Origin of the sequence: Streptomyces sp. NPDC102437 (assembly GCF_044765565.1) — a bacterium.
Lineage (GTDB): Bacteria > Actinomycetota > Actinomycetes > Streptomycetales > Streptomycetaceae > Streptomyces.
Window position 1 is genome coordinate 286,592 of record NZ_JBIWKI010000002.1, and the last position, 56,263, is coordinate 342,854.

A 56,263-nucleotide genomic window follows, 5' to 3' on the forward strand; every position below is an offset into this window, starting at 1 on the left:
GCGCGTCCTGACCCCGCTGATGGTCGTCATGCTCGCCATCGGCACCACCGATGTGCTGTTCGCCCTGGACTCCATCCCCGCGATCTTCGGTCTGACCCAGGACCCGTACATCGTCTTCACCGCCAACGCCTTCGCCCTGATGGGGCTGCGGCAGCTGTACTTCCTGATCGGCGGGCTGCTGAAGAAGCTGGTCCACCTCAGCTACGGACTCTCGGTCATCCTCGGCTTCATCGGGGTGAAGCTGGTGCTGCACGCACTGCACGAGTCCGGGGTGCACGTCCCCGAGATCTCCATCCCGGTCTCGCTCGGCGTCATCTGCGGCGTGCTGGTGATCACCACGATCACCAGCCTCGTCGCCAACAAGAAGCAGACCCTGGCGGAGTCCGGAGAACCCGCCGACAAGGTGCCGGGCGCAGACAAGGGCGCGGGCATCGACGCCTGAGCGCGCGGACGGCCCGGCGGGGCCGTCCGGCACGGACGGGAACCGGCACCGGCCGGGGCGGGCAACGGCAAGTTGCCCGCCCCGGCCGGGGGCGTCACGGGGAGGTCCGGCCCGTGGCCGCCGTCTTCACCAGCCGCGGGCGCGCCACTGCGGCAGCTGCGGACGCTCGTTGCCGAGCGTGGTGTCGTGGCCGTGGCCCGGATAGACCCAGGTCTCGTCGGGCAACTCGTCGAAGAGCTTGGTCTCCACGTCGTGGAGCAGGCTCGCGAAGGCCTCGGGGTCCTTGTGCGTATTGCCGACCCCGCCGGGGAACAGGGCCGGGGTAGATCAGGTCACGGGAACGCGCCGTTGGCACTACGCATCCTTACAACTGCACCAAGAGGTGTGAGCCATGCAGCCCTCGACAGAGAAGTGAGCACCACCATGAGCGCGTCCCCGGTCGTCGCCTCAGTGCCCGATACGAGCGGAAGAGCCTGGGCCTACGCAACGGCGTCGGCATTCGCCGGAGGACTCCTTCTCGGCGTCCTGACCAATCTGGTCCAGGGCTGGCTTCCGGGTGCGTGGAATCAGATCGCCAACTCAGGTGCGGTCTGGTCCGTCGCCGCGTTCGTCGCAGGCGCGCTGCTGGCCCGGAAGGTCGGCTTGCCCGCGGCCGCCGTTGCGGGCCTGTTCGCCGAGTCCGGTCTCGTCGTCGGCTATTACGGCTATGCGGAGGTCGCGCGCGACGGCATGGGCTCTCTGTTCGCTCCCCTCGTCTGGCTCGGCATGGCGTTCATCGCCGGCCCCCTCTTCGGGGTGGCGGGCTTTGGGTGGCGAGGCATCAGCCCGCCCCACCGCGTCATCGGCCTTGCCGCCCTGGCGGGCGTTTTCGGCACGGAAGCCATCCACTACGCCTGGGTTCTGCACTACGCCTCCCAGGCATGGACCTGCCTCGCCGTTCTGGTTCTCGTGCCCCTGTTCATGGGCCGCACCCACAGAGAACGCGCGCTGACCCTCCTGACCGCCATTCCCTTTTCACTACTGGCCTACCTCGTCTTCTACAAACTGATCCTGACGACACTCCTCGGCTGAGAGTGCATGGGCGACGGGCAGTGGCAGCAGCGCGGGCGCCCGAAGCCGTGAGAGGTGGCTTCGGGCGCCGCTTCGACTGCACGGCCGCAGACTGGTCACGCGAACAGCTGGAGAAGCCGGGTGAAGTTGCGGCATCGGCGACCGCCGCGGAAGAGGATGTCGGGCTCGCTCTCGCGCATCCAGCACAATGTGCACAGACCACTGCGGCGGACCTGGCGGGTGGTCCAGAAAGCGAGTTCGACGCCGGAGCGGTGGGCCTCTCGGTCATTGTCCGGCAGACGCCACCACGCGGGCGAGATCAGCACAGTGGCCCAAGCGCCCAGAGCGCCGGCTCGCCTGAACGCAGCGACCGCCCCCGCTTCACTTCGAGCGGGGGCGGTCGTCGTTGGTATGGTCACCAGCCGCGGGCGCGCCACTGCGCGAGGTGGGGGCGCTCGGCACCGAGGGTGGTGTCGTTGCCGTGACCGGGGTAGATCCAGGTCTCATCCGGGAGAACGTCGAACACCTTGGCCTCCAGGTCGTCCATGAGGGAGTTGAACTCCTTGGGCTGTGTTGTCCGGCCAGGCCCCCCGGGGAAGAGGCAGTCCCCGGTGAACAGGTGCGGGGCGCCGTGCGGGTCGTCGTAGACCAGCGCGATGGAGCCCGGGGTGTGGCCCACGAGGTGCCGGGCGGTCAGGGAGACCTCACCCACACGGACCGTGCCGCCGTCGTCGACGAGGACATCGGTCGGGACCGGGATGCCCTCGGCGTCGTACCGACCCGCGTAGGTGCGTGCTCCGGTGGCCGCCACCACCTCGCCCAGTGCCTGCCAGTGGTCGCCGTGCCGATGGGTGGTGACGACGGACGCGATGCCGTCGTCACCGATCAGCCGCAGAAGCGTCCCGGCCTCGGCGGCCGCGTCGATCAGCAGCTGCTCGCCGGTGGCCCGGCAGCGCAGCAGATAGGCGTTGTTGTTCATCGGTCCGACGGCGACCTTGGAGATCATCAGATCCGTCAACTCGTGCACGTCCGCACGCCCGCCGACCTTGACCGCTCCGCTGTACGTCATACGTCTCAGCCTATAGCGGGGGCAGGACCGGAAGCGGGCCGCCTTCGACGGTCAGTGCCGAGCCGTCCCGGCGCCCGCTGAGCCAGCCGAGCAGCTCGGGCGCCGTGCCGCGGACCGTGACCGGGCCGCCCTCCGCGCCGCCGCCGGTCGTCCGCACCGGGTCCCCGTCGGCGGTCATCCTCGTGGACACGACATCGGGGTGCCCGTCGAACCGCTCGGCGAGGAAGTCGATCTCGCGGGAGACGAAATCCTCCGGCAGGTCCTCCAGCTCGTAGCCGACTCCCAGGTCGACATGGTGCAGCTCGACCTCGACCCGGCGGCGGAAGGGGATGCGGGCGGCGGAGTCAGTCACGCCGTTGCGCAAGGTGACCGTGCGGGACCAGTCGGCAGGGACCGCGGCGGCGGCCCCGAGGCGGTCCGCGCTCCCGGCCAGGTCGGCCAGCTGCTCGGCCGGGGGCCGGGGCGCGTCGCGCTCGATGTCGCGGTCGCGGGTTTCGCTGTCTGCGTACATGGGACGGCCCTGGAGAACATTTACGAGCGCGTCGGCGTTACGAGAGAGGTGCGCAAGAACATGGCCCCGGCTCCAGCCCGGCAATCGCGACGGTTGGGCGAGCGCGGCAGCGTCCAGTTTCCCGGTGGCGCTGAGCAGTCGATCGGTTGCTTCACGTACGGCGTCCAGGTCGCGCGCATGATCAATCATGGGGCCGAGCCTAGCCTCGCCACTCATTCGGGTGAAGGAGTCCATGGCCGTCCGTAAATCGAATGTGCGTGCTATACGCTCGGAGTCGAAAGCTTCGTACACCGCTGTGGCGCCCCCCATACCCTGGGACAGGGGCTCAGTTCCCCCATTTCTCTCCAGAAAGGTGCGGACCGGCGTGACCGACCGTCTCATCGTCCGTGGCGCTCGCGAGCACAACCTCAAGAACGTCTCGCTCGACCTCCCGCGCGACTCCCTCATCGTCTTCACCGGGCTCTCCGGGTCGGGCAAGTCGTCCCTCGCGTTCGATACGATCTTCGCCGAGGGCCAGCGGCGCTACGTGGAGTCCCTCTCCTCGTACGCCCGCCAGTTCCTCGGCCAGATGGACAAGCCGGACGTCGACTTCATCGAGGGCCTCTCGCCCGCCGTCTCCATCGACCAGAAGTCGACCTCGCGCAACCCGCGCTCGACGGTCGGCACCATCACCGAGGTCTACGACTACCTCCGGCTGCTCTTCGCCCGGATCGGCAAGCCGCACTGCCCGGAGTGCCGCCGCCCCATCTCGCGCCAGTCGCCGCAGGCGATCGTCGACAAGGTGCTCGGCCTGCCCGAGGGCAGCCGTTTCCAGGTGCTCTCGCCGCTGGTGCGCGAGCGCAAGGGCGAGTTCGTCGACCTCTTCGCCGATCTGCAGACCAAGGGCTACAGCAGGGCCCGGGTCGACGGCGAGACCATCCAGCTCTCCGAGCCGCCCAGGCTGAAGAAGCAGGAGAAGCACACCATCGAGGTGGTCATCGACCGCCTCACGGTGAAGGACAGCGCCAAGCGCCGGCTGACCGACTCGGTCGAGACCGCGCTCGGGCTCTCCGGCGGCATGGTCGTGCTCGACTTCGTCGACCTCCCCGAGGGCGACGCCGAGCGCGAGCGGATGTACTCCGAGCACCTCTACTGCCCGTACGACGACCTTTCCTTCGAGGAGCTCGAACCGCGCTCCTTCTCCTTCAACTCGCCCTTCGGCGCCTGCCCGGACTGCACGGGTATCGGTACGCGGATGGAGGTCGACCCGGAGCTGATCGTCCCGGACGAGGAGAAGTCGCTCGACGAGGGCGCGATCCACCCCTGGTCTCACGGCCACACCAAGGAGTACTTCGGCCGGCAGATCAACGCCCTCGCCGACGCCCTCGGATTCCGTACGGACATCCCCTGGGCCGGGCTGCCGCAGCGCGCCAAGAAGGCCCTGCTCCACGGCCACAAGATCCAGACCGAGGTCCGCTACCGCAACCGCTACGGGCGGGAGCGCGCGTACACCACCCCCGCCTTCGAGGGCGCGGTGCAGTTCGTCAAGCGCCGGCACTCCGACGCCGAGAGCGACTCCAGCCGGGAGCGCTTCGAGGGCTACATGCGCGAGGTGCCCTGCCCGACCTGTGAGGGAACCAGGCTCAAGCCGATCGTCCTCGCGGTGACGGTGATGGAGAGGTCCATCGCCGAGGTCGCCGCGATGTCGATCAGCGAATGCGCCGAGTTCCTCGGACGGATGAAGCTCAACGCCCGCGACAAGAAGATCGCCGAACGGGTGCTGAAGGAGGTCAACGAGCGGCTGAAGTTCCTCGTCGACGTCGGCCTCGACTACCTCTCGCTCAACCGCGCGGCCGGCACCCTGTCCGGCGGCGAGGCCCAGCGCATCCGCCTCGCCACCCAGATCGGCTCCGGCCTGGTAGGCGTGCTGTACGTGCTGGACGAACCGTCCATCGGCCTGCATCAGCGGGACAACCACCGGCTGATCGAGACCCTGGTCCGGCTCCGTGACATGGGCAACACGCTCATCGTCGTCGAGCACGACGAGGACACCATCAAGGTCGCCGACTGGGTCGTCGACATCGGCCCCGGCGCCGGTGAGCACGGCGGCAAGGTGGTCCACTCCGGATCACTCAAGGAGCTGCTGGCCAACGGCGAGTCGATCACCGGTCAGTATCTGACCGGCAAGAAGCAGATCCCGATGCCCGACGTCCGGCGCCCCGTCGACCCGCAGCGCAGGCTCACGGTGCACGGAGCCCGGGAGAACAACCTCCAGGACATCGACGTCTCCTTCCCGCTCGGCCTGCTCACGGCCGTCACGGGCGTCTCGGGTTCGGGGAAGTCGACGCTGGTCAACGACATCCTCTACACCCACCTGGCGCGCGAGCTGAACGGCGCCAAGTCGGTGCCCGGCCGGCACACCCGGGTCGACGGCGACGACCTGGTCGACAAGGTGGTGCACGTCGACCAGTCGCCCATCGGTCGCACGCCCCGGTCCAACCCGGCCACGTACACCGGCGTCTTCGACCATGTCCGCAAGCTGTTCGCGGAGACGATGGAGGCGAAGGTGCGCGGCTATCTGCCGGGCCGCTTCTCCTTCAACGTCAAGGGCGGCCGCTGCGAGAACTGCTCCGGCGACGGCACCATCAAGATCGAGATGAACTTCCTGCCGGACGTGTACGTCCCGTGCGAGGTCTGCCACGGAGCGCGCTACAACCGGGAGACCCTGGAGGTCCACTACAAGGGCAAGTCCATCGCCGAGGTGCTGGACATGCCGATCGAGGAGGGCCTGGAGTTCTTCGAGGCCGTCCCGACGATCGCCCGTCACCTGCGCACGCTCAACGAGGTGGGCCTCGGATACGTGCGGCTCGGCCAGTCCGCGCCGACGCTCTCCGGCGGTGAGGCGCAGCGCGTGAAGCTCGCCAGCGAGCTGCAGAAGCGATCCACCGGCCGTACGGTCTACGTCCTGGACGAGCCGACCACGGGTCTGCACTTCGAGGACATCAGCAAGCTCATCAAGGTGCTCTCCGGACTGGTCGACAAGGGCAACTCGGTGATCGTCATCGAGCACAACCTCGATGTGATCAAGACCGCGGACTGGGTCATCGACATGGGCCCCGAAGGGGGCAGCGGCGGCGGTCTGGTCATCGCCGAGGGCACCCCGGAGGAGGTCGCCGGGGCCCCGGCCAGCCATACCGGCAAGTTCCTCCAGGGCATCCTGGACCCGGAGCGGGTGAGCGAGGCCGCGGTGCCCGCGGCCCGCAAGCCGATGCGGAAGACGGCCGCGAAGAAGGCGGTCGCCGCGAAGGCAGCCCCGGCCAGGAAGACGGCCACGGCCCGGACGAGCACGGACGGGATCGCGAAGAAGCCCGCGGCGAAGAAGGCGACCCGCGCGCGCAAGGCCTGACGCCTCCGGCGGAAAAGGGCGAGGCGACTCCCGGATCCCCGGGGCCGCCTCGCCCTGTCCGCTGCCACCCCCTGCTCACCACCAGGGCCTGTTCACCGCCGCAGACGGGCCGCTGACCAGGGACGATCGACCTCGGGCGGCCCGGCCGCAGGGCCGTCCGTCTCCGCCGGTATCGTCGCTTCTGTCACCGATGGCACCGATGGCTCCGACAGCTGTGATGCCCGCGGTACTCCTGGTACCCGCGGCGCGTCAGTCGCGCCCGGTGCCCATCCACCCCTACGACCAGTGGAGACCGCATGTCCGGCCAGCCCGCCGCCCGCCGTACCGTGCTGAAGGGTGCCGCTCTCGCCGGCGCCGCCGGGCTGGGAGTGGCCGCCTGCTCGACCGAATCGAAGCTCGGCCATGCCGAGACGCCGACGCCGACCGCTCCCGTCGAGCTCGGCGCGCCGGACGAGATTCCGGTCGGCGGATCCAAACTCTTCCGCAACGAACGGGTCATCGTGAGCTGCCCGGCCAAGGGCCAGTACAAGGCGTTCAGCGCCCAGTGCACCCACGCGGGCTGCCTGCTGGACAAGGTCGAGGACAACGTGGGGAAGTGCCCCTGCCACGGCAGCCACTTCGACACGACGACCGGCAAGGCGATGCGCGGTCCGGCGACCGCGCCGTTGCCCGCCGTCCCGGTCAGGGTCGAGGGCGGAAAGCTGGTCGCGGGCCCCGACGCCTGAGACCCGGCCGGGAAGGTACCCGGATACGCCCGCTCCGGCAAGGCGGGCGGCTACTCCCCGCCGGCCGCCCCCGCCCACGACGGCCCGGAGCCGGGCGGTCGCGGCGAGCACGGCGCCCGCTCCGGCGCCGGCCGTCACCTCGGCCACCGCCGGAGCGGGCGCCCTCGTGGTGCTCGGCCCAGGCGGGCTCGCCGTCCTGCGCAGCCGCCGCCACCGGGAGAACCCGTGCCCGGCAGCCGTACCCACTGACCGGTGCTCCGGGGCGCGCTCCCGCGATCCGTGCCCCGGAGCACGGCACCACTTCCGGGCGGCCGGACTGTCACTGCCCGCAAGTAGGGTGGGACACATGGCAGACCCCTCCAGCTACCGCCCCAAGCCGGGACAGATCCCCGACTCCCCGGGGGTCTACAAATTCCGCGACGAACACCGCCGGGTGATCTACGTCGGAAAGGCCAAGAACCTGCGCCAGCGCCTGGCCAACTACTTCCAGGACCTGGCCGCGCTCCACCCGCGTACGCGCACGATGGTCACCACGGCCGCCTCGGTGGAATGGACGGTCGTCTCCACGGAGGTCGAGGCCCTCCAGCTGGAGTACTCCTGGATCAAGGAGTTCGACCCGCGGTTCAACGTCAAGTACCGCGACGACAAGAGCTATCCGTACCTCGCGGTCACGCTCAACGAGGAGTTCCCGCGCGTCCAGGTGATGCGCGGGGCCAAGAAGAAGGGCGTGCGCTACTTCGGTCCGTACGGGCACGCCTGGGCGATCCGCGAGACGGTCGACCTCATGCTCCGGGTCTTCCCGGTGCGTACGTGCTCCGCCGGGGTCTTCAAGAACGCCGCCAGGACGGGCCGTCCGTGCCTCCTCGGCTACATCGGCAAGTGCTCCGCCCCCTGCGTGGGCCGTGTCACCCCCGACGAACACCGCGAACTGGCCGACGACTTCTGCGACTTCATGGCAGGCCGGACCGGCACGTACATCCGCCGCCTGGAGAAGGACATGATGGCGGCGGCCGAGGAGATGGAGTACGAGCGGGCGGCCCGGCTCCGCGACGACGTGGAGGCCCTCAAGCGGGCCATGGAGAAGAGCGCCGTCGTGCTGGCCGATGCCACCGACGCCGACCTGATCGCGGTCGCCGAGGACGAACTCGAAGCCGCCGTCCAGATCTTCCATGTGCGCGGCGGCCGGGTGCGCGGCCAGCGCGGCTGGGTCACCGACAAGGTCGAGAACGTCAACACCTCGGGCCTGGTCGAGCACGCCCTCCAGCAGCTGTACGGCGAGGAGACGGGCGACTCGGTCCCCAAGGAGGTCCTCGTCCCGGCCCTGCCCGAGGACCCGGACGCGGTCTCCCAGTGGCTCGCCGACCGCCGGAGCTCCCAGGTCAGCCTGCGCATCCCGCAGCGCGGCGACAAGAAGGACCTGATGGCGACGGTCCAGCGCAACGCCCAGCAGGCCCTGGGGCTGCACAAGACCAAGCGCGCCTCCGACCTGACCACCCGCTCCCGCGCCCTGGAGGAGATCGCGGAGGCGCTCGGCCTCGATACCGCCCCGCTGCGTATCGAGTGCTTCGACATCTCGCACCTCCAGGGCGACGACGTGGTCGCCTCCATGGTCGTCTTCGAGGACGGCCTCGCCCGCAAGAGCGAGTACCGCCGCTTCCAGATCAAGGGCTTCGAGGGCCAGGACGACGTCCGGTCGATGCACGAGGTCATCGGCCGCCGCTTCAAGCGGTACCTCCAGGAGAAGGAGCGTACGGGGGAGTGGGAGGAGACCCCCGCCCCGACCGGCGCCGTCCCCGCACCGCAGGACGACGCCACCGATCCCGGCGCCGCCTCCGACACCACCGCTCCCGACCCGGACGCCGAGCCCCGTGAGGACGACGGGCGCCCCAAGCGGTTCGCCTACCCGCCGCAGCTCGTCGTGGTCGACGGCGGCCAGCCGCAGGTCGCCGCCGCCAAGCGGGCCCTCGACGAACTGGGGATCGACGACATCGCCGTCTGCGGCCTCGCCAAGCGCCTCGAAGAGGTCTGGCTGCCCGATGACGACGACCCCGTCGTCCTGCCCCGCTCCAGCGAGGGCCTCTACCTCCTCCAGCGCGTCCGTGACGAGGCCCACCGCTTCGCGATCACGTACCAGCGCGCCAAGCGGGCCAAACGGATCCGCTCCGGCCCCCTGGACGCAGTCGCCGGTCTCGGCGAAACCCGGAAACAGGCGTTGATCAAGCATTTCGGCTCCGTGAAGAAGCTGAAGCAAGCGACAATCGACGAGATCTGCGAAGTTCCGGGGATAGGCCGCAGAACGGCGGAATCAGTGGCTGTCGCCCTCGCGTCGGCCGCCCCGGCCGCGCCCGCCGTGAACACGGCGACAGGAGAGATCATTGAAGAGGACGACGGGGGCACCACGACATGACCGAGCGTGAGAACGAGCAGAAAGCCGGGCGCGGGCAAGAAGCCGGGCACGACGGCACCGACCGAGCAGACGGAGCAGCACAAGTGAGTACGGCCACCACGAACGAGACGGGCGACGGGACCACGACCATCCCCGAGCTGGTGATCATCTCGGGGATGTCGGGCGCCGGGCGCAGCACGGCGGCCAAGTGTCTGGAGGACCTCGGCTGGTTCGTCGTCGACAACCTGCCGCCCGCACTGATCCCCACCATGGTCGAGCTCGGCGCCCGCTCGCAGGGCAACGTGGCGCGGATCGCCGTGGTCGTCGACGTCCGGGGGCGCCGCTTCTTCGACAACCTCCGCGAATCCCTCGCCGACCTGGAGGCCAAGCACGTCACCCGGCGGATCGTCTTCCTGGAGTCCTCCGACGACGCCCTCGTCCGCCGCTTCGAATCGGTCCGCCGCCCGCACCCCCTCCAGGGCGACGGCCGGATCGTCGACGGCATCGCCGCCGAGCGTGACCTGCTGCGCGAGCTGCGCGGCGACGCGGACCTGGTGATCGACACCTCCAGCCTCAACGTGCACGAACTGCGCGCCAAGATGGACGCCCAGTTCGCCGGCGAGGAGGAGCCGGAGCTGCGCGCCACGGTGATGTCGTTCGGCTTCAAGTACGGCCTGCCGGTCGACGCCGACCTGGTGGTCGACTGCCGCTTCCTGCCCAACCCGCACTGGGTCCCCGAGCTGCGCCCGTTCACCGGTCTCAACGAGGAGGTCTCCGCCTACGTCTTCGACCAGCCCGGTGCCAAGGAGTTCCTCAACCAGTACACGGAGCTGCTCCAGCTCATCGCCGCCGGATACCGCCGCGAGGGCAAGCGCTACGTGACGATCGCCGTCGGCTGCACGGGCGGCAAGCACCGTTCGGTCGCCATGTCCGAGAAGCTGGCGGCCCGGCTCGCGACCGAAGGCATCGAGACCGTCCTCGTCCACCGGGACATGGGGCGCGAGTGACCAGCCGCAATCTGCGCCTGCGGCGGCTGCGCAGAGCCACCTCCGCGCTGCCCGGCCGCAAGCGCGGCGCACAGCCCAAGGTCGTCGCCCTCGGCGGCGGCATGGGGCTGTCCGCGTCACTCGCCTCGCTCCGCCGGATCACCGGCGATCTCACCGCCGTGGTGACGGTCGCCGACGACGGCGGCTCCAGCGGCCGGCTCCGCGAGGAGCTCGGCGTTCTGCCGCCCGGCGACCTGCGCAAGGCGCTCGCCGCCCTGTGCGGTGACGACGACTGGGGCCAGACCTGGGCCCGGGTGATCCAGCACCGCTTCCAGTCCAAGGGCGACCTGCACGAGCACGCGGTCGGCAATCTGCTGATCGTCGCCCTCTGGGAGCAGCTCGGCGACCATGTCCAGGCCCTCGACCTGGTCGGCCGGCTCCTCGGGGCGCACGGCCGGGTGCTTCCCATGTCCGCCGTTCCGTTGGAGCTCCAGGCGCTGGTCCGGGGTCACGACCCGGCCCGCCCGGACGACGTGGACACCGTGCGCGGACAGGCCACGGTGGCGCTCACCCCCGGCGAGGTGCAGTCCGTGCACCTCGTCCCGAGCGACCCGCCCGCCGTCCCCGAGGCCGTTGCCGCGGTCCTCGACGCCGACTGGGTGGTGCTCGGCCCGGGGTCCTGGTTCTCCTCGGTGATCCCGCACCTGCTCGTCCCCGAACTGCTCGACGCGCTCGTCGAGACCAAGGCCCGCAAGGTCCTCTCGCTCAACCTGGCACCGCAACCCGGTGAAACTGATGGCTTCTCCCCGCAGCGTCATTTGGAGGTTTTGGGACGACACGCCCCTAAACTCGCCCTGGACGTGGTGCTGGCCGACGAAGCCGCTGTGCCCGATCGTGAGTCCCTCGCCGATGCCGCCAAGCGGCTCGGTGCCGCGGTCGAGCTGGCGCCGGTGGCCTCACCCGACGGCGTTCCGATCCATGATCCGGAGCTGTTGGCCGCCGCGTACGACCGTATTTTTCGGATGCATGGAAGGATCGGCCCATGGCGATGACGCCCGCGGTGAAGGACGAAATCTCTCGGCTTCCCGTGACCCGGACCTGCTGCAGGAAGGCAGAAGTCTCGGCGATTCTTCGGTTCGCGGGTGGGCTGCACCTGGTGAGCGGCCGGATCGTGATCGAGGCCGAGCTGGACACCGGGAACGCGGCGCGCCGGCTGAAGCGGGACGTTCTCGAAATCTTCGGGCACAGCTCGGAGCTGATCGTGATGGCGCCCGGAGGTCTGCGGCGCAGCTCGCGCTTCGTCGTGCGGGTGGTGGCGGGCGGCGACCAGCTGGCCCGCCAGACCGGCCTGGTGGACGGCAGGGGCCGCCCCATCCGCGGGCTGCCCCCGCAGGTGGTCTCGGGGGCGACCTGTGACGCCGAGGCCGCCTGGCGCGGGGCCTTCCTGGCCCATGGCTCGCTCACCGAGCCGGGCCGCTCCTCCTCGCTGGAGGTGACCTGCCCGGGCCCGGAGGCGGCGCTCGCGCTGGTCGGCGCGGCCCGCAGGCTCTCCATCGCGGCCAAGGCCCGCGAGGTGCGCGGGGTGGACCGGGTCGTCGTCCGCGACGGCGACGCGATCGGCGCGCTGCTCACCCGGCTCGGCGCCCATGACGCGGTGCTGGCCTGGGAGGAGCGGCGGATGCGCCGCGAGGTCCGCGCCACGGCCAACCGGCTCGCCAACTTCGACGACGCGAACCTGCGCCGTTCGGCGCGGGCCGCGGTCGCCGCGGGCGCCCGGGTGGGGCGCGCGCTGGAGATCCTGGGCGAGGAGGTGCCCGAGCACCTGGCGGCGGCCGGGCGGCTGCGCATGGAGCACAAGCAGGCGTCCCTGGAGGAGCTGGGCGCGCTCGCCGACCCGCCGCTGACCAAGGACGCGGTCGCCGGCCGGATCCGCCGGCTGCTGGCGATGGCCGACAAGCGGGCCCAGGACCTGGGCATCCCGGGCACCGAATCCACCCTCAGCGAGGAGCTCGCCGACGGACTGGTGGGCTGACCCGCCCGAGGCCGCCCGAGTGGCCTCGGACCGACCCGGCGGAGCCGCCTCTGGCCGACGCGCCGGAGCCGCGTAATCCGGCCGGATTACGGACTCCCGGGGCTCCTCGGGACGCTGACGCTCCGTAATCGTCCCAGCATGTGCGGCCGGGTATCCGGAGGCCCGTACTCCTGCCGAGGAGTACGGGCCTCGGCGCTTCTCACGGCCGTGCTCGATGTCACCCCGGGAGCCTCGGAGAGGTAGGGTCGGAGGCGGTCGGGGACATCTCATACAACTCGCCGGGGTGAGAACCCCGCGTACCTAACGAGGAGATCGGTTCGTGACGATCCGCGTAGGCATCAACGGCTTCGGTCGCATCGGCCGCAACTACTTCCGCGCACTGCTGGAGCAGGGTGCGGACCTCGAGATCGTGGCTGTCAACGACCTGGGTGACACCGCGACCACCGCCCACCTGCTGAAGTACGACACCATCCTGGGTCGTCTGAAAGCAGAGGTCAGCCACACCGCCGACACCATCACCGTCGATGGTCACACGATCAAGGTTCTCTCCGAGCGCAACCCGGCCGACATCCCCTGGGGTGAGCTGGGCGTCGACATCGTCATCGAGTCGACCGGCATCTTCACAAAAAAGGCCGATGCCGAGAAGCACATCGCGGGCGGCGCCAAGAAGGTCCTCATCTCGGCTCCGGCCAAGGGCGAGGACATCACCATCGTGATGGGCGTCAACCAGGACCAGTACGACGCAGCCAGCCACCACGTCATCTCCAACGCGTCCTGCACGACCAACTGTGTCGCACCGATGGCCAAGGTTCTCGACGAGAACTTCGGCATCGTCAAGGGCCTCATGACGACGGTCCACGCGTACACCAACGACCAGCGCATCCTGGACTTCCCGCACTCGGACCTGCGCCGCGCCCGCGCCGCCGCCGAGAACATCATCCCGACCACCACCGGTGCAGCCAAGGCGACCGCCCTGGTGCTCCCGCAGCTGAAGGGCAAGCTGGACGGCATCGCCATGCGCGTCCCGGTCCCGACCGGCTCGGCCACCGACCTGGTCGTCGAGCTCCGCCGCGACGTCACCAAGGACGAGGTCAACGCCGCGTTCAAGAAGGCTGCCGACGACGGTGACCTCAAGGGCATCCTGTACTACACCGAGGACCCGATCGTGTCGTCGGACATCGTCGGCGACCCGGCGTCCTGCACCTTCGACTCCTCGCTGACCATGGTTCAGGAGGGCAAGTCGGTGAAGGTCCTCGGCTGGTACGACAACGAGTGGGGTTACTCCAACCGCCTCGTCGACCTGACCGTCTTCGTCGGCAGCCAGCTCTGACCGTCGAACCGGCAGGCACCAAGGGCCTCTCGTCTGGATCATGCCGGGCTCGCGGGGCCTGGCACGCACTTCCCCAAGGCCTCGAGGGCCAGGGGGGACCTCCTCCGCGTTGTCGTCGGTCTCCAGGGCTCCGCCCTGACTCCCTCCTGCGCCTTGCGATCGCACGCACCAGGCCCCGCTCCCTGATCCGGCCTGATCCAAACGAAAGACCCAAGATGTGAGCACGGGGCTCGAACAGCGCAACGCCGCGCCGTTCGGGCCCCGTCGCATGCTCTCCCGCCCTCCAAGGAGTCCAGCAAGATGAAGACGATCGACGAACTGATCGCCGAAGGGGTCACCGGCAAGCGCGTATTCGTGCGCGCCGACCTCAACGTGCCGCTGAGCGGTACCACCATCACCGACGACGGCCGGATCCGTGCAGTCCAGCCGACCGTCGAGAAACTCGTCGAGGCAGGCGCGCGAGTCGTCGTCGCCTCGCACCTGGGCCGCCCCAAGGGCGCCCCGGACCCCGCCTTCTCCCTTGCGCCCGCCGCCGCCCGCCTCGGTGAACTCATCGGCGCCGACGTGGCGTTCGCGACCGACACGGTCGGCGAGTTGGCCCGTGCCGCGGTCGCCGGTCTCGCCGACGGCCAGGTCGCCGTCCTGGAGAACCTCCGCTTCAACCCGGGTGAGACGTCCAAGGACGACGCCGAGCGCGGCGCGTTCGCCGACCAGCTCGCCGAACTCGCCGACCTCTACGTGGGCGACGGCTTCGGGGCCGTGCACCGCAAGCACGCCTCGGTCTTCGACCTCCCGGCCCGGCTGCCGCACGCCGCCGGTGACCTGATCGCCACCGAGGTCGGCGTCCTGAAGAAGCTCACCGAGAACGTCGAGCGCCCGTACGCCGTGGTGCTCGGCGGCTCCAAGGTCTCCGACAAGCTCGGCGTCATCGACCACCTCCTGGAGCGTGCCGACCGCATCCTGATCGGCGGCGGCATGGCGTACACCTTCCTCAAGGCCCAGGGCCACGAGGTCGGCAGCTCGTTGCTCCAGGAGGACCAGATCCCGGCGGTGCTGGAGTACCTCGAGCGCGCCGAGGACAAGGGCGTGGAGTTCGTGCTCCCCGTCGACGTCGTGGTCTCCGCGCAGTTCCCGGACCTCAAGAGCAAGGCCCCCACCGAGCACCGCACGGTGCCCGCGGACGCCATGCCCGCCGGTTTCATGGGCCTGGACAACGGCCCCGAGACCAACAAGCTGTACGCATCGAAGCTCGCCGACGCCGCCACCGTCTTCTGGAACGGCCCGATGGGCGTCTTCGAGCACCCTGATTACGCCGAGGGCACCCGGGCAGTCGCCCAGGCCCTCGTCGACTCCTCGGGCTTCAGTGTCGTCGGTGGTGGCGACTCCGCCGCGGCCGTCCGCACGCTGGGCTTCGACGAGAACGCATTCGGACACATCTCGACCGGTGGCGGTGCCAGCCTCGAATACCTCGAGGGCAAGACGCTTCCCGGCCTCGCCGCACTGGAGGACTGACCTTTCATGACCACTCGTACCCCGCTGATGGCGGGCAACTGGAAGATGAACCTCAACCACCTCGAGGCCATCGCACACACCCAGAAGCTCGGCTTCGCGCTGACCGACAAGGACTACGAGGCCGTCGAGGTCGCCGTCCTGCCACCCTTCACCGACCTGCGCTCCGTGCAGACCCTGGTCGAGGGCGACAAGCTGAAGATCAAGTACGGCGCCCAGGACATCTCGGCGCACGACTCCGGCGCGTACACCGGTGAGATCTCCGGCCCGATGCTCGCCAAGCTGCGGTGCACCTACGTCGCCGTGGGCCACAGCGAACGCCGCCAGTACCACGGCGAGAACGACGAGATCTGCAACGCCAAGGTGAAGGCCGCGTACAAGCACGGCCTGACCCCGATCCTCTGCGTCGGCGAGGGCCTGGACGTCCGCAAGGCCGGTGACCAGGTCTCCTACACCCTCGCGCAGCTCGACGGCGGTCTGAAGGACGTCCCGGCCGAGCAGGCCGAGTCCATCGTGATCGCGTACGAGCCGGTCTGGGCCATCGGCACCGGTGAGGTCGCCACTCCCGAGGACGCCCAGGAGGTCTGCGGTGCGATCCGCGGCCGGCTGGCCGAGCTGTACTCCCAGGAGCTGGCCGACGCGGTCCGTATCCAGTACGGCGGCTCGGTGAAGTCCGGCAATGTCGCCGCGATCATGGCGCAGCCCGACGTGGACGGCGCGCTGGTCGGCGGCGCCGCGCTGGACGCCGACGAGTTCGTCAAGATCGTCCGCTTCCGCGACCAGTGAGTATGCGGTAGCGCGGATCCGTCGTACCCTTGCGGGGGCCGCGGAGGGTGTAACCTCCCGGCCCCCGTAATCAGCACATGCAGTCCAGAGGAATTCCGGAAAGTAGGGACCAGCCGTGATTTTGGCGTTCGAGATCGCCCTGATCGTCTTCAGCCTGCTGCTGATGCTGCTGGTGCTGATGCACAAGGGAAAGGGCGGCGGCCTCTCCGACATGTTCGGTGGCGGCATGCAGTCGTCGGTCGGCGGCTCCTCGGTCGCCGAACGGAACCTCGACCGGATCACCGTGGTCGTCGGTCTGGGATGGTTCGCGTGCATTGTTGTGCTCGGTCTGCTGATCAAGCTGGACAACTGACCCGTCGTACGCGATTCCCGGTGACGGTGTAACTCCTTTCACTGGACGCGCGTTGGGCCTTACGTAGACTGGGGCATCTTCGAGCACCATCACGCAGGGAGTTACGACCGTGGCAAGTGGCAACGCGATCCGGGGAAGCCGGGTCGGAGCGGGGCCGATGGGGGAGGCCGAGCGCGGTGAGTCCGCGCCGCGCCTCCGCATCTCCTTCTGGTGCTCGAACGGGCACGAGACGCAGCCGAGCTTCGCCAGTGACGCGCAGGTACCGGAGACTTGGGACTGCCCGCGCTGCGGCTTCCCGGCCGGCCAGGACCGGGACAGCCCGCCGGACCCGCCGCGCACCGAGCCGTACAAGACGCACCTCGCGTACGTACGCGAGCGGCGCAGCGACGCGGACGGCGAGGCCATTCTCGCCGAGGCGCTGGCGAAACTCCGGGGCGAAATCTAGAAGTTGTCCGGCCGGGCACCCACAGGGTGTCCGGCCGGATCGCTTTCGCCGTGCCGCAGGTCTCCATTGCGTCGTCGGCCCTTCTGATCAATTAGGTTTGTAGGTGCAGCGGGGCATCTGCAGGCACGAGAAGAATTGGGCTGATTTCCGGGATGAACACACGAAGCCGAACCAGGCTCAACCAGACGCCCGAGTGGACAGCTCTGGGCAAGCACCGCGAGCAGTTCGGGACGACCCATCTGCGGCAGCTCTTCGCGGAGGATCCGGAGCGCGGCACCGAATACACCCTGACGGTCGGCGATCTGTACGTCGACTACTCCAAGCACCTGCTCACCGACGAGACGCTGCGGCTGCTGCGCGAGCTCGCCGCGGCCACCGGGGTGGCCGGGCTGCGGGACGCGATGTTCCGCGGCGAGAAGATCAACACCACCGAGGACCGCGCCGTTCTGCACACCGCGCTGCGTGCCCCGCGCGACGCGGTGATCGAGGTCGACGGCGAGAACGTGGTGCCGGGTGTGCACGCCGTGCTCGACCGGATGGCGGCGTTCTCCGACCGTGTCAGGTCGGGGGAATGGACGGGCCACACCGGCAAGCGCATCAAGAACGTCGTCAACATCGGCATCGGCGGTTCCGACCTCGGCCCCGCCATGGCGTACGAGGTGCTGCGCTCCTTCACGGACCGCGACCTCACCGTCCGCTTCGTGTCGAACGTCGACGGCGCCGACCTCCATGAGGCGGTGCGCGACCTCGACCCGGCCGAGACGCTCTTCGTCATCGCGTCGAAGACCTTCACCACGATCGAGACGATCACCAACGCCACCTCGGCCCGCAACTGGCTGCTGACCGGTCTGAGGGCCGATCAGGACGCGGTCGCCAAGCACTTCGTGGCGCTGTCCACGAATGCCGGCAAGGTCGCGGACTTCGGCATCGACACCGCCAACATGTTCGAGTTCTGGGACTGGGTCGGCGGGCGCTACTCGTACGACTCCGCCATCGGCCTCTCGCTGATGATCGCCATCGGCCCGGACCGGTTCCGCGAGATGCTCGATGGTTTCCACCTCGTCGACGAGCACTTCCGCACCGCCCCCGCCGAATCCAACGTCCCCATGCTGCTGGGGCTGTTGGGCGTCTGGTACGGCGCGTTCTTCGACGCCCAGTCGCACGCGGTGCTGCCCTACAGCCACTATCTGTCCAAGTTCACCGCGTACTTGCAGCAGCTGGACATGGAGTCCAACGGCAAGTCCGTGGGCCGGGACGGCAATCCGGTCGACTGGCAGACCGGACCGGTCGTCTGGGGCACCCCCGGCACCAACGGACAGCACGCCTACTATCAGCTGATCCACCAGGGCACCAAGGTCATCCCGGCCGACTTCATCGGCTTCGCCGAGCCGGTCTCCGACCTGCTGCCCGGTCTGGTCGCCCAGCACGATCTGCTGATGGCCAACTTCTTCGCCCAGACCCAGGCGCTGGCCTTCGGCAAGACGCCGGACGAGGTCCGGGCCGAGGGCGTCGCCGAGGAACTGGTGCCGCACAAGACCTTCCTGGGCAACCACCCGACGACGACGATCCTCGCCGACCGGCTGACCCCGTCCGTCCTCGGCCAGCTGATCGCGCTGTACGAGCACAAGGTCTTCGTCCAGGGCGCCGTCTGGAACATCGACTCCTTCGACCAGTGGGGCGTCGAGCTGGGCAAGGTCCTCGCCAAGAAGATCGAACCGGTGCTCACCGAGGGCAAGGGAGGCGATCAGCTGGACAGCTCGACCGCCGCGCTCGTCGACGCGTACCGCGCCCGCCGGGGGCGCTGAGCCGATGACCACGGGGGAGGGGACGGTGCGGCTGCGGCCGCCGAACAACACGCTGGACCCGAGGGCCGTGAGGTGGTGGCGGGCCCAATGGCTGCTGCTGACCGCCGCCCCCGTGGCCGTTTTGGCGGTGCTCGGCGCGTTCATCGGGCCCGCCCGGTTCTGGCTGCTGACGGCCGCCGCGGTCCTCGCGGTCCTCGGCACCGGCTGCGCCGTCCTCCTCCCCTCGTGGTGGTTCCGCACCCACCGCTGGGAGGTCACCGACGAAGCGGTGTACGTCAGGACCGGGGTCTTCCGGCAGGAGTGGCGGGTCGCCCCGATGTCCCGGATCCAGACCGTGGACACCGTGCGCGGACCGCTCGAACAGCTCTACCGGCTCGCCACGGTCACCGTGACCACCGCGTCGGCCAGGGGCGCGGTCCGGATCGAGGGCCTCGACCACGAAACGGCGGCCGGGCTGGCCGAGCGGCTCACCCGGATCACCCAGGCCACCCCCGGGGACGCCACATGAGCCCCGGGACGGCGCTCTCGGGAGGCCGGGGCCCGGCCCAGGAGCCCGGCACGGCAACCTCCGTCGACTGGCGGAGGCTGGACCGGCGTACGGTCCTGGTCAGCGCACTCGTCACGGCCGGGGTGGCGGCCGGCGCGGCCGTTCCCACCACCCTCGGCCTGTCCGGGCGGTTCGGCCTCGCCGCCGCCGTCGCCTGGGTCCTCGCCGGCTCGGTCCTGCTGATCGGTTCCGCGGCGGCCGGCGACTACGTACGGTGGCGCCGCACCCGCTACCGCGTCGGTGGCGAGCGGGTCGATCTCCACACCGGGCTGTTCCTGGTCAAGAAGCGCTCACTGGCCCGGGAGCGCATCCGCAGCGTCGACCTCACCGCCCATCTGCTGCAACGGGTACTCGGCCTGGTCACCGTCCGCATCGGCACCGGAGAGCACTCCGGCAACGACTCCACCCTGGAGCTCGACCCGGTCCCCAGGGCCGAGGGCGAACGGCTCCGCCGTGAACTGCTGGAACGTACGGCCACGGGCACCCCGGGCACCCACCGGGAGGGCGAGCTCGTCGCCCTCGACCCGCGCTGGATCCGCTACGCACCGGTCTCCTTCGTCGCCCCCGCGCTCGGCGGTGCGGCGGCCGGTGCGGTGATGCAGGTCAGCGACTGGTTCGGGGCACAGGGGCAGGTGATCGAGTGGATCGGCGAGCGTTTCCGGGACACCTCGCTGACCGCCATGATCCTGATCCTCGTCGTCGCCGCGGTGGCCGCCGGGGTCGTCGGCGCGCTCGGCCTTTGGGTCGAGATGTGGTGGAACTACCGGCTGGAGCGCGAGCCCGGCGGCACCCTGCGCATCCGGCGCGGACTGCTGACCTCCCGGTCCGTCTCCATCGAGGAACGGCGGCTGCGCGGAGTCGAGCTCGTCGAACCGCTCGGCATCAGGACGTTCGGCGCCGCCCGGGTCGACGCGATCACCACCGGACTGGCCAAGGACGACGAGGAACAGCACGGCGACCACAACACCCTGCTGCCCGCAGCGCCCAGGACCGTCGCCGACGCGGTGGCCGCCGACGTGCTGCGCGAGACCACGTCCCCGACCGGCGCCCCGCTGACCGGGCACCCCCGCGCCGCCCGAGGCCGCAGGCTGCGCCGGGCGTTCTGGGCCGTCCTGGTCCCGGTGGCGGTGCTGGCTCTCCTGGGCGCGCTGCTGACACCCGTACTGCTCTGGATCGCGCTCGGCTGCGCCGTCGTGGGGCTGCCGGCCGGGGTGTTCCTGGCCCGCGACGCCTACCGCGGCCTCGGGCACGCCATCAGCGGCGACTACCTGGTGGTGAGGTCGGGCACGGTCCGGCGTTCGACCGCCGCGCTGGAGCGGGCCGGAGTCATCGGCTGGACGGTCCGGCAGACGTATTTCCAGCGGCGGGCCGGGGTCCTGAGCGTCACCGCGACGACAGCCGCCGGAGCGGGTGCGTACACCGCGTACGACACCGAGACGGGCGAGGGCCTCGACTTCGCCGCGAAGGCCGTGCCCGGTCTGCTGGAGCCCTTCCTGGAGCGCGTCCCGCCCGCCGGGTGACCCCGGTCAGCCGTGCGTGGTGTCGATGACGCAGAATCTGTTGCCCTCGGGGTCCGCCAGTACGACGAAGTCCGGGTCGTCCGGGTAAAGATCCCAGTCCACCCGCATCGCGCCGAGCGCGATCAGCCGGTCCACCTCGGCGTCCTGCTCCTCGGTGCAGAGATCGAGGTGGACCCGGGGGACCTCCTGCACGGGCGTACCGCTGAGGTCCAGAGCCAGACCGACGCCGGGTCCCTCGGCCGGGACCAGTACCACCCAGTCTTCGTCCGTCGCCGGCTCACGCTCCACGTAGTCGAGCGCCGCCTTCCAGAACGCCGCCGCACGCCGTACGTCCGACGCGCCCATAACCACGGTTCCGATACGTACCATGGCGCGATCCTTTCACGCGACAGGCCCGGCCGCTCCGAGGAGCGAACCGGGCCTGTGCGCAACCGTGCTGACGTACGGTCAGGGCGAGGCGGGCGGATACAGCGCGCGCGGCAGCCGGGAGGCCGCCGCCGCGTCCAGCAGCCACAGCGTGCGGCTGCGCCCGTACGCACCGGCCGCCGGGGCCTGGATCTCCCCGGCACCCGACAGCGCGATCTCCGCGGCCTCCGCCTTGTCCTCGCCGGCGGCGAGCAGCCACACCTCACGCGCCGCCCGGATCGCCGGCAGCGTGAGCGAGATCCGGGTGGGCGGCGGCTTGGGGGCGCCGTGCACACCGACGACGGTGCGCTCGGTCTCCCGTACCGCGGGCAGCTCCGGGAAGAGCGACGCGACATGCGTGTCCGGGCCGACGCCCAGCATCAGCACGTCGAACGTCGGCACCGGACCGTGGTCCTCGGGACCGGCCGCGGCGGCCAGCTCCCCGGCGTACGCGGCGGCCGCCGCGTCGGCGTCGTTGCCCCAGGGGCCGTCCGAGGCGGGCATCGCGTGCACCCGGGACGGGTCCAGATCCACCGAGTCCAGCAGGGCCTCGCGGGCCTGCGTGACATTGCGCTCCGGATCGCCCTCGGGCAGGAACCGCTCGTCGCCCCACCACAGATCCAGTCGCGACCAGTCGATCGCGTCCCGGGCGGGCGCGGCGGCGAGCGCGGCCAGCAGGCCGTTGCCGTTGCGCCCGCCGGTGAGGACCACCGAGGCGTAGCCGCGCGCGGTCTGGGCGTCCACGATCTTCGTGATCAGCCGGGCCGCGGCGGCCAGCGCCATCAGCTCCTTGTCGTGGTGCACGACAAGTTGAGGAGCACTCACTTCGACGCCGCCTTCTTGGCCGCGGTCTTCTTCGCGGCGGCCGGGGCGGCGTCCGCCGCGGGCTCGGCCGGCTTCGGCTCTGCCGGTGCGCCGAGCTTCTCCACGCCGAACTTCACCGTCGCCGCGTACGTGTTGTCCGGGTCCAGACGGCGCAGCTCCTCGGCGAGCAGCTCGGCGGTGTCCCGCCGCTTGAGCGCCACCGCGCGGTCCGGCTGGCCCTGCATCGAGAGCGTGGCCAGCGAACCGTCGGGACGGTCCAGGACGATGGTGCCGTTCCTGGTCTCCATCCGCACAGCCGTCAGGCCGGGACCGGCGGAGACGGTGCGCTCCACCGGAACCCCGAGCCGGTCCGCGAGCCACATGGCGAGCAGCTCGCAGCTCGGGTTCTCCGACTCGCCCTCCACCGTCGCCGAGACGACCTGGGCGGACTGCTGGTCGAGCGAGGCCGCCAGCATCGAGCGCCACGGCGTGATGCGGGTCCACGCCAGGTCGGTGTCGCCCGGGGTGTACGAGTCGGCGCGGATCGCCAGCTCCTGGCCCGGGTGCTCCGCCGAGTACGCGTCCGTGATCCGGCGCTGGGCGAGCGCGCCCAGCGGGTCCTTCGCCGGGTCGGCGGGCGCGTCCTCGGGCCACCAGACCACGACCGGGGCGTCCGGCAGCAGCAGCGGCAGCACCACCGACTGGGCGTGGTTGACCAGCTCGCCGTGGAGACGCAGCACGACCGTCTCGCCGGTGCCCGCGTCGGAACCGACCCGCACCTCGGCGTCGAGCCGGGCGTCCCGGCGGCTGCGCGGCGAGCGGCTGACCCGCTTGATCACCGCGATGATCCGCGAGGGGTGCTCGCGCGAGGCGTCACCGGCCGACTTGAGCGCGTCGTACGCGTTCTCCTCGTCGGTGACGATGACCAGGGTGAGCACCATGCCGATGGCCGGGGTGCCGATGGCACGGCGGGCCGAGATCAGCGCCTGGTTGATCTTGCTGGAAGTGGTCTCCGTCAGATCGATCTTCATGGCCGGCGCCAGCTCCGTCCGTCTCGTGCGAGCATCTCGTCGGCCTCGGCCGGACCCCAGGAACCCGCCGGGTACTGGGCGGGCTTGCCGTGCTTGTCCCAGTACTGCTCGATCGGGTCGAGGATGTTCCAGGAGAGCTCGACCTCCTGGTGCCGGGGGAAGAGGTTGGCGTCGCCGAGCAGCACATCGAGGATGAGCCGTTCGTAGGCCTCCGGGCTGGACTCAGTGAAGGACTCGCCGTACGCGAAGTCCATCGTGACGTCCCGGACCTCCATCGAGGTGCCGGGCACCTTGGAGCCGAACCGCACGGTCACGCCCTCGTCCGGCTGCACCCGGATGACCAGGGCGTTGCCGCCCAGCTCCTCGGTGGCGCCGGACTCGAAGGGCAGGTACGGGGCCCGCTTGAAGACGACCGCGATCTCCGTGACCCGGCGGCCGAGCCGCTTTCCGGTACGGAGGTAGAACGGCACGCCCGCCCAGCGGCGGTTGTTGATCGTCAGCTTGATCGCGGCGTAGGTGTCGGTCTTCGACTTGGGGTCGATGCCGTCCTCTTCGAGGTAGCCGCGGACCTCCTCGCCGCCCTGCCACGCGTGCTCGTACTGGGCGCGCACCGTGTGCTTGCCCAGATCCTCCGGCAGCTCCACCGCCGTGAGCACCTTGAGCTTCTCGGCGACCAGGGCCTTCGGGTGGAAGGAGCCGGGCTCCTCCATCGCGGTCAGCGCCAGCAGCTGGAGCAGGTGGTTCTGGATGACGTCACGGGCGGCGCCGATGCCGTCGTAGTAGCCGGCCCGGCCACCGATGCCGATGTCCTCGGCCATCGTGATCTGGATGTGGTCGACGTACGACCTGTTCCAGATCGGCTCGAACATCGTGTTGGCGAACCGCAGCGCCAGGATGTTCTGGACCGTCTCCTTGCCCAGGTAGTGGTCGATCCGGAAGACCTCGTTGGGCGGGAAGACGTCGTGCACGATCTGGTTGAGCTCCTGTGCGCTCTTCAGGTCGTGGCCGAAGGGCTTCTCGATGACAGCACGCCGCCAGGAGCCCTCCTTCTGGTCCGCGAGGCCGTGCTTCTTGAGCTGCTGGACGACCTTGGGGAAGAACTTCGGCGGCACGGACAGGTAGAAGGCGAAGTTGCCTCCCGTGCCCTGTGCCTTGTCCAGCTCCTGGATCGTGTTCTTCAGCTGCTCGAAGGCATCGTCGTCGTCGAAGTTGCCCTGGACGAAGCGCATCCCCTGGATGAGCTGCTGCCAGACCTCCTCGCGGAACGGCGTACGGGCGTGCTGCTTGACGGCGTCGTGGACCTCTTGTGTGAAGTCCTCGTCCTGCCACTCGCGGCGCGCGAAACCGATGAGGGAGAAGCCCGGCGGCAACAGGCCGCGATTGGCCAGGTCGTACACGGCGGGCATCAGCTTTTTACGGGACAAATCGCCCGTGACTCCGAAGATCACCAGACCCGACGGCCCCGCGATGCGCGGGAGCCGTCGGTCCTGGGGGTCACGAAGCGGATTGGCTCCGGGAACACCAGACAAGGTGGTCAGCCCTCCGAAGGGGCGAGACGCTTGAGCTCCGCCTCGGTCGAGTTGAGCAGGTCGATCCAGGACGCCTCGAACTTCTCGACGCCCTCGTCCTCCAGGAGCTGGACGACGTCGTCGTAGGAGATCCCGAGCTTCGCCACGGCGTCGAGCTCGGCGCGGGCCTGCTCGTAGGTGCCGGCGATGGTGTTGCCGGTGACCTCCCCGTGGTCCGCCGTGGCGTCCAGGGTGGCCTCGGGCATGGTGTTCACCGTGCCGGGGGCGACCAGGTCGACGACGTACAGGGTGTCCTTGTACGCGGGGTCCTTGACGCCGGTCGAGGCCCACAGCGGACGCTGCTTGTTGGCCTGCGCCTTGTCCAGGGCGGCCCAGCGCTCCGAGGAGAAGACCTCCTCGTACGCCTGGTAGGCGAGCCGGGCGTTGGCGAGCGCCGCCTTGCCCTTGAGGGCCTTGGCCTCGTCCGTGCCGACGGTGTCCAGGCGCTTGTCGATCTCGGTGTCCACGCGGGACACGAAGAACGAGGCCACCGAGTGGATCAGGGAGAGGTCCAGGCCCGCGGCCTTCGCCTTCTCCAGGCCCGCCAGGTAGGCGTCCATGACCTCGCGGTAGCGCTCCAGCGAGAAGATCAGCGTGACGTTGACGCTGATGCCCTTGCCGATGACCTCGGTGATCGCCGGGAGACCGGCCTTCGTCGCCGGGATCTTGATGAGCGTGTTGGGCCGGTCCACCAGCCAGGCCAGCTGCTTGGCCTCGGCGACGGTGGCCGCGGTGTGGTGGGCCAGACGCGGGTCGACCTCGATGGAGACCCGGCCGTCCTGGCCGTCCGTGGCGTCGAAGACCGGGCGCAGGATGTCCGCCGCGTCCCGCACGTCGGCCGTCGTGATCATGCGGATGGCCTCGTCGACGGTGACCTTGCGGGTGGCGAGGTCGGTGAGCTGCTGCTCGTACCCGTCGCCCGAGGAGATCGCCTTCTGGAAGATCGACGGGTTTGTGGTGACGCCCACGACGTGCTGCTGGTCGATCAGCTCGGCGAGATTGCCGGAGGTGATCCGCTTGCGCGACAGGTCATCGAGCCAGATCGCCACGCCCTCGTCGGAGAGGCGCTTGAGTGCGTCTGTCATGAGAATTGCATCTCCTACTAGTCGTATATCGGCGTCAGCGCGCGGCTGCGGCGAGAGATTCCCGCGCGGCGGCGGCGACGTGCTCGCCGGTGAAGCCGAACTCGCGGAAGAGGACCTTGGCGTCGGCCGAGGCACCGAAGTGCTCCAGCGACACGATCCGGCCGGCGTCACCGACGTAGCGGTACCAGGTCAGACCGATGCCGGCCTCGACCGCGACGCGCGCCTTCACGGACGGCGGCAGAACGCTGTCCTTGTACGCCTGGTCCTGCTCCTCGAACCACTCGACCGACGGCATCGAGACGACCCGGGTCGCAATGCCGGCCGCCTGGAGCTCCTCGCGCGCCTCGACCGCGAGGTGCACCTCGGAGCCGGTGCCGATCAGCAGCACCTGCGGCTCCGCGCTCTGCCCGTCGGCCCCTTCGGCCTCGAAGAGCACGTAGCCGCCCTTGGCCGCGTCCTCGTTCGCCTCGTACGTGGGAACGCCCTGGCGGGTCAGCGCCAGGCCGTGCGGGGCGCCCTTGCCGAACACCTTGGTGTAACGGCGCAGGATCTCGCGCCAGGCGATGGACGTCTCGTTGGCGTCGGCCGGGCGGACGATGTTCAGGCCCGGGATGGCGCGCAGCGAGGCCAGGTGCTCCACCGGCTGGTGGGTCGGGCCGTCCTCGCCGAGACCGATCGAGTCGTGCGTCCACACGTACGTCACCGGCAGGTGCATCAGCGCGGACAGGCGCACGGCGTTGCGCATGTAGTCGGAGAACACCAGGAAGGTGCCGCCGTAGATACGGGTGTTGCCGTGCAGCGCGATGCCGTTCATGGCGGCGGCCATGGCGTGCTCGCGGATGCCGAAGTGGATCGTGCGGCCGTACGGGTCCGCGCCCGGCAGCGGGTTGCCCGCCGGGAGGAACGACGACGTCTTGTCGATCGTGGTGTTGTTCGAGCCCGCGAGGTCGGCGGAGCCGCCCCACAGCTCGGGGATGATCTCGCCGAGTGCCTGGAGCACCTTGCCGGAGGCTGCGCGGGTGGCGACACCCTTGCCCGGCTCGAAGACCGGGAGCTTGTCCTCCCAGCCCGCGGGCAGCTCGCCGGAGGAGATCCGGTCGAACTCGGCGGCGCGCTCCGGGTTGGCGGTGCGCCACGCGGCGAAGCTCTTCTCCCACTCGCCCTTGGCCTCGCGGCCGCGGTCCAGCGCCTCACGGGTGTGGGCGATGACCTCGTCGGCGACCTCGAAGGTCTTCTCCGGGTCGAAGCCCAGGACCCGCTTGGTCGCCGCGACCTCTTCGGCGCCGAGCGCCGAGCCGTGCGAGGCCTCGGTGTTCTGGGCGTGCGGAGCGGGCCAGGCGATGATCGAGCGGGCCGCGATGAACGACGGGCGCCCGGTCTCGGCCTTGGCCGCCTGGAGCGCCGCGTACAGACCCGCCGGGTCCAGGTCGCCGTTGGGCAGCTGGTCGACGCGCTGGACGTGCCAGCCGTACGCCTCGTACCGCTTCAGGGTGTCCTCGGAGACCGCGGCCTCCGTGTCGCCCTCGATGGAGATGTGGTTGTCGTCCCACAGCAGGACCAGGTTGCCGAGCTTCTGGTGCCCGGCCAGCGAGGACGCCTCGGCGGAGATGCCCTCCTGGAGGCAGCCGTCACCGGCGACGACCCAGACCATGTGGTCGAAGGGGGAGGTGCCGGGGGCCGCGTCCGGGTCGAACAGGCCGCGCTCGTAGCGGGCGGCCATCGCCATGCCCACCGCGTTGGCGACACCCTGGCCCAGCGGGCCCGTGGTCGTCTCGACGCCGGTGGTGTGGCCGTACTCCGGGTGACCGGGGGTCTTCGAGCCCCAGGTGCGGAAGGCCTTGAGGTCATCGAGCTCGAGGCCGTACCCGGCCAGGTAGAGCTGGATGTACAGCGTCAGGCTGGTGTGACCGGCCGACAGAACGAACCGGTCGCGTCCGGCCCAGTCCGCGTCGGCGGGGTCGTGGCGCATCACCTTCTGGAAGAGGGTGTACGCGGCGGGAGCGAGGCTCATGGCCGTACCAGGGTGGCCGTTTCCGACCTTCTGTACGGCGTCCGCTGCAAGGACACGGACAGTGTCCACGGCCCGCTGGTCCAATTCGGTCCACTGGAGATCTGTGGTGGTCGGCTTGGTGCTCACCCTGAGTCAGGGCTCCTCTCCACTGTTGTAAACCGGTGACTGTGACCGCACCGGGCGTTGTCGAGCCTACCCCCGTCGGAACAAGCATTTTCCGCTGCTTTCCAGGGTGCAGGCGGCCCGCTGAGTTCGCCTCCCGTATGAGCGCGACGGCTCACTTCTGTGCCACTCCGATGAGCGCTTCTCCTTACTTATGGGCCCTCCTATGAGCGTGTCCTCCTACTTCTGTGCCGCTCCGGTCGGCGGGGTCGCTGGTCACGCGCAGTATCACGATGGCGGGAACCGCGGCCCGGGTGCCGCGACACGGCGCAGCGGGACCCCCGCTTCCGCGCCTCCTCAACACGACCCACCCCCGCGAAGGAGGGCCTGTCCCCAACGTCTACAGTGGTCTGGTTCGCGCAAGTCTTTACCGGGCCTTCACGCCCGGAGCTTGCTGGGATTTCTCTGTCAGGGGTGTGCGTGACGGCCGTCGAGTCCCGACCCGCAGGGGTCGCCTTGACTCCCAGCCCAGGGGGCCATCGCCCGTTCGGGGCCCGTGTCAAGGCATTCGTGGCGCTGACCAAGCCGCGGATCATCGAGCTGTTGCTGATCACCACTGTTCCGGTGATGTTCCTCGCCGCTCAGGGCGTGCCCGACCTGTGGCTCGTGCTCGCCACCACCGTCGGCGGATATCTCTCCGCGGGCGGTGCCAACGCGCTGAACATGTACATCGACCGCGACATCGACGCGCTGATGGACCGTACGTCGCAGCGCCCGCTGGTCACCGGCATGGTGAGCCCGCGCGAGTGCCTGGCCTTCGGCTTCGCGCTCGCCGCGATCTCGACGGTCTGGTTCGGCCTGCTGGTCAACTGGCTGTCGGCGGCGCTGTCGCTCGGCGCGCTGCTGTTCTACGTCGTCGTCTACACGATGCTGCTCAAGCGCCGCACCTCGCAGAACATCGTCTGGGGCGGCATCGCGGGCTGCATGCCGGTCCTCATCGGCTGGTCGGCCGTGACGAACTCCATGTCGTGGGCGGCCGTCATCCTCTTCGCCGTCATCTTCTTCTGGACGCCGCCGCACTACTGGCCGCTCTCCATGAAGGTGAAGGACGACTACGCGCGGGTCGGTGTCCCGATGCTCCCGGTCATCGCGTCCAACCGGGTGGTGGCCCGCCAGATCGTCATCTACAGCTGGGTGATGGTGGCCGTCTCGCTGCTGCTGACCCCGCTGGGCTACACCGGCTGGTTCTACACGGTGGTGGCGCTGCTGACCGGCGGGTTCTGGCTCTGGGAGGCGCACGGCCTGCAGAACCGGGCCAAGGCCGGTGTGACCGGGGCCAAGCTCAAGGAGATGCGGCTGTTCCACTGGTCCATCACCTATGTCTCCCTGCTCTTCGTCGCTGTGGCGGTCGACCCCTTCCTGAGGTAGTCCCGCTGCCCGGTTCCCGCTGACGATTCCTGCCGACGGGCGGGGTACGTGGCCCAAGCCACGTACCCCGCCCGTCGCGCGTCGAGCTACCCGTCGGTAGCATCCTGAACATGGCTGAGACGGCAGAGACCCAGGTGGAGAGCGGCAAGCAGGCGGCCCGCGCGGAGCGCAGGGCGGCGAAGCTCGCCAAGGAGATCGGCGCCTTCGCCAAGGCGCACGGCGGCGCGGAGGGACAGCTCGCCTACATCGGGCAGCGGGGCGCCCGCATCGTGCTCGTGGGCGAGGATGGCGGCTGGGGCGATCTGGTCGCCCCCTCGTACGCGGTCGCCGAGAGCGCCGCGCGCAAGGCCGGGATCACGATGCACGACGAGTTCGACGGGGAGTTCGCGGCGAAGGTCCGCACCGGCCCGTACGAGTGGACGCGGATGGCAGGCATCCAGATCGGCGGCCCCTCCGACAAGGCCTGACCAGCACTTGCCCGTACAACGACGATCGCCGGACGGTTCCGAGAAGGAACCCGTCCGGCGATCGTCGTTGTACGGCGCAGGGGGCAGTGGCCGCCGCGGTCAGCCGGCCGCCGCGGGCTCCGGCTGCTCGGCGGCGGGGCCGGGCACCGCGGCCACGGCCACAGGGCGCTCGCGCAGCGACAGCATCACCCGCACGACTGCGATCCACACCAGGCACGAGCCCAGCATGTGCAGACCGACCAGGATCTCCGGCGTGTCGGTGAAGTACTGCACGTACCCGATCACGCCCTGGGCCATCAGCACCAGGAAGAGGTCACGGGCGCGGTGCAGCGGGCCGGCCGGCGCATCCACGGCCTTCAGTACGAACCAGAGGGCGACGGTCAGCGCCACCACGACCCAGGCCAGATCGGCGTGCAGCTGCGCGATCATCTTCCAGTCGATCGGGATGCGGTGCACGTCGCTGGAGTCGCCCGCGTGCCGCCCGGCGCCCGTGACCACGGTGCCGACCGCGACCAGCAGCCCCGCGGCGACCGCGAGCAGCCAGGTCAGCTGGGAGACCGCCTTGCCGACCAGCGGCCGGGGTGCCTCGTCGCCCTCGCCGACCCGCTGCCAGGTCACCATCGCGACGGTGAGCAGCGCCGTGGAGAGCAGGAAGTGTGCCGCGACGGTGTACGGGTTGAGACCGACCAGCACCACGATGCCGCCGAGCACGGCGTTGCCCATGACCACCCAGAACTGCACCCAGCCGAGCTTCGTCAGGCTGCGCCGCCAGGGCTTGGCGGACCGGGCGGCGATGATCGCCCACCCGACGGCCGCACACAGTACGTACGTCAGCATCCGGTTGCCGAACTCGATGGCGCCGTGGAAGCCCATCTCGCTCGTCGCCGTGAGGCTCTCGTCGGTGCACTTGGGCCAGGTCGGGCAGCCGAGGCCGGAGCCGGTCAGCCGCACCGCGCCGCCGGTCACCACGATGAGCACGGCCATGACCACGGCGGACATGGCCGCACGGCGGACCGTACGGGGGGAGGGGGTCCATCGCTCGGCGATGTACAGGAGCGGGTTCCGCGCGGCTTGAGCGACTTCGGCTCGGGTCAGCTTGGGCACGCGCACCATCGTAGGCGGCGGCTTGTGCAAGCTTTCACGAGGGGGACGAGTTACCCCGAAACATCGACGGAGTGCGTCCGCGCGCTCACGTGCGGGAGGCCGCCGGGCTCACTCCCAGCGGAAGAACCTCGCCGCCGCGCCCAGCCCCAGGACCGCCCACGCAGCAAGGACGCCGAGGTCGCCCCAGGGCATCGCCGCGCCGTGCTGGAGCACGTCCCGCAGACCGTCCGACAACGCCGCGATCGGCAGCAGTCCGAGCACCGACTGCACCGCGTCCGGGAACTTGTCCAGCGGCACGATGACCCCACCGCCGACCAGCAGCAGCAGGAAGACCAGGTTGGCCGCGGCGAGTGTCGCCTCCGCCTTGAGCGTCCCGGCCATCAGCAGCCCGAGCCCGGAGAAGGCCGCCGTGCCGAGCACGAGCAGCAGCAGGACGGTGACGGGGTTGCCGTGCGGCGACCAGCCGAGCGCGAACGCGATCACCGTCAGCAGCACCACCTGGAGCACCTCGGTGACCAGCACCGCGAGAGTCTTCGCGGTCATCAGCGCCCAGCGCGGCAGGGGCGAGGCCGCGAGCCGCTTGAGCACCCCGTACCGCCGCTCGAAACCGGTGGCGATGGCCTGGCCGGTGAAGGCCGTGGACATCACGGCGAGCGCGAGGATGCCCGGCGCCAGGAAGTCCACGGACTCGCCCGCGCCGGTGTCCACGATGTCGACCGCGCTGAACAGCACCAGCAGCAGCGTCGGGATGATCACGGTCAGCAGCAGCTGCTCGCCGTTGCGCAGCAGCATCCGCGTCTCCAGGGCGGCCTGCGCGGCGATCATGCGGCCCAGCGGGGCGGCGCCCGGCCGGGGGGTGTACGTACCGGCGCTCATGCGCGCAGCTCCTTGCCGGTCAGTTCCAGGAAGACGTCCTCCAGCGTGTGCCGCTCCACGGAGATGCCCGACGGCATCACTCCGTGCTGGGCGCACCAGGAGGTGACGGTGGCCAGCAGCTCCGGGTTGACGTCCCCGGAGATGCGGTACGCGCCCGGGACGAGCTCGGCCGCCTCGGAGCCGTCCGGCAGCGCCTTCAGCAGCGAGCCGATGTCGAGACCGGGGCGGCCGGTGAAGCGCAGGGTGTTCTCGGCGCCGCCCCGGCAGAGCGTCTCGGGGCTGCCCTGGGCGATGACCTTGCCCGCGTCGATGACGGCGACGTCGTCGGCGAGCGCCTCGGCCTCGTCCATGAAGTGCGTGGTGAGGACCACGGACACCCCGTCGGTGCGCAGCTCGCGCACGAGCTCCCAGGTGGAGCGGCGGGCCTGCGGGTCCAGGCCGGCGGTCGGCTCGTCGAGGAATACCAGTTCGGGACGGCCCACGACCGCCATCGCCAGGGCGAGCCGCTGCTGCTGGCCGCCGGAGAGTCGCCGGTAGGCCGTACGGCCGCAGCCGCCGAGGCCGAGACGCTCGATCAGGGTGTCGACGTCCAGCGGGTGGGCGTGGAGCTTCGCCATGTGGCGGAGCATCTCGTCGGCGCGCGCCCCGGAGTAGACGCCGCCCGACTGGAGCATCACGCCGATCCGGGGGCGGAGCCTCGCGGCGTCGGCGACCGGGTCGAGGCCGAGGACCCGCACCGTGCCGGCGTCGGGGCGGCGGTAGCCCTCGCAGGTCTCGATCGTGGTGGTCTTGCCGGCGCCGTTGGGGCCGAGGACGGCGGTGACGGCGCCGGTGCGCACACACAGGTCGAGGCCGTCCACAGCGGTCTTGGGGCCGTACCGCTTCACCAGGCCGCGGACCTGTACGGCCGACTCGCTCTTCATGGCGGGTAAGTCTAGGCAGGGGTGGAACGGCCCCCGTCTCCCGGGGCCGGATTAGGTAACCCTAAGTGATGAACGGCACCGTTGATCGTTCCGGACCGTGGTTGTCAGGGCCGGATGAATTACGCAACAATGGCGTTGTGAAATACGTTGGCGAGGCTCCGCAGGAGGAACTCGCGACCGGAGAGCGCTCGACGCGCAACCGGGTCGCGCGCTCCATCCTGGACCACGGCCCGTCCACCGTCGCCGATCTGGCGAAGCGCCTCGGCCTCACCCAGGCAGCGGTCCGCCGCCATCTCGACGCCCTTGTCACCGACAGCGTCGTGGAGGCCCGTGAGCAGCGGGTCTACGGGGCGCGGACCCGTGGCCGCCCGGCCAAGGTGTTCGCCCTCACCGACTGCGGCCGGGACGCCTTCGACCAGTCCTACGACAAGCTCGCGGCGGACGCCCTCCGCTGGATCGCCGAGACCGCGGGCGAGGAAGCGGTCACCGCTTTCGCCCGCGCCAGGATCGAGGCCCAGTCCGAGGCGTACCGCACGGCGGTCGAGGCCGCGGACCCCGAGGCCCGCACCGAAGCGCTGGCCAAGGCCCTGTCCGTCGACGGGTACGCTGCTACGGCGCGTAGCGCGCCCGGTCCGCAGCGGGGCGAGCAGCTGTGCCAGCACCACTGCCCGGTCGCACATGTCGCCGAGCAGTACCCGCAGCTGTGCGAGGCGGAGACGGAGTTCTTCTCCAGCCTCCTCGGGACGCATGTGCAGCGTCTGGCCACCATCGCCCACGGCGACGGCGTGTGCACGACGTACATTCCGCGCAGCGGCCACTCAGCACCACAGACCACCAATTCAGCATCTGCAAGCACGGCCGGGAGGAACCCCGCATGACGCTCCCTACGGAGACTGCCCACCCTGAGCTCGAGGGTCTGGGTACGTACGAATTCGGCTGGGCCGACTCCGACGCGGCAGGCGCCGCAGCCAAGCGCGGGCTCTCCGAGGAGGTCGTCCGCGACATCTCGGCGAAGAAGAACGAGCCCGAGTGGATGCTGAAGCTGCGCCTCAAGGGCCTGCGCCTCTTCGACAAGAAGCCCATGCCGAACTGGGGCTCCGACCTGTCGGGCATCGACTTCGACAACATCAAGTACTTCGTGCGGTCCACGGAGAAGCAGGCGGAGTCCTGGGAGGACCTGCCCGAGGACATCAAGAACACCTACGACAAGCTCGGCATCCCGGAGGCGGAGAAGCAGCGCCTGGTCGCCGGTGTCGCCGCGCAGTACGAGTCCGAGGTCGTCTACCACCAGATCCGTGAGGACCTGGAGGAGCAGGGCGTCATCTTCCTGGACACCGACACCGCGCTGAAGGAGCACCCGGAGCTCTTCAAGGAGTACTTCGGCACCGTCATCCCGGTCGGCGACAACAAGTTCGCCTCGCTGAACTCGGCCGTGTGGTCCGGCGGCTCGTTCATCTACGTGCCCAAGGGTGTCCACGTCGACATCCCGCTCCAGGCCTACTTCCGTATCAACACGGAGAACATGGGCCAGTTCGAGCGGACGCTGATCATCGTCGACGAGGACGCCTACGTCCACTACGTCGAGGGCTGCACCGCCCCGATCTACTCCTCCGACTCGCTGCACTCCGCGGTCGTCGAGATCATCGTGAAGAAGGGCGGCCGCTGCCGCTACACGACGATCCAGAACTGGTCGAACAACGTCTACAACCTGGTCACCAAGCGCGCCGTGGCCTACGAGGGCGCGACCATGGAGTGGGTCGACGGCAACATCGGCTCCAAGGTCACCATGAAGTACCCGGCCGTCTACCTGATGGGCGAGCACGCCAAGGGCGAGACCCTGTCCATCGCCTTCGCGGGCGAGGGCCAGCACCAGGACGCCGGCGCCAAGATGGTCCACATGGCGCCGAACACCTCCTCCAACATCGTCTCCAAGTCGGTGGCGCGAGGCGGCGGCCGTACCTCCTACCGCGGTCTGATCGAGATCGGCGAGGGCGCACCGGGCGCGAAGTCCAACGTGCTCTGCGACGCGCTGCTGGTCGACACGATCTCGCGCTCCGACACCTACCCGTACGTCGACGTCCGCGAGGACGACGTGTCGATGGGGCACGAGGCGACCGTCTCCAAGGTCTCCGAGGACCAGCTCTTCTACCTGATGAGCCGCGGCCTGACGGAGTTCGAGGCGATGGCGATGATCGTGCGCGGCTTCGTCGAGCCGATCGCGAAGGAGCTGCCGATGGAGTACGCCCTCGAGCTCAACCGGCTGATCGAGCTGCAGATGGAGGGTTCGGTCGGCTAGCAGGCCCGACGACCGACCCCCGATTTCGACAGAGAAAGCGAGCACTACGACAGCCATGGCTGAGGCTCAGAACATCCCGGCGGGCTCCACCACCACCGGATCCATCGCGGTGGCCGCCGAGTCGACCGTCGCCACGCGCATGAGCGCGCCCCCGTCCTTCGACGTCGCGGACTTCCCGGTCCCGCACGGCCGTGAGGAGGAGTGGCGGTTCACGCCGCTGGAGCGGCTGCGCGGGCTGCACGACGGCACGGCCGTCGCCACCGGCGGCGGTGTGAAGGTGGCGATCGAGGCCCCCGAGGGCGTCACCGTCGAGACCGTCGGCCGCGACGACTCCCGGCTGGGCAGGGCCGGTACCCCGGTGGACCGCGTCGCCGCCCAGGCGTACACGTCCTTCGAGCAGGCGTCCGTCGTCACGGTCGCCAAGGAGGCCGTGCTCACCGAGCCGATCCGCATCGCGGTGCACGGCGAGGGCGGCGTGGCCTACGGCCACCAGGTCGTCGAGCTGGGCGCCTTCGCCGAGGCCGTCGTCGTCATCGACCACACCGGTGACGCGGTGCTCGCCGCCAACGTGGAGTACGTCCTCGGTGACGGCGCGAAGCTCACCGTCGTCTCCGTGCAGGACTGGGACGAGACCGCGGTCCACGTCGGCCAGCACAACGCGCTGGTCGGCCGGGACGCCTCGTTCAAGTCGATCGTCGTCACCTTCGGCGGTGACCTCGTCCGCCTCCACCCGCGCGTCAACTACGCGGGCACCGGCGGCGAGGCCGAGCTCTTCGGTCTGTACTTCACCGACAAGGGCCAGCACCAGGAGCACCGCCTCCTGGTCGACCACAACACCCCGCACTGCAAGTCCAACGCCGCCTACAAGGGCGCGCTCCAGGGCGACGGCGCACACGCCGTGTGGATCGGTGACGTCCTCATCCAGGCCAGGGCCGAGGGCACCGACACCTACGAGATGAACCGCAACCTCGTCCTCACGGACGGCGCGCGGGTCGACTCCGTGCCGAACCTGGAGATCGAGACCGGCGAGATCGTCGGCGCCGGCCACGCCTCGGCGACCGGCCGCTTCGACGACGAGCAGCTCTTCTACCTGATGTCCCGGGGCATCGACGCCGAGGAGGCCCGCCGGCTCGTCGTGCGCGGCTTCTTCGCCGAGCTCGTCCAGCAGATCGGTCTGCCGGACGTCGAGGCGCGGCTGCTGGAGAAGATCGAGGCCGAGCTGAAGGCTTCCGTCTGATGGCCTTCGTCAAAGCCTGTGCGCTGAGTGAGCTGGAGGACGACACCCCCAAGCGGGTGGAGCTCGACGGCGTCCCGGTGTCCGTCGTCCGTACCGAGGGCGAGGTGTTCGCGATCAACGACATCTGCTCGCACGCGAACGTGTCCCTGTCCGAGGGCGAGGTCGAGGACTGCTCGATCGAGTGCTGGCTGCACGGCTCCAGCTTCGACCTGCGCACCGGCAAGCCGTCCGGCCTTCCCGCGACGCGCCCCGTCCCCGTATACCCCGTCAAGATCGAAGGGGACGATGTGCTCGTCTCCGTCACCCAGGAGTCCTGAGTCACCCATGGCAACGCTTGAAATCCGCGACCTGCACGTCTCCGTCGAGGCCGACAACGCCACGAAGGAGATCCTCAAGGGCGTCGACCTGACCGTGAAGCAGGGCGAGACCCACGCCATCATGGGCCCCAACGGGTCCGGCAAGTCCACCCTCGCGTACTCCCTCGCGGGTCACCCCAAGTACACGATCACCAGCGGTTCGGTGACCCTGGACGGCGAGGACGTCCTGGAGATGACCGTCGACGAGCGGGCCCGCGCCGGCCTGTTCCTCGCGATGCAGTACCCGGTCGAGATCCCCGGTGTCTCGGTCTCCAACTTCCTCCGCACCTCCGCCACCGCCGTCCGCGGCGAGGCGCCCAAGCTGCGCACCTGGGTGAAGGAGGTCAAGGAGACGATGGGCCGGCTCCAGATGGACCCGGCGTTCGCCGAGCGCAACGTCAACGAGGGCTTCTCCGGCGGTGAGAAGAAGCGCCACGAGATCCTTCAGCTGGAGCTCCTCAAGCCGAAGGTCGCGATCCTCGACGAGACCGACTCCGGTCTGGACGTCGACGCCCTGCGCATCGTCTCCGAGGGCGTCAACCGGGTCCGCGAGACCGGCGAGGTCGGCACCCTGCTGATCACGCACTACACGCGGATCCTCCGCTACATCAAGCCCGACTTCGTGCACGTCTTCGCCAACGGCCGCATTGCCGAGTCCGGCGGCGCCGAGCTCGCCGACAAGCTGGAGAACGAGGGCTACGAGGCATATGTGAAGGGTGGCGCTTCCGCGTGACACAGCTGCCGGGCCTCCTCGACACCGAGGCGATCCGCAAGGACTTCCCCCTGCTGGATCGTACGGTCCATGACGGGAAGAAGATCGTTTACCTGGACAGCGCTGCGACCTCGCAGAAGCCGCGCCAGGTGCTCGACGCACTCAACGAGTACTACGAGCGGCACAACGCCAATGTGCACCGCGGTGTGTACACGATCGCGGAGGAGGCCACGGCGCTGTACGAAGGCGCCCGTGACAAGGTCGCCGCGTTCATCAACGCACCCAGCCGCGACGAGGTGATCTTCACCAAGAACGCCTCCGAGTCGCTCAACCTCGTGGCCAACATGCTCGGCTGGGCCGACGAGCCCTACCGGGTGGACCACGACACCGAGATCGTCACCACGGAGATGGAGCACCACTCCAACATCGTGCCGTGGCAGCTGCTCTCGCAGCGCACGGGCGCGAAGCTGAAGTGGTTCGGCATCACCGACGACGGCCGCCTCGACCTGTCCAACATCGAGGAGATCATCACGGAGAAGACGAAGATCGTCTCCTTCACCCTGGTCTCCAACATCATGGGCACCATCAACCCGGTCGAGAAGATCATCCGCCGGGCCCAGCAGGTCGGCGCGCTGGTCTGCATCGACGCCTCGCAGGCCGCCCCGCACATGGTGCTGGACGTGCAGGCGCTGCAGGCAGACTTCGTGGCCTTCACCGGTCACAAGATGGTCGGCCCGACCGGCATCGGCGTGCTCTGGGGACGGCAGGAGCTCCTGGAGGACCTGCCGCCGTTCCTCGGTGGCGGCGAGATGATCGAGACCGTGTCGATGCACTCGTCGACGTACGCCCCCGCGCCGCACAAGTTCGAGGCCGGTACGCCCCCGATCGCCCAGGCCGTCGGCCTCGGTGCGGCCGTGGACTACCTCTCGGCGATCGGCATGGAGAACATCTACCGCCACGAGCACGCGATCACCGAGTACGCGGTGAAGCGGCTCCTGGAGGTCCCGGACCTGCGGATCATCGGCCCGGCGACGGCCGAGGACCGCGGCGCCACGATCTCCTTCACGCTCGGCGACATCCACCCGCACGACGTGGGCCAGGTGCTCGACGAGCAGGGCATCGCGGTCAGGGTCGGACACCACTGCGCACGGCCGGTCTGCCTGCGGTACGGAATTCCTGCGACCACGCGAGCGTCGTTCTATCTGTACTCCACGCCCGCCGAGGTCGACGCCCTGGTGGACGGTCTGGAGCACGTACGGAACTTTTTCGGATAATGGGCGAGCGGCTGAGGGTTGACTGGTGAAGCTTGATTCCATGTACCAGGAAGTGATCCTGGACCACTACAAGCACCCCCACGGGCGCGGCCTGCGGGACGGCGACGCCGAGGTGCACCACGTCAACCCGACGTGTGGCGACGAGATCACTCTCCGGGTGAAGTACGACGGCGAGACCATCGCCGATGTGTCGTACGAGGGTCAGGGCTGCTCCATCAGCCAGGCCAGCGCCTCCGTGCTGAACGACCTGCTGGTCGGCAAGGAGCTGGGCCAGGCGCAGAAGATCCAGGAGACCTTCCTGGAGCTGATGCAGTCGAAGGGCCAGCTGGAGCCGGACGACGCGATGGAGGAGGTGCTGGAGGACGCGGTCGCGTTCGCCGGCGTCTCGAAGTACCCGGCCCGCGTGAAGTGCGCGCTGCTGAGCTGGATGGCATGGAAGGACGCGACGGCCAAAGCGCTGTCCGAAGGGAAGACGGCATGAGCGATCACGGTACGCCGGAAGTACTGACCACCAAGCCGGCCTCCGAGGAGGAGGTCCGTGAGGCGCTGTACGACGTCGTCGACCCCGAGCTGGGCATCGACGTCGTCAACCTGGGCCTGATCTACGGCATCCACATCGACGACGCCAACATCGCCACCCTCGACATGACGCTGACGTCCGCGGCCTGCCCGCTGACCGATGTCATCGAGGACCAGGCGAAGTCCGCGACCGAGGGCATCGTCAACGAACTGCGGATCAACTGGGTCTGGATGCCGCCGTGGGGTCCGGACAAGATCACGGACGACGGGCGCGAGCAGCTGCGCGCCCTGGGCTTCAACGTCTGAGCCCATTGCCGACGACGAACGGCTGCCCGGCTTCGCGCCGGGGGCCGTTTTTCGTCGTTGTTTCACCTGCCGTACTCACGAGGTGTGTTCCTCGTTGGCACGGGTAGCGGAACCTACCCGCGACACCACGCCGACGAGAGGCATGCCGTGCTGCATCAGCTTTCGCTCCCCGACCGCAGGATGGCCGCCGCCGCGAGCGGAGTGCTCCTGCTGGCCGCGCTGGGGATCAACGCCCCCGCGCACGCCGCGAGTTACGGAACGCCGACGATCGCCTTCTCGGCCTCCTACCTCTCCGGTGCCGTCGGTGCCGGCGGTGACCCCGCGGTCACCGTCACCGTCGCGCAGAGCGGGGCCGACGCGAGCGCGCTCGGCGTGACGGCGTCCGCCAGCTCCAAGCCGTCCGTCGCCGGCACCGGGGACGTGACCGTGACCGGTACGGGCGCCACCCGGCAGCTCTCCGTCGCCGCGCACGGGCGCGGCTACACCGACCTCACGGTCAAGGTCACCGGGCTCGGTGGCAAGACCGCGGCCAGGAAACTTTACTACGCCGCCTCGGCCGCCGTGCAGAACGCCGCCGACACCCGCTACCTCACCGGCTCCTCGGACGCCTCGGCAGCCGTCGACGTCGGTGGCGGGTACATGGTCGTGGCCGACGACGAGTCCAACACGCTTCGCCTGTACGACCGTTCCGCATCCGGCGCGCCCGTGAAGAGCTGGGACGTCGGTCCGGAGCTCGGGGCGGACAAGGAGGTGGACATCGAGGGCGCGGCCCGGGTCGGCGACACCATCTACTGGACCGGATCGCTCGGCAACAACAAGGACGGCGAGTACAAGTTGGACCGCAACACCGTCTTCACCACGACGGTGACCGGCTCGGGCGCGGCCACCGCGCTGACGGTGGGCGGCGAGTACGGGAAGCTCCGGGGCGATCTCGTCGCCTGGGACAAGGCCAACGGCAACCGGCTCGGCTTCGCCGCGGGCACGGCCGACGGCGAAGTACCCAAGCAGATCGACGGGTTCAACATCGAGGGTCTGGAGTTCGCGCCCGGCTCGACGACCACCGCGTACCTCGGCTTCCGGGCACCACTGGTCCCGCCGAAGGCAGGCGGCAAGGCCCTGATCGTGCCGGTCACCAACTTCGACGAGGTGGCCGGCAGCGGGGTAAAGGCGGTCATGGGCGCGCCGATCGAGCTGGACCTCGGCGGGCTCAGCATCCGGGACATCCGCAAGAACGCCGCCGACCAGTACCTGATCGTGGCCGGTTCCTGGGCGGCCGACGACAACTCCGACCCGTACGCCCTCTACGCCTGGGACGGGGTCGCCTCGCACGCCCCGGTCAAGCGGGCCGAGCTGCCGACCGCCGACGCGGGCGGCTGGGAGGCCGTCGTGGACGTTCCCGACCTCACCGTTCCGGGCGCCCGGACGCAGCTGATCACCGATGCCGGTTCGGCCGACCTGTACGGGGACGGCACGGAGGCGAAGGATCTCGACCACGCCGAGTGGAAGAAGTCCCGCGCCGTCCGGTTCACCGTCGGCGGCTGACGGGCCGGACAGGCGGGCCCGGGGCGCGGTCCTACGGTCCGTACGGCGGCGGCGGTGCGGCGGTCGCCGCCTCCGCCAGGGCCGGGCCCAGGTTCTCCGTGCGCATGCGCCGGTCGACGTAGAGCAGCCCGGTCACCAGCTGCGGGAACGTCGCCGCGATGAACTGGCTGATCAGCTGCCCGAGCGCCATGATCACCAGATAGCCGCTCATGGCGAAGGCGATCGCGGCCGGGTTCGGGTCCTCGTCCAGGGTGGATCCGCCGATCACGCCGGAGAACATGCCGAGGAACGAGAACGGCATCTGGATGACGTAGCTCGCGACGTAGGCCATGCCGAGGGCCAGCAGGGTGATCCCGAGGATCCGCCACCAGTCGCCGCGCACCAGCTGCGCGGAGCGGCGCAGGGCGGCCACCGGGGACTGCCCCTCGAACACCACGGCCGAGGGTGCCAGGCAGAACTTCACCCAGAGCCAGATCGCGAGCGGGGCGGTGGCCAGGGCACCGAGGAAGCCGAGCGCGGTCCACAACGCCAGGTTGCCCCCGTACTCCAGGGTGATGGAGCCGATGATCACCGCGAAGATGCCGACCACCAGGAGCACCATCGGGACCATCACGATCAGGAGGGTCAGGACCACCGTTCCGAACACCGCCGGCACGCGGGCCCAGGCCCGGCGCCAGATGAAGGAGAAGGTGGTGGGCCTGCCCAGCACCGCCTCCTGCAGGATCGCGGGCACGGTCGCGTACATCATGGCCGTGGCGACCGCGAAGGCGATCATGGCGACCAGCCAGACGACACCGAAGGCGACCACGATCGGCACCACCTCCGAGGACCTCGGGTCCTCCTCGGCACTGAGCGAGATGACGGTGTGCAGCTGGTCGCTGACCGCGGAGTACGCGATCAGGGCCGTGGCGGCCATGAGCACCACCGCCCCGCCGTACACGGCCGCGCCGATGCCGAACAGCTGCTTCCAGTAGCGCCCCATCGTGCTGAAGGCGCCGCCGAGTATGTCCCCGAGCTTCAGGGGCACCAGCGGTATCACCCCCGGCTTCGGCGGTGGCATCCAGCCACCCCATCCCGGCGGACCCGGGGGCCCTCCGTACGGTGCTCCGCCGCCCCACCCTGCGTCCTGCGCCACTGCTGCTCCGTCATGTGTCGTTGTCCGGTGTGCTGGTCGGGACACCGTAGCGTCCCCGCTGGCCGAAAGCGCTCGTACCGTCGTTCGGGCGGCGATGCGTACACTCGTACACATGGGATACGGACTGCTGGCCGCGGCGATCGCGGCGGAGGTGGCCGGCACGACGGCCATGAAGTACAGCGAGGGCTTCACCCGGCTCTGGCCCTCGCTGATCACCGTCGCGGGATACCTCGTGGCCTTCGGACTGCTCGCCCAGACACTGAAGACGCTGTCGGTGGGCACCGCCTACGCGATCTGGGCGGGGATCGGCACCGCGGCCGTGGCGGCCATCGGCATCCTCTTCATGGGGGAGTCCGGCAGCCCGGTCAAACTGGCGGGCATAGCGCTGGTCATCGCCGGAGTGGTGGTGCTGAACCTGGGCGGGGCCCACTGATGGTGCGCCGTTACGACCCCGAGCGGCGCGACCGCATCATCGATGCCGCGATCAGGGTGGTCGGCGCCAAGGGCATCGCGGGGCTGAGTCACCGCTCCGTCGCCGCCGAGGCCGATGTGCCGCTCGGCTCGACGACGTATCACTTCGCCTCGCTGGACGAGCTGTTGATCGCCGCGCTGCGCCGGTCGAACGAGAACTTCGCCGAGGTCATGCGGGAGAGCGAGGCGCTGGCCGATCCGGCGGCCGACCTCGCCGAGGAGCTGGCCCGGCTGCTGGGGGAGTACTTCTCCGGCGGACGCGGGCGGGCCGAGCTGGAGTACGAGCTGTATCTCGCCGCGCTCCGCAGGCCCGCGCTGCGGCCCGTCGCCGCCGAGTGGACCGACGGCACCGCCGAGCTGCTGTCCGGGCGCACCGATCCGGTCACCGCGCGGGCGCTGATCGCGCTGATGGACGGGATCTGTCTGCAGGTGCTGCTCACCGGCGGCGAGTACGACGAGGCGTACGCACGGGAGATGCTGCGGCGGATCGCCGGTTGACGGATCCGGCCGCGGGCGCCGGTTGACCGATCCGCGCGCCGAACGCCGGGTATCGGCTCCGTCCCCGTGCGCCGGCTGATCGCTCCGCCCCCGATCGACGGAACGGATGACCGCTCCGTCGATCGCGTGCCCCTCACACGCCGGCCGGGCCCCCGTTCCGTACCGCCGCCAGGGCCGCCCGGACGCTCGCCTCGATGTCGGTGATCGGATACAGCGCCTCGCGGACCGTCCGGTCGCGGCCCACCACCAGCGTCAGCCGCTTCAGCCGGCTGATGCCGCCCGCGCGGAAGGTGGGCAGGCGCAGCGCCGCCGTCAGCTCCAGCTCCGCGTCGGACAGCAGCGGGAACCGCAGCCGCTCCGCGTCCGCGAAGGCCCGCTGCTCGTCCGGGCGCTGGGTGGAGACCCCATGCACGGTCGCGCCCGCCGCGGTGAACTCGGCCAACTGGTCGCGGTACGTGCATGATTCGAGCGTGCAGCCGCTCGCGCCCGGGATCTCGGCCCAGCCCGGCGGATAGGCGTCCCGGCGGGCGTAGGCGCCGGGGAAGAAGTACAGAACGGTGTACGGGGTGCCGGCGACCGGGTCGCGCGGTGCCCCGTCGAGGTCCAGCAGCCGCAGCTCGGGCAGGCGGGTGCCCACCAGGGCGTGCACCCGGGCCGCCTCCTTCGAGGCCTCCGCGGTCGTCGCCATCATTTCCCCTTCTCCCAGTACCCAGGTGTCGCCCCAGTCCTGGAGCGCGATCAGTACGGGCAGCAGCGCGCGTCCACGCGGGGTGAGGCGGTACTCGTACCGGGGGGGCCGGTCCTGGTACGGCTCCCGGGAGAGCACCCCCGCGTCGACCAGCAGCCGCAGCCGCTCGGTCAGCACTTTGCGGGACACGCCCAGCTCCTGCTGGAGCGCGTCGAAGCGGTGCACCCCGCGCGCCGTGTCCCGCACGATCAGCAGGGTCCACCAGTCGCCCACGACGTCGAGCGCCTGGGCGATCGCGCAGTCGGCGTCGGCCAGGCTGGTGCGCTGGGGCATCGGCTCCTCCGTCCGTCTCCCGTATTCGCCGCTTACCGGCTTGACCTGCAGGAAACCACGATGCCATAGTCCGTTCCCAAAAGGAACTCACTGGGGAGGGTGCTGGGGATGAGCTTTTTCGGGGTCGTGCGGGACGTGCCGCGCACCGTACGGCTGCTGGCCTTCGGTTCCTTTCTCAACGGGGTCGCCAGCTTCACCTTCATCTACCTCTTCGTCTATCTGACCGGGGCGCGCGGACTGAGCGTCCCGCAGGCCGGAGTCGTCGCGGGCATCGGCGGCCTCGGCCTGGTCGCGGGGAACTTCACCGGCGGCTGGTTCGGCGACCACTACGGCCACCGCCGGATGCTGCTGACCGGCGCCCTGGTCAGCGGGGCGGCGCTGGCCGCGCTGCCGGTCCTGCCTGTCGCGGCGATGTACGGGGTGCTCCCGCTCGCGCAGTACGCGGCGGGCGTCGTGCGCGCCGCCAACTCCGCGCTCGTCGCGGTCTTTGTCCCCGAGGGCGGCAGGCGCCAGAGCTTCGCCCTGGTACGCGCCGCGGGCAACGCCGCGTTCGCCGTCGGCCCGCCGCTCGGCGCGCTGATCGCCGCCCACTTCTCGTACGGCTGGCTGTTCGTCGCCGACGGACTCGGGACCCTGCTCTTCGCCGGGTACGCGGCGGCGGTGCTCCCCGCCCGCGGCACCGCGCACGCCCGGCCGGACCGTGACCCCGGCGCGCCGGGCCTCTGGCGGGAGCTGCGGGCCAGGCCCGCCGTGCTGGTCCTGCTCGCCGCGATCCTCTGCGTCGACCTCGTCTACCGGCAGCAATACTCGACCCTGCCCGTCTTCCTCGCCGAACACGGCCACGGCGACCAGTTCTACGGCTGGCTGCTGGCCGTCAACGGAGGGCTCATCCTCCTGCTGGAACTCCCCGCCGCCCACATGCTGCGCCGCCGGGCGCCGCTGTCCATCGTGGGCACCGGGCTGCTGCTGGTGGGGCTGGGCTACGCGGTGCTGATTCCCGGCGCCGGGGTGTTGTCCGCCGTCACCATGATGGCGGCACTGACCGCCGGCGAGATCCTCTACAAGACCACCGCGACGGCTTACGTGGCCGACCAGGCACCGGACCACGCACAGGGCCGCTTCCAGAGCCTGTACGCGGGCGCCTCCATCAGCGGCCAGGTGCTGGCGCCCCCGCTCGGTGGTGCGCTCTACGCCCACGCGCCCGGACTGCTCTGGCCCGCCTGCGCGGTGCTGGCCTGCGGCGCGGGGGCGGCGGTGCTGGCTGCCAGGGCCTCTCGTTCGGATCCCGCCGGGCTCGCGGGGTCCGGCACGCACTCCCCCAAGGCCTCAAGGGCCAGGGGGACCCCCTCCGCGTTGTCGTCGGTCGCCGACGCGCCGCGTCGACTCCCTCCTCCGCCTTGCGATCGCACGCACCGGACCCCGCTCCCTGATCCGGCCTGATCCGAACGAAAGACCCTGTGCGGCTGCGGGGACCGGTGCGCGAGGCGGCCGCCGTACCGGTGCCCGAACGGCAGACACAGCCTGGCTGACCTGGCAGGTCCGGGCTCCAGGGCCGGACCTGCCCACCCGGCGAGACCGGTTGGCCCCGGTGGTGCCTCGCCGGTTAGGTTTCGTGTCATGACCGACACGACTTCTGCTCGCACCACCGGCGCCGTCGCCGCCGGCCTCGCCACCATCGCCGGCGACGGTTCCGTTCTCGACACCTGGTTCCCCGCCCCCGAGCTCACCGCCGAGCCGGGCCCGGCCGGAACCGAACGGCTCACCCCCGACCAGGCCGTCAACCTTCTCGGTGAGGGCGCCGGCAAGGCCATCGGCGTGGACGCCCGCCGCGGTGTCGAGGTCGTCGCCGTACGTACGGTCATCGCCTCGCTCGACGACAAGCCGCTGGACGCCCACGACGCGTACCTGCGTCTGCACCTCCTCTCGCACCGCCTCGTCCAGCCGCACGGCCAGAACCTGGACGGGCTCTTCGGCCTCCTCACCAACGTCGCCTGGACCTCGCTCGGCCCGGTCGCCGTCGACGACGTGGAGAAGGTGCGGCTGAACGCCCGCGCCGAGGGCCTGCACCTCCAGGTCACCTCGGTCGACAAGTTCCCCCGGATGACGGACTACGTCGCGCCGAAGGGCGTCCGGATCGCCGACGCCGACCGGGTCAGGCTCGGCGCGCACCTCGCCGCCGGCACGACCGTCATGCACGAGGGCTTCGTCAACTTCAACGCCGGCACCCTCGGCACGTCGATGGTCGAGGGCCGCATCTCCGCCGGTGTCGTCGTCGGCGACGGTTCCGACATCGGCGGCGGCGCCTCCACCATGGGCACCCTCTCCGGCGGCGGCAAGGAGCGCATCGTCATCGGCGAGCGCTGCCTGATCGGCGCCGAGGCCGGCGTCGGGATCGCGCTCGGCGACGAGTGCGTCGTCGAGGCCGGGCTCTACGTCACGGCCGGCACCCGCATCACGCTGCCGGACGGCCAGATCGTCAAGGCCCGTGAGCTCTCCGGAGCCTCGAACATCCTCTTCCGCCGCAACTCGGTCACCGGCGCCGTCGAGGCCCGCCCGAACAACGCGGTCTGGGACGGCCTCAACGACGTCCTGCACAGCCACAACTGAGGCCGCCCGGCCTCAGAGTGTCCGGGAGTAGGCCTCGCGGCGCCCGCGCTGCCTACTGCCGGACACTCTCAATCGGTGGCGCGCAGCAGTTCCTCGTAAGCCCTCCGCAGCCCGTCGGTCGCCCCGCGTCCGGCGGGCTGCAGCGGTTCGCGGACCGGTCCGGCGCCGAGCAGCGCCTTGGCGGTGACCGTGCCGGGGAGCCCGGAGGCCATCATCGCCTCGGCGAGCGGGAGGACCAGGCGGTTGAGCCGGGCGGCCCGCGCGGTGTCCCCTGCGTCGAACGCGTCCAGGACCGCCCGCAGCGCACGGGGCGCCACATTGGCGACGGTGCTGACATAGCCCGCCGCGCCCACCGCGTACAGCGGCAGATTCAGCTCCTCGCAGCCCGAGTAGTACGCCAGCGAGGTCGCGCCGATCACCTTCGTGGAGCCCAGCAGGTCGTACGCGCAGTCCTTCACGGCCACGATGCGCGGGTGCTCCGCGAGCCGCAGCAGGGTCTCCGGCTCGATGCGGGTGCCGGTGCGGCCGGGGATGTCGTACAGCATCAGCGGAAGGCCGCTCGCGTCGGCGACGCGCCAAAAATGCGCCTCGACGGCGGGCTGCGGCGGCCGGCTGTAGTACGGCGTCACCACCAACAGGCCGTCCACGCCCGCCTGTTCGGCCTGCCGGGCGAGGGCGATCGTGTGCCGGGTGTCCGCGCTGCCGACCCCGGCGACGATCGGTACACCGTCGCCGACCGCCGCCCGGACCGCCCGCAGCAGCGTGGTCTTCTCGGCGTCGGTGGTGGTCGGGGACTCGCCGGTGGTGCCGCTGAGCACCAGTCCGTCGCAGCCGTCGGCGACCAGGGCGACGGCATGCTTCCCGGCCGCGTCCAGGTCCAGCTCGCCGGATTCGGTGAACGGCGTGATCATGGCGCAGAGCGCGCGGCCGAAGGGGGGCGCTGGTGAGGTCATCCTCGAAGTGTCGGCCGACCGGACCGCGAAGGTCCACTTAGATCTGCTTGGGGTGAGCGGCAAGCAGGACTGAACAGTCGCGGGTTCGCGCCCACGAGTCTGGCATGATCGAACGACTGTACGGCAGGCCGGGACCGGGGTGGGTGCGTGAGCATGCGAGGACTGACGCGGGCGGGGACCGGCAGTCGGGGGCCGCTGGCGGCCGGGCTGCTGGCCGGGGTGCTGGGGCTGACGCTCTCCGGATGCGCCGGGTTCCTCGTGCCGGCGGGCGAGGGCGAGCCGGAGCCGACGCCCAGCGATCCCTACCGGGTGCACGCCGACAAGCTGCCGACGCCGTTCCCCAGCGTCTCGGTCGGGGTCTTTGACCGGCCGGGCGCGCAGGGGCCCGCGCCCACGCCCACCGTCCCGGCCGGCTGTCCGTCCTCCGGCGTCGTCGTCGACATGGGCGAGGTGGAGGCGGCGCTCGGCCACCGGGCCGTCGGACTCACCCTCACCAACTGCGGCAGCAAGCCGTACCGGGTCCACGGCTACCCGTCCGTCCGGGCCCTGGACGAGGCAGGCGACCCGCTGGCCGTCCCGGTGAACCCCGGCTCCTCCTACATGGGCACCGACCGGGGGCCGAAGGAGGTCATGCTGGAGCCGGGGCAGACCGTGCGCTCGCTCCTGGCCTGGGTCTCCACCCCGACCGGCGGCGACCTCATCGAGGGCGACGCCCTGGAGATCGCACCGGCGCCCGGACTGGAGGGGCGCACCTTCCCGCTGGAGGGCAGCGACGTACGGCTGCTCGACGAGCTCAACATGACCGCGTGGCGGGCCGCCCCGTAGCGGAGCGGCGGCGCGGGGTCAGAGGGCGAGCTTGAAGCCCTCGTGGCTGCGGGCGAAGCCCAGCGACTCGTAGAACCGGTGCGCGTTCGCGCGCCGCTTGCCGCTGGTCAGCTGCGCCAGCCCGCACCCGCGCAGCCGGGCCCGGTCCACCGCCTGCTTCATCAGCTCCCGGCCCAGCCCGCCGCCCCGCCGGTCGGCCCTGACCCGTACCGCCTCGATCAGCACCCGCTCCGCGCCGCCCCTGCCCAGCCCCGGTATGTACGTCGCCTGCGCACAGCCCAGCACGGTGTCGCCGTCCACCAGCACCAGCATCTCGTTGCGCGGGTCGCTCTCGATGGCGGCGAAGGCCCCCTCGCACGCGTCGTCGACCACGACCGAGGCCGGATCGACGACCCGTTCCTCGTCGGCGAGCAGGGCGAGGACGGCGGGCAGGTCGGCGCGGGTGGCGGTGCGAAGGATCACGTTCCGGAGTCTGGCACGGGCGCCGGAGCACCCGGCGCCCGGCCCACGGCCCGCCGGCCCGGTACGGTCAGCGGCGCGCCATGTAGAGGCTGAACGCCTTGTGGAGCACCTTGTTGAGCGGGTAGTCCCACTCGCCGATGTACTCGGCGGCCCGGCCGCCGGTACCGACCTTGAAGCGCAGCAGGCCCAGCAGGTGGTTGCTCTCGTCCAGGGTGTCGGTGATGCCGCGCAGGTCGTAGACGGCCGCGCCCCGCTCGTGCGCGTCGCTCATCATGCGCCACTGGATGGCGTTGCTGGGCTGGACCTCGCGCTTGCGGCCGGTCGAGGCGCCGTAGGAGTACCAGACGTGGTTCCCGACGGTCAGCATCGTCGCGGCGGAGAGCGTCTCGCCCTCGTACCGGGCGAGGTAGAGCCGCATCCGGTCGGGGTCCTCGGCCCGCAGCGCGGTCCACATCCGCTGGAAGTAGCCGAGCGGACGGGGGATGAAGCGGTCGCGCCCGGCCGTCTCGCGGTACAGCTCGTAGAAGGCCGGGAGGTCCTCGTAGTCGCCCTCGACGACCTTGACGCCCGCCTTTTCCGCCTTCTTGATGTTGCGCCGCCACTGCTGGTTCAGATTGCCCCGGATCTCCTCCAGCGACAGCCCGGCGAACGGGACCTGGAAGACGTACCGGGGCTGCCCCGCGCTGAAACCGTCCTCGCTCTCCTCCTCGCCGCGCCGCCAGCCCAGTGCGCTCAACTGCTTCACGACCTCGCCTGCCCGCGGCTCCCGCGCGTCCGGCTCCACGTCGCGCAGGCGGCCGGCGGCCGGGTCGGCGATGGCGTCCTTCACCGTCCGGGCGTCCCAGCGCCGGGCGACCACCGGCGGGCCCATCCGCACCGAGAACGCGCCCTGCGCCTTCAGATGCGCCAGCATCGGATCCAGCCACTCACGCAGACCGCCGTCGTGCCAGTCGATGACCGGACCCTCCGGCAGATAGGCCAGATAGCGCTTCACCCGGGGGATCGGCCGGTACAGGACGAGCCCGGCCCCGATGATCCGCTCCCCCGTGCCGTCCCGGTCGAACCAGCCGATGCTCTCCGCACGCCAGTCGGGCTTCACATCGCCCCACGACGGAACCTGCATATGGCTCACGGCCGGCCGGCTCGCGACGAACGCCAGATGCTCATCGCGGCCGATCGTCCTGAGATGCGGTGCCATGCGGTACTCCGTTCGTTGTGCTGTCGGTGGGTCCGACGGTATCGACGGGGCGTGCTGTTGACCTCGAGCGGACTTGACGTATCAGGGTGGTCCGCAACGGCGCGCCACCCGGTGCGCCCGCCAGGGAGGTCCCGTCATGAGCGTGCGATTCGAATCCGGTCCCGATCTTGCCCGTAACGACGCCGGACTCGTCAAGGCGAGCACCTGGGACGTGGGCACCCCGGAGCGCATGCGGCGGACGGTCGAGGCCATTCGCGAGGCGTGGGAGAGCCGGGACTGGCCGCATCCGGGACTTCTTTCGTACACCGTCCACGCCGGTGAGGACGGCAGGACCCTGTTCCACTACAGCCAGTGGAGTGGTGAACAGGCATACCAGGACTTCTTCCGGCACGGCAGGGACGAGCGCAACGCGGACATCGACGCCGCCGTGCCGGGCATCCGGCGGCTCGGACTGCACACCCTGGAGCTCTACCGTTCCACGCCGCCCCGCGAGGGCGACGGACGGGAGCCGGGCTGCGTCGTGATCGTCGACGTGGAGTTCGACGGCGCGGACAAGGCTCGGCAACGGGACTGGGTGGACACCGTGTTCGAGGCGCTGGGCACCGACCCGGCGCCCGCCCCGGGCGGCATCTCCGGCCACTTCCACGTGAGCACCGACGGGACGCGGGTGCTCAACTACGCCGAATGGGAGAGCGCGGCCGCCCACATCGACGCGTCGGCCGCGCCCGGTGCCGGGATCGGGTCGGGCACGCCGCAGTGGGAACGGGTGCGGTCGTACCCGGGGGTGAGCGGCGGCGGGGTCAACCGGTACACGCCCGCGCTCAGCATCCGGCCGAGCGCGGGCGCGTAGGGCCCGCCGCTACGGGCGGAAGCGGAGCACCTGCGGGTCGTGGTCGCTGTTCTGATCGGCGAACTCGGCGTTGATGTGCACGCTGTCGTACTGGAAGTCGTCGATCGACGGGCTGGTCAGGATCTGGTCGAGAACCTGGCTGTTGCCCTGGTAGACGTAGCTGTAACGCTCCGAGCGAGGCAGGGACTTGACCGCCGGGTACAGCGTGCCCCCGGCGGTCAGCGCCTCGGCCGTGCCGGAGAACTCGAAGTCGTTGATGTCACCGACGACCAGGACGTCCGCGTTCTTCTGGACGCTCAGCAGCTTCTTGACGAAGGTGTTGACCACCGCCCCCTGCGCGTGCCGCTGGACCTCCGAGGAACGGGACGGCGGCTGGTGCTCCGAGAAGATGGACTCGTCACCGCCCTTGGACGCGAAGTGGTTGGCGACGACGAAGACCGTACGGCCGCGGAAGCTGAACTCTCCGACGAGCGGCTTGCGGCTGTCCTGCCACGCCGGGTTCGCCGGGTCGATCCGGCCGGGGGAGAGCGTCAGAGCGGCGCGGCCCCGCTCCCGGGCGACCTCGGTCGCCGTCGTCGCGTCGCCGCCGGCCCGGTCGGTGAACGAGACCCGCTCCGGGTTGAAGAGGAACACCTGACGGATGTTGCCGCCGGGCTCGCCGCCGTCCTTCTTGTCCTGCGGGTCGATGGAGCGCCAGTCGTACGCCGGACCGCCCGCCGCGACGATCGCGTCGATGAACTTCTTCACCGTCGCGTCGGCGGCGACCGTGCCGTCGCTCTTCGCGCCGTTGTTGTCCTGGATCTCCTCCAGCGCCACGATGTCGGGCGAGGCGAGGTTGTCGACGACCGCGGCGGCGAGCGCGTCGAACTTCTCCTGCGGGTCGCCGGGGTCGAGGTTCTCGACGTTGTACGTCGCCACGGCCAGCTCGCCGCCGCGCTGCTTGCGGGTGGTCTCCCGGCGCAGGCCCTCGCCGGTGACGGTGCCCATGGTGCGGGCGGTCAGCGTGTAGCCGCCGTACTGGTTGAAGTCGAGTGGGCCCTCGGTCGTACCGGTCAGCACATCGCCCACGTCGGCCTTGGGGAAGGGCTGCTGGGCCAGCGGCACCAGCGACTGGATCTGGAGCCGTCCGGTGTTCTGCGAGCCGTACGAGCCGTAGACGGTGCCGCCGCGGCGGGCGTCGTTCTCGCGCGGCTTCACCGTCACCCACAGCTCGGCGTGCGCGTCGGTGGCGCCGACCACCCGCGAGGTGCCGACGCTGATGTTCATGCCTTCGACCGACTCGTAGTAGTCGAGGGCGTAGCGGGACGGCCGCAGGGGCAGCGCGTTGATGGATCCGCCGGCGGCGGGGTCGCCCTCAGGGGTGTACCGGGAGGGGACCGAGCGCTTCGAGACCCGTACCGGCGAGGGCAGGGCGTTGCCGGAGGACACCACGGTGACGGTGGGCTTGCTGATCTCGGTCAGCGACTGGTTGCCGGAGTCGAGACCGCCCGGGACGTACTCGGTGACCGTGCCGGAGACGGTGACCGCGTCACCGACCGCGACGGTGGGGGCGGAACCGGTGTAGACGAAGACGCCCTCGCTGGTGGCGGGGTCGGCGTCGGGGTTCCGGTCCTGGAACCAGAAGCCCTTCGTACCGTACGTCCGCACACCCGTGACGATGCCCGCCACGTCGGCGACCTGCTGGCCGGCGAGCGGGGATATCCGGGTGGAGCCCTGGATGTCGTGGATCCGGACCTGGCCGTCCACGGGCAGGCCGGCGGTGGAGGCGGACGCGGAGGTGGTCGCGGCGCCGGAGAGCAGACCGGCGGCGAGGGCGGCGGTGACCACGGCGGAGACAGCGGTGGTTCTGGACGATGCGGCAGGCATCACGGGCTCCGGGGGTATCGAGGGTCGGGGCGGAGATCTACGCGCGTCAATCTCTTGTGTGCGCAAGGGGGTTGTCAAGGTCTGCCGGGTGTACTGCCGCTGTCCGTTGCATGAACCGGGCGGCATGGGGCGAAATGCGTCTACGCTTGGGCCGCCCGATCCGTACGTGCAGCATGCCCGGTCCGTACGTCCGGTGCGCCCGGCCCGTATGTGCGGACGCCTGATCCGTACGTCCGGCCCGCAGGTCCGGCCCGCATGTCCGGTACGCCCGATCCGTACGTCCCCGAGGAGAACCATCTGATGTCCGCAGAGCGCCCCACCCTGCCGCCCGTACGGCTGCGCACCGAGGCCGAGCTGGCTCGGGACGCGCTCGCCGCGCCGCTGCTCGCCCGCGCCGTCCGGCTCGCCCGCTGGGCGGGCCCGGAGACGCGGGTCGGCGCCGGTGGCGAGCTCGTCGACGCCCAACTGCCCGCGGCAGCCGAGCACATCGGCCTGGCGGCCGACGAGGACGGGGCGGCGGAGGCGAGCGAGGCGTGGCGGCTCGCGGTCGACGCGGGGCTCGTCGACGTCGAGGACCCCAGCGAGGATGCCGGACCGGACGCTGAGGGGACCGCGACCGCCGGTGAGGCCCTGGCGCTCGTCACCGGTGGTTCACCGAAGGACGTCCTGTCGATCTGGCTCGACGGCCTGGAGGCCGTCCACGCCGACGCCACCGCGCCCGTCTTCGACGACCTTGCCGACCTCGTCGGTGAGGACGGCTCGATCGACTTCGAATCCCTGGACTGGGACCCGGAGGTCGAGGCGGAGTTCCTCGACGGAGTCCTCGGAAATCTGTACCTGCTCACCGTCGGGGACGGCCACGGCGGCACGGACCCGGTACCCGTACCGCTGCCCGCCCTCGCCGCGTCGGTGATCGTCCCCGACGACATGGGCGAACCCACCGACCACATCCTTGAACAGGTGTCCGAGGCGATGATGCGCCTGGACGACCAGTTCCGGGTACTCGAACCCATCGGCATCGTCGAATACCGCCCGGTGGACGAGGCGTTGCTGGTCGAGGAGGGCGAGGACGCCGCCCCGCCGGCCGACGACGAGGACGTCAGCCGGTACGGAATGGTGAAGCTGACCCCCCTCGGCCTCTACGGCCTGCGGAGCCGGATGCTGGAGGCCGGGGTGGACGCCCCGGCGATCGGCGACTTCGCGGACAAGGGCGCCGACGCGCTGCTCGGCGGGGTCGCGTACTACCCCGAGGCGGCGGCCCGCAGCGAGGTCGAACTGTGGCTCGCCCGGCGCGGCGGTGCGGACGGGGCGGCGGCCGAACTCCTGGCGGCGTCGCGCGGCACGGACCAGCAGGCACCGCTGCGCCGGCTGCACTGCCAGCAGGCTCTCGCCCTGGTCGGAGCGGGGGCGGAGCCCGCGGTGCGCGCGGTGCTGGACGACCCCGAGCTGGGCGGCCTCGCCCGGGTCTGGCTCGCGGAGCTGGGTGCCGCGGACGTCCCCGCCCCGCCGGAGCCGATGATCTTCTGGCTCGCCATCGACACGATCGCGGCCCAGCTGGAGACCGACGGCGACCTGGGCGAGCTCCAGGGTTTGGTCGAGGGCCTGGCGGGCCAGCACAGCGGCTTCTTCGACGAGGCGTGGCGGGTGGCGCACCCGGCGACCGCCGATGTCCTCGAAGCGATGGGACGGCTGCACAGCGACAAGAAGAAGGCCAAGGAGGCCCGCAAGGCGGCGTTCAAGGCCCGGTCGCGCAAGGGGGCCTGACCTCCGGCCGGGTACGGCACGGGCGGAACGGGCGGCACTAGCGGCCCGGTCCGGGGTGGACGGCGACTTCGGGACATCCCTTCAGGCCAACTGCACAGGAAGGATGCCCCTCGGCGTCGCCCGCAGTTCAACTGGTGTTGGCGCAAGGGCGCGACTGTGGGCGCGCCAACAACCGCCCGATTGCCCCAGGAGTACGTGATGCCCATCACGCGCAGGGAATTCACCAAGCAGTCCGCCCTCACCGGTGCAGGCATCGCGCTGACCGGTACCGTCGCCGCACTGGCCACCGCGCCGGGCGCCCTCGCCGCCGGGGACCCGAAGCACGGCCACGGCCATGACCACGGCCACGGCCACGACCGCGAGCCCGGCTACGGGCCGCTGGTCGCCGACCCCGAGGGCATACTCGCGCTCCCCGCCGGCTTCTCGTACCAGGTCATCACCCACTGCGGGGTCACCAAGCTGGAGAGCGGCGAGTTCACCCCCTCCAACCACGACGGCACGGCCACCTTCGAGGGCCCGCGCGGTGTCACCCTGCTCGTCAACAACCACGAGCTCAGCGGTACCCGGGCCGGCTGGGAGCACCCGGTGCCGCTCACCGAGGGCCTTGTCTACGACCCGGTCGCGGCCGGCGGCTGCACCGTCGTGGAGACCCGCCGCGACGGCCGTACCGCCGAGTGGGTCGGCATCGCCGGCACCTCCACCAACTGCGCCGGTGGCGCCACCCCGTGGGGCACCTGGCTCACCTGCGAGGAGACCGAGGACAAGGCCGGCAAGAACGGCCTGCTCAAGGACCACGGCTACGTCTTCGAGGTCGACCCGTACGACCGGCGCGCCAACCGTGACCCGCACCCGATCAAGGCGTTCGGCCGGTACGCCCACGAGGCCGTCGTCATCGACCCCAAGCAGGGCCACGCCTACCTGACCGAGGACGCCTCCGGCCCCAACGGACTCCTTTACCGCTGGGTCCCGCCGCACGGCTTCCGGCACGGCCGGGGCAAGCTGCGCACGCTCGCCGACGACGCCGGTGTCCTCCAGGCGACCAAGTGCTTCGACAGCAACGGCAAGTTCGTCGACGACCTGTCCCGCGCCACGAAGACCGGCACGGTGTACGGCGTGGACTGGGTCGACGTACCCGACCGTGACGCCAAGTCCGTCTCGGTGCGCAAGCAGTTCGCCGACGGCGCGATCACCCGGGCCCGCAAGCTCGAAGGCATGTGGTGGGGCGACGGCGGCGCCTACATCGTCTCCTCGTTCGCCCGCTCCGAGAGCCCCGTCCAGCACGACGGCCAGGTCTGGTTCTACGACCCCAAGCGCCGCACCCTGACGCTGAAGGTGCTCCTCGGCGTGAACGCCGACCCGTCGAAGGACGGCGCGTTCGACGGCCCGGACAACATCACCGTCTCGCCGTACGGCGGACTGGTCATCGCCGAGGACGGCGAAGGCGTCCAGCACCTCTTCGGCGCGACCGAGAGCGGCCGCACCTACCCCATCGCGCGCAACGAGCTGAACATCGGCAGTGAGGAGGAGCCGGAGTACAGCGAGTTCACCGGTGTCACGTTCTCGCCCGACGGCAGGACGCTGTACGCCAACATCCAGACGCCGGGCATCATGCTCGCCATCACCGGCCCGTGGAAGCGCCAGCCGAACCGCGGCTGACTGCCCGTCGCCGGATTTCCGGCAATGGCCC

General features: G+C 70.4%; 52 protein-coding genes and 1 pseudogene (1 of these 53 only partly in view). 35 read left to right on the forward strand and 18 right to left on the reverse strand.

Going from position 1 to position 56,263, the window contains the following annotated elements; translation table 11 throughout:
* Positions 1-442, forward strand: the end of a protein-coding gene (locus ACIRJP_RS04600; protein ID WP_404168076.1) for a TerC family protein. Its footprint begins 569 nt before the window's first position; 442 of the gene's 1,011 nt are visible here — the last part of the coding sequence; its start codon lies off the left edge, out of view; the stop codon is at positions 440-442.
* 126 nt (positions 443-568) lie between these two features.
* Here ACIRJP_RS04600 and ACIRJP_RS04605 read toward each other — a convergent pair.
* Positions 569-757: pseudogene (locus tag ACIRJP_RS04605) on the reverse strand (MBL fold metallo-hydrolase); the annotation flags it as partial.
* 69 nt (positions 758-826) lie between these two features.
* Here ACIRJP_RS04605 and ACIRJP_RS04610 point away from each other — a divergent pair.
* A complete protein-coding gene (locus ACIRJP_RS04610; protein WP_404168078.1) occupies positions 827-1,513 on the forward strand; it encodes a DUF6518 family protein in 687 nt (228 codons plus the stop codon).
* Between the two features lie 394 nt (positions 1,514-1,907).
* On the opposite strand, the gene ACIRJP_RS04615 is transcribed toward ACIRJP_RS04610, so the two are convergent.
* A complete protein-coding gene (locus ACIRJP_RS04615) occupies positions 1,908-2,561 on the reverse strand; it encodes an MBL fold metallo-hydrolase (RefSeq protein ID WP_404168080.1) in 654 nt (217 codons plus the stop codon).
* A gap of 10 nt (positions 2,562-2,571) precedes the next feature.
* Positions 2,572-3,261, reverse strand: a complete 690-nt coding sequence (locus ACIRJP_RS04620; RefSeq protein ID WP_404168082.1) for a maleylpyruvate isomerase family mycothiol-dependent enzyme — start codon at positions 3,259-3,261, stop codon at positions 2,572-2,574.
* 175 nt (positions 3,262-3,436) lie between these two features.
* Here ACIRJP_RS04620 and uvrA point away from each other — a divergent pair, with 175 nt between their 5' ends.
* From uvrA to ACIRJP_RS04690, 14 genes are all read left to right on the forward strand, one after another.
* Positions 3,437-6,457 (forward strand): excinuclease ABC subunit UvrA, encoded by a 3,021-nt coding sequence (gene uvrA, locus ACIRJP_RS04625; RefSeq protein WP_404168084.1) that lies wholly within the window; start codon positions 3,437-3,439, stop codon positions 6,455-6,457.
* Positions 6,458-6,753: 296 nt separating this feature from the next.
* Positions 6,754-7,182 (forward strand): Rieske (2Fe-2S) protein, encoded by a 429-nt coding sequence (locus ACIRJP_RS04630; RefSeq protein ID WP_404168086.1) that lies wholly within the window; start codon positions 6,754-6,756, stop codon positions 7,180-7,182.
* 346 nt (positions 7,183-7,528) lie between these two features.
* The gene (gene uvrC, locus ACIRJP_RS04635; RefSeq protein ID WP_404168088.1) at positions 7,529-9,589 is read left to right on the forward strand and encodes an excinuclease ABC subunit UvrC; all 2,061 of its coding nucleotides are present in this window, start codon (positions 7,529-7,531) and stop codon (positions 9,587-9,589) included.
* Positions 9,586-10,575: an RNase adapter RapZ gene (rapZ, locus tag ACIRJP_RS04640; RefSeq protein WP_404168090.1), complete on the forward strand. Its 990-nt coding sequence runs from the start codon at positions 9,586-9,588 to the stop codon at positions 10,573-10,575. Before uvrC ends, rapZ begins: the two co-directional genes overlap by 4 nt.
* Positions 10,572-11,606 carry a uridine diphosphate-N-acetylglucosamine-binding protein YvcK gene (gene yvcK / locus ACIRJP_RS04645; RefSeq protein ID WP_404168092.1) on the forward strand — a complete coding sequence of 345 codons (1,035 nt, stop codon included), beginning with the start codon at positions 10,572-10,574 and terminating at the stop codon, positions 11,604-11,606. Before rapZ ends, yvcK begins: the two co-directional genes overlap by 4 nt.
* Positions 11,597-12,586 (forward strand): DNA-binding protein WhiA, encoded by a 990-nt coding sequence (whiA, locus tag ACIRJP_RS04650; RefSeq protein WP_404168094.1) that lies wholly within the window; start codon positions 11,597-11,599, stop codon positions 12,584-12,586. The genes yvcK and whiA overlap by 10 nt, the downstream gene beginning before the upstream one ends.
* 319 nt (positions 12,587-12,905) lie before the next feature.
* Positions 12,906-13,916, forward strand: coding sequence for a type I glyceraldehyde-3-phosphate dehydrogenase (gene gap, locus ACIRJP_RS04655; protein ID WP_404168096.1), 1,011 nt, complete (start codon positions 12,906-12,908; stop codon positions 13,914-13,916).
* A 300-nt stretch (positions 13,917-14,216) separates the two neighbouring features.
* Positions 14,217-15,428, forward strand: coding sequence for a phosphoglycerate kinase (locus ACIRJP_RS04660; protein WP_404168098.1), 1,212 nt, complete (start codon positions 14,217-14,219; stop codon positions 15,426-15,428).
* Positions 15,429-15,434: 6 nt separating this feature from the next.
* Positions 15,435-16,211, forward strand: a complete 777-nt coding sequence (gene tpiA, locus ACIRJP_RS04665) for a triose-phosphate isomerase (RefSeq protein ID WP_404168100.1) — start codon at positions 15,435-15,437, stop codon at positions 16,209-16,211.
* 115 nt (positions 16,212-16,326) lie between these two features.
* Positions 16,327-16,563 carry a preprotein translocase subunit SecG gene (secG, locus tag ACIRJP_RS04670; protein ID WP_072483071.1) on the forward strand — a complete coding sequence of 79 codons (237 nt, stop codon included), beginning with the start codon at positions 16,327-16,329 and terminating at the stop codon, positions 16,561-16,563.
* 109 nt (positions 16,564-16,672) lie between these two features.
* Complete coding sequence (locus ACIRJP_RS04675; protein ID WP_072483070.1) at positions 16,673-17,008, forward strand: RNA polymerase-binding protein RbpA; 336 nt, start codon at positions 16,673-16,675, stop codon at positions 17,006-17,008.
* A gap of 152 nt (positions 17,009-17,160) precedes the next feature.
* Positions 17,161-18,813 carry a glucose-6-phosphate isomerase gene (pgi, locus tag ACIRJP_RS04680; RefSeq protein WP_404168103.1) on the forward strand — a complete coding sequence of 551 codons (1,653 nt, stop codon included), beginning with the start codon at positions 17,161-17,163 and terminating at the stop codon, positions 18,811-18,813.
* Positions 18,814-18,817: 4 nt separating this feature from the next.
* Positions 18,818-19,321 (forward strand): PH domain-containing protein, encoded by a 504-nt coding sequence (locus ACIRJP_RS04685; RefSeq protein WP_404168105.1) that lies wholly within the window; start codon positions 18,818-18,820, stop codon positions 19,319-19,321.
* The gene (locus tag ACIRJP_RS04690; protein WP_404168107.1) at positions 19,318-20,880 is read left to right on the forward strand and encodes a PH domain-containing protein; all 1,563 of its coding nucleotides are present in this window, start codon (positions 19,318-19,320) and stop codon (positions 20,878-20,880) included. The genes ACIRJP_RS04685 and ACIRJP_RS04690 overlap by 4 nt, the downstream gene beginning before the upstream one ends.
* A gap of 6 nt (positions 20,881-20,886) precedes the next feature.
* Here ACIRJP_RS04690 and ACIRJP_RS04695 read toward each other — a convergent pair whose 3' ends face one another.
* The 6 genes from ACIRJP_RS04695 to tkt all read right to left on the reverse strand — a co-directional run bounded on the left by ACIRJP_RS04695 (position 20,887) and on the right by tkt (position 27,910).
* Positions 20,887-21,249 (reverse strand): VOC family protein, encoded by a 363-nt coding sequence (locus tag ACIRJP_RS04695; protein ID WP_404168109.1) that lies wholly within the window; start codon positions 21,247-21,249, stop codon positions 20,887-20,889.
* A 78-nt stretch (positions 21,250-21,327) separates the two neighbouring features.
* Positions 21,328-22,110: a 6-phosphogluconolactonase gene (gene pgl / locus ACIRJP_RS04700; protein ID WP_404168111.1), complete on the reverse strand. Its 783-nt coding sequence runs from the start codon at positions 22,108-22,110 to the stop codon at positions 21,328-21,330.
* The gene (gene opcA / locus ACIRJP_RS04705) at positions 22,107-23,120 is read right to left on the reverse strand and encodes a glucose-6-phosphate dehydrogenase assembly protein OpcA (protein ID WP_404168113.1); all 1,014 of its coding nucleotides are present in this window, start codon (positions 23,118-23,120) and stop codon (positions 22,107-22,109) included. The genes pgl and opcA overlap by 4 nt, the downstream gene beginning before the upstream one ends.
* Positions 23,117-24,649, reverse strand: a complete 1,533-nt coding sequence (gene zwf / locus ACIRJP_RS04710; RefSeq protein WP_404168115.1) for a glucose-6-phosphate dehydrogenase — start codon at positions 24,647-24,649, stop codon at positions 23,117-23,119. The genes opcA and zwf overlap by 4 nt, the downstream gene beginning before the upstream one ends.
* 5 nt (positions 24,650-24,654) lie before the next feature.
* Positions 24,655-25,773 (reverse strand): transaldolase, encoded by a 1,119-nt coding sequence (tal, locus tag ACIRJP_RS04715; protein WP_376315178.1) that lies wholly within the window; start codon positions 25,771-25,773, stop codon positions 24,655-24,657.
* 34 nt (positions 25,774-25,807) lie between these two features.
* Positions 25,808-27,910: a transketolase gene (tkt, locus tag ACIRJP_RS04720; protein WP_404168118.1), complete on the reverse strand. Its 2,103-nt coding sequence runs from the start codon at positions 27,908-27,910 to the stop codon at positions 25,808-25,810.
* 450 nt (positions 27,911-28,360) lie between these two features.
* On the opposite strand from tkt, the gene ACIRJP_RS04725 reads away from it, so the two are divergent.
* Complete coding sequence (locus ACIRJP_RS04725; protein ID WP_356080462.1) at positions 28,361-29,314, forward strand: heme o synthase; 954 nt, start codon at positions 28,361-28,363, stop codon at positions 29,312-29,314.
* Between the two features lie 110 nt (positions 29,315-29,424).
* Positions 29,425-29,781 (forward strand): hypothetical protein, encoded by a 357-nt coding sequence (locus ACIRJP_RS04730; RefSeq protein ID WP_404168120.1) that lies wholly within the window; start codon positions 29,425-29,427, stop codon positions 29,779-29,781.
* Between the two features lie 99 nt (positions 29,782-29,880).
* Here ACIRJP_RS04730 and ACIRJP_RS04735 read toward each other — a convergent pair whose 3' ends face one another.
* From ACIRJP_RS04735 to ACIRJP_RS04745, 3 genes are all read right to left on the reverse strand, one after another.
* Positions 29,881-30,894 (reverse strand): heme A synthase, encoded by a 1,014-nt coding sequence (locus tag ACIRJP_RS04735; RefSeq protein WP_404168122.1) that lies wholly within the window; start codon positions 30,892-30,894, stop codon positions 29,881-29,883.
* Between the two features lie 99 nt (positions 30,895-30,993).
* A complete protein-coding gene (locus tag ACIRJP_RS04740; RefSeq protein ID WP_404168124.1) occupies positions 30,994-31,761 on the reverse strand; it encodes an ABC transporter permease in 768 nt (255 codons plus the stop codon).
* Entirely contained in the window at positions 31,758-32,684 is a 927-nt protein-coding gene (locus ACIRJP_RS04745; RefSeq protein WP_404168126.1) for an ABC transporter ATP-binding protein, read from the reverse strand. Before ACIRJP_RS04745 ends, ACIRJP_RS04740 begins: the two co-directional genes overlap by 4 nt.
* A 137-nt stretch (positions 32,685-32,821) precedes the next feature.
* Here ACIRJP_RS04745 and ACIRJP_RS04750 point away from each other — a divergent pair, with 137 nt between their 5' ends.
* The 9 genes from ACIRJP_RS04750 (at position 32,822) to ACIRJP_RS04790 (ending at position 40,926) form a co-directional block, all read left to right on the forward strand.
* Positions 32,822-33,562, forward strand: coding sequence for a helix-turn-helix transcriptional regulator (locus tag ACIRJP_RS04750; protein ID WP_404168128.1), 741 nt, complete (start codon positions 32,822-32,824; stop codon positions 33,560-33,562).
* Complete coding sequence (sufB, locus tag ACIRJP_RS04755; protein ID WP_266736472.1) at positions 33,559-34,980, forward strand: Fe-S cluster assembly protein SufB; 1,422 nt, start codon at positions 33,559-33,561, stop codon at positions 34,978-34,980. The genes ACIRJP_RS04750 and sufB overlap by 4 nt, the downstream gene beginning before the upstream one ends.
* A gap of 55 nt (positions 34,981-35,035) precedes the next feature.
* On the forward strand, positions 35,036-36,217 hold the full coding sequence (gene sufD / locus ACIRJP_RS04760) for a Fe-S cluster assembly protein SufD (RefSeq protein ID WP_404168130.1): 1,182 nt from the start codon (positions 35,036-35,038) through the stop codon (positions 36,215-36,217).
* Complete coding sequence (locus ACIRJP_RS04765) at positions 36,217-36,534, forward strand: bifunctional 3-phenylpropionate/cinnamic acid dioxygenase ferredoxin subunit (RefSeq protein WP_148834126.1); 318 nt, start codon at positions 36,217-36,219, stop codon at positions 36,532-36,534. Before sufD ends, ACIRJP_RS04765 begins: the two co-directional genes overlap by 1 nt.
* 7 nt (positions 36,535-36,541) lie before the next feature.
* Positions 36,542-37,306 (forward strand): Fe-S cluster assembly ATPase SufC, encoded by a 765-nt coding sequence (gene sufC / locus ACIRJP_RS04770; protein WP_266736468.1) that lies wholly within the window; start codon positions 36,542-36,544, stop codon positions 37,304-37,306.
* Positions 37,303-38,559 (forward strand): cysteine desulfurase, encoded by a 1,257-nt coding sequence (locus ACIRJP_RS04775; protein ID WP_351255300.1) that lies wholly within the window; start codon positions 37,303-37,305, stop codon positions 38,557-38,559. The genes sufC and ACIRJP_RS04775 overlap by 4 nt, the downstream gene beginning before the upstream one ends.
* Before the next feature lie 25 nt (positions 38,560-38,584).
* Positions 38,585-39,040 carry a Fe-S cluster assembly sulfur transfer protein SufU gene (gene sufU, locus ACIRJP_RS04780; protein ID WP_072483050.1) on the forward strand — a complete coding sequence of 152 codons (456 nt, stop codon included), beginning with the start codon at positions 38,585-38,587 and terminating at the stop codon, positions 39,038-39,040.
* Positions 39,037-39,384, forward strand: a complete 348-nt coding sequence (locus tag ACIRJP_RS04785; RefSeq protein WP_266736465.1) for a metal-sulfur cluster assembly factor — start codon at positions 39,037-39,039, stop codon at positions 39,382-39,384. The genes sufU and ACIRJP_RS04785 overlap by 4 nt, the downstream gene beginning before the upstream one ends.
* A gap of 147 nt (positions 39,385-39,531) precedes the next feature.
* Positions 39,532-40,926 (forward strand): DUF3616 domain-containing protein, encoded by a 1,395-nt coding sequence (locus tag ACIRJP_RS04790; protein ID WP_404168132.1) that lies wholly within the window; start codon positions 39,532-39,534, stop codon positions 40,924-40,926.
* A gap of 31 nt (positions 40,927-40,957) precedes the next feature.
* Here ACIRJP_RS04790 and ACIRJP_RS04795 read toward each other — a convergent pair whose 3' ends face one another.
* Positions 40,958-41,986 carry a hypothetical protein gene (locus ACIRJP_RS04795; protein ID WP_404168134.1) on the reverse strand — a complete coding sequence of 343 codons (1,029 nt, stop codon included), beginning with the start codon at positions 41,984-41,986 and terminating at the stop codon, positions 40,958-40,960.
* Positions 41,987-42,173: 187 nt separating this feature from the next.
* On the opposite strand from ACIRJP_RS04795, the gene ACIRJP_RS04800 reads away from it, so the two are divergent.
* Positions 42,174-42,494 carry a multidrug efflux SMR transporter gene (locus ACIRJP_RS04800; protein WP_124718537.1) on the forward strand — a complete coding sequence of 107 codons (321 nt, stop codon included), beginning with the start codon at positions 42,174-42,176 and terminating at the stop codon, positions 42,492-42,494.
* Positions 42,494-43,030, forward strand: coding sequence for a TetR/AcrR family transcriptional regulator (locus tag ACIRJP_RS04805; protein WP_266736459.1), 537 nt, complete (start codon positions 42,494-42,496; stop codon positions 43,028-43,030). Before ACIRJP_RS04800 ends, ACIRJP_RS04805 begins: the two co-directional genes overlap by 1 nt.
* Positions 43,031-43,163: 133 nt before the next feature.
* Here ACIRJP_RS04805 and ACIRJP_RS04810 read toward each other — a convergent pair whose 3' ends face one another.
* A complete protein-coding gene (locus ACIRJP_RS04810) occupies positions 43,164-44,051 on the reverse strand; it encodes a winged helix-turn-helix transcriptional regulator (RefSeq protein ID WP_404168136.1) in 888 nt (295 codons plus the stop codon).
* A gap of 108 nt (positions 44,052-44,159) precedes the next feature.
* Between ACIRJP_RS04810 and ACIRJP_RS04815 the strand changes: the two genes are divergently transcribed.
* Positions 44,160-45,491, forward strand: coding sequence for an MFS transporter (locus ACIRJP_RS04815; protein WP_404168138.1), 1,332 nt, complete (start codon positions 44,160-44,162; stop codon positions 45,489-45,491).
* Between the two features lie 177 nt (positions 45,492-45,668).
* A complete protein-coding gene (dapD, locus tag ACIRJP_RS04820; protein WP_404168140.1) occupies positions 45,669-46,658 on the forward strand; it encodes a 2,3,4,5-tetrahydropyridine-2,6-dicarboxylate N-succinyltransferase in 990 nt (329 codons plus the stop codon).
* Positions 46,659-46,726: 68 nt separating this feature from the next.
* On the opposite strand, the gene dapA is transcribed toward dapD, so the two are convergent.
* A complete protein-coding gene (gene dapA / locus ACIRJP_RS04825) occupies positions 46,727-47,611 on the reverse strand; it encodes a 4-hydroxy-tetrahydrodipicolinate synthase (RefSeq protein WP_404168142.1) in 885 nt (294 codons plus the stop codon).
* 153 nt (positions 47,612-47,764) lie between these two features.
* Here dapA and ACIRJP_RS04830 point away from each other — a divergent pair, with 153 nt between their 5' ends.
* On the forward strand, positions 47,765-48,436 hold the full coding sequence (locus tag ACIRJP_RS04830; protein ID WP_404168144.1) for a DUF4232 domain-containing protein: 672 nt from the start codon (positions 47,765-47,767) through the stop codon (positions 48,434-48,436).
* A gap of 18 nt (positions 48,437-48,454) precedes the next feature.
* Here the strand turns inward: ACIRJP_RS04830 and ACIRJP_RS04835 are convergent, their stop codons facing one another.
* Complete coding sequence (locus tag ACIRJP_RS04835; RefSeq protein WP_404168146.1) at positions 48,455-48,898, reverse strand: GNAT family N-acetyltransferase; 444 nt, start codon at positions 48,896-48,898, stop codon at positions 48,455-48,457.
* Positions 48,899-48,965: 67 nt separating this feature from the next.
* Entirely contained in the window at positions 48,966-50,096 is a 1,131-nt protein-coding gene (locus ACIRJP_RS04840; RefSeq protein WP_404168148.1) for a lipid II:glycine glycyltransferase FemX, read from the reverse strand.
* Positions 50,097-50,232: 136 nt separating this feature from the next.
* On the opposite strand from ACIRJP_RS04840, the gene ACIRJP_RS04845 reads away from it, so the two are divergent.
* On the forward strand, positions 50,233-50,946 hold the full coding sequence (locus tag ACIRJP_RS04845) for an antibiotic biosynthesis monooxygenase (RefSeq protein ID WP_404168150.1): 714 nt from the start codon (positions 50,233-50,235) through the stop codon (positions 50,944-50,946).
* A gap of 9 nt (positions 50,947-50,955) precedes the next feature.
* Here ACIRJP_RS04845 and ACIRJP_RS04850 read toward each other — a convergent pair whose 3' ends face one another.
* Entirely contained in the window at positions 50,956-52,812 is a 1,857-nt protein-coding gene (locus tag ACIRJP_RS04850) for an endonuclease/exonuclease/phosphatase family protein (RefSeq protein WP_404168152.1), read from the reverse strand.
* Between the two features lie 300 nt (positions 52,813-53,112).
* Between ACIRJP_RS04850 and ACIRJP_RS04855 the strand changes: the two genes are divergently transcribed.
* Both ACIRJP_RS04855 and ACIRJP_RS04860 read left to right on the forward strand, forming a co-directional pair.
* The gene (locus ACIRJP_RS04855; RefSeq protein ID WP_404168215.1) at positions 53,113-54,576 is read left to right on the forward strand and encodes a hypothetical protein; all 1,464 of its coding nucleotides are present in this window, start codon (positions 53,113-53,115) and stop codon (positions 54,574-54,576) included.
* Positions 54,577-54,774: 198 nt separating this feature from the next.
* Positions 54,775-56,232: an alkaline phosphatase PhoX gene (locus ACIRJP_RS04860; RefSeq protein ID WP_404168154.1), complete on the forward strand. Its 1,458-nt coding sequence runs from the start codon at positions 54,775-54,777 to the stop codon at positions 56,230-56,232.
* Positions 56,233-56,263: the final 31 nt, after the last annotated feature.

What these genes read in the sequence shown, in the direction of transcription:
- ACIRJP_RS04615 (WP_404168080.1), bottom strand. Translation starts at nt 2,561, where the DNA reads ATGACGTACAGCGGAGCGGTCAAGGTCGGCGGGCGTGCGGACGTGCAC.
- ACIRJP_RS04620 (WP_404168082.1), bottom strand. Translation starts at nt 3,261, where the DNA reads ATGATTGATCATGCGCGCGACCTGGACGCCGTACGTGAAGCAACCGAT.
- ACIRJP_RS04630 (WP_404168086.1), top strand. Translation starts at nt 6,754, where the DNA reads ATGTCCGGCCAGCCCGCCGCCCGCCGTACCGTGCTGAAGGGTGCCGCT.
- uvrC (WP_404168088.1), top strand. Translation starts at nt 7,529, where the DNA reads ATGGCAGACCCCTCCAGCTACCGCCCCAAGCCGGGACAGATCCCCGAC.
- rapZ (WP_404168090.1), top strand. Translation starts at nt 9,586, where the DNA reads ATGACCGAGCGTGAGAACGAGCAGAAAGCCGGGCGCGGGCAAGAAGCC.
- whiA (WP_404168094.1), top strand. Translation starts at nt 11,597, where the DNA reads ATGGCGATGACGCCCGCGGTGAAGGACGAAATCTCTCGGCTTCCCGTG.
- ACIRJP_RS04660 (WP_404168098.1), top strand. Translation starts at nt 14,217, where the DNA reads ATGAAGACGATCGACGAACTGATCGCCGAAGGGGTCACCGGCAAGCGC.
- tpiA (WP_404168100.1), top strand. Translation starts at nt 15,435, where the DNA reads ATGACCACTCGTACCCCGCTGATGGCGGGCAACTGGAAGATGAACCTC.
- pgi (WP_404168103.1), top strand. Translation starts at nt 17,161, where the DNA reads ATGAACACACGAAGCCGAACCAGGCTCAACCAGACGCCCGAGTGGACA.
- ACIRJP_RS04685 (WP_404168105.1), top strand. Translation starts at nt 18,818, where the DNA reads ATGACCACGGGGGAGGGGACGGTGCGGCTGCGGCCGCCGAACAACACG.
- ACIRJP_RS04690 (WP_404168107.1), top strand. Translation starts at nt 19,318, where the DNA reads ATGAGCCCCGGGACGGCGCTCTCGGGAGGCCGGGGCCCGGCCCAGGAG.
- ACIRJP_RS04695 (WP_404168109.1), bottom strand. Translation starts at nt 21,249, where the DNA reads ATGGTACGTATCGGAACCGTGGTTATGGGCGCGTCGGACGTACGGCGT.
- opcA (WP_404168113.1), bottom strand. Translation starts at nt 23,120, where the DNA reads ATGAAGATCGATCTGACGGAGACCACTTCCAGCAAGATCAACCAGGCG.
- tal (WP_376315178.1), bottom strand. Translation starts at nt 25,773, where the DNA reads ATGACAGACGCACTCAAGCGCCTCTCCGACGAGGGCGTGGCGATCTGG.
- ACIRJP_RS04730 (WP_404168120.1), top strand. Translation starts at nt 29,425, where the DNA reads ATGGCTGAGACGGCAGAGACCCAGGTGGAGAGCGGCAAGCAGGCGGCC.
- ACIRJP_RS04735 (WP_404168122.1), bottom strand. Translation starts at nt 30,894, where the DNA reads ATGGTGCGCGTGCCCAAGCTGACCCGAGCCGAAGTCGCTCAAGCCGCG.
- ACIRJP_RS04740 (WP_404168124.1), bottom strand. Translation starts at nt 31,761, where the DNA reads ATGAGCGCCGGTACGTACACCCCCCGGCCGGGCGCCGCCCCGCTGGGC.
- ACIRJP_RS04745 (WP_404168126.1), bottom strand. Translation starts at nt 32,684, where the DNA reads ATGAAGAGCGAGTCGGCCGTACAGGTCCGCGGCCTGGTGAAGCGGTAC.
- sufB (WP_266736472.1), top strand. Translation starts at nt 33,559, where the DNA reads ATGACGCTCCCTACGGAGACTGCCCACCCTGAGCTCGAGGGTCTGGGT.
- sufD (WP_404168130.1), top strand. Translation starts at nt 35,036, where the DNA reads ATGGCTGAGGCTCAGAACATCCCGGCGGGCTCCACCACCACCGGATCC.
- ACIRJP_RS04765 (WP_148834126.1), top strand. Translation starts at nt 36,217, where the DNA reads ATGGCCTTCGTCAAAGCCTGTGCGCTGAGTGAGCTGGAGGACGACACC.
- sufC (WP_266736468.1), top strand. Translation starts at nt 36,542, where the DNA reads ATGGCAACGCTTGAAATCCGCGACCTGCACGTCTCCGTCGAGGCCGAC.
- ACIRJP_RS04785 (WP_266736465.1), top strand. Translation starts at nt 39,037, where the DNA reads ATGAGCGATCACGGTACGCCGGAAGTACTGACCACCAAGCCGGCCTCC.
- ACIRJP_RS04795 (WP_404168134.1), bottom strand. Translation starts at nt 41,986, where the DNA reads ATGCCACCGCCGAAGCCGGGGGTGATACCGCTGGTGCCCCTGAAGCTC.
- ACIRJP_RS04800 (WP_124718537.1), top strand. Translation starts at nt 42,174, where the DNA reads ATGGGATACGGACTGCTGGCCGCGGCGATCGCGGCGGAGGTGGCCGGC.
- ACIRJP_RS04805 (WP_266736459.1), top strand. Translation starts at nt 42,494, where the DNA reads ATGGTGCGCCGTTACGACCCCGAGCGGCGCGACCGCATCATCGATGCC.
- ACIRJP_RS04810 (WP_404168136.1), bottom strand. Translation starts at nt 44,051, where the DNA reads ATGCCCCAGCGCACCAGCCTGGCCGACGCCGACTGCGCGATCGCCCAG.
- ACIRJP_RS04815 (WP_404168138.1), top strand. Translation starts at nt 44,160, where the DNA reads ATGAGCTTTTTCGGGGTCGTGCGGGACGTGCCGCGCACCGTACGGCTG.
- dapD (WP_404168140.1), top strand. Translation starts at nt 45,669, where the DNA reads ATGACCGACACGACTTCTGCTCGCACCACCGGCGCCGTCGCCGCCGGC.
- dapA (WP_404168142.1), bottom strand. Translation starts at nt 47,611, where the DNA reads ATGACCTCACCAGCGCCCCCCTTCGGCCGCGCGCTCTGCGCCATGATC.
- ACIRJP_RS04830 (WP_404168144.1), top strand. Translation starts at nt 47,765, where the DNA reads ATGCGAGGACTGACGCGGGCGGGGACCGGCAGTCGGGGGCCGCTGGCG.
- ACIRJP_RS04840 (WP_404168148.1), bottom strand. Translation starts at nt 50,096, where the DNA reads ATGGCACCGCATCTCAGGACGATCGGCCGCGATGAGCATCTGGCGTTC.
- ACIRJP_RS04845 (WP_404168150.1), top strand. Translation starts at nt 50,233, where the DNA reads ATGAGCGTGCGATTCGAATCCGGTCCCGATCTTGCCCGTAACGACGCC.
- ACIRJP_RS04850 (WP_404168152.1), bottom strand. Translation starts at nt 52,812, where the DNA reads ATGCCTGCCGCATCGTCCAGAACCACCGCTGTCTCCGCCGTGGTCACC.
- ACIRJP_RS04855 (WP_404168215.1), top strand. Translation starts at nt 53,113, where the DNA reads ATGTCCGCAGAGCGCCCCACCCTGCCGCCCGTACGGCTGCGCACCGAG.
- ACIRJP_RS04860 (WP_404168154.1), top strand. Translation starts at nt 54,775, where the DNA reads ATGCCCATCACGCGCAGGGAATTCACCAAGCAGTCCGCCCTCACCGGT.